The sequence below is a fragment of the Corynebacterium sp. CCM 9203 genome, from assembly GCF_041357675.1.
Classification (GTDB): Bacteria; Actinomycetota; Actinomycetes; order Mycobacteriales; family Mycobacteriaceae; genus Corynebacterium.
Genome location: NZ_JAUERY010000004.1, coordinates 57,672 through 115,342 on the forward strand (window position 1 = coordinate 57,672; position 57,671 = coordinate 115,342).

Genomic DNA, 57,671 nt, shown 5'->3' on the forward strand with positions numbered 1-57,671 from the left:
CGTGCTGAAGCGTGTCGAGGATGCCATCGTCGACGGAGATGAGATTCTTGCCGTGATCAAGGGGACGGCGATCAACTCAGATGGCCGCTCCAACGGCCTGACCGCTCCGAATCCCGAGGCGCAGATCGACGTCCTTGAGCGAGCCTATGCTGATGCCGGCATCAATCCTTCTGTCGTCGACTACATCGAGGCGCACGGAACCGGCACCATTCTCGGTGATCCCATCGAAGCGACGGCGATTGGTGCGGTACTCGGTGCTGATCGTGATGCCGCCGATCCGACTCTGCTCGGTAGCGCCAAGACCAACTTCGGTCACGCGGAGTCCGCAGCCGGGGCCGCGGGTCTGATCAAGGTTGTGCTCGGTATGCGTCATGGTGTCATACCGCCGTCCCTGAATTTCCGCGGCCCGAACCCCTACATCGACTTCGATGCGGAGCACATCGAGATCGTGGAGGATCCACGGGAATGGCCCTGCTACTCGGGTCGACCCACCGCAGGTATTTCCGGTTTCGGTTTCGGTGGCACCAACGCGCATGCGGTACTGCAGACGTTTGAGCCGACAGATTATGACGTCGTGGCACCGGAGACCGAAGCGCAGCTCGACGACGGTGAAGCTGTCCTTCTGCCGGTGTCCGGACTCCTGCCCTCCCGCCGTGCGCGTGCCGCTGCCGTGCTCGCTGAGTTCCTGGAGGGCCGTCCGGATGCTGATCTAACGAAGGTCGCGCGTTCCCTGGCCCGGCAGAATCACGGCCGCTCCGCCGCGGTTGTCACCGCATCCAGCGTCGCGGAGGCCATCAAACGCCTGGGTATTGTCGCCGAACGCAAGAAGGGCGCCGGGATCGCCGTCGCTGATTCCCCAGCCCAGCCCGGCCCCGTGTTCGTCTATTCTGGTTTCGGGTCGCAGCACCGGAAGATGGCCAAGGAACTCTACGAGCTATCGCCGCTGTTCCGTGAGCGGCTCGATGAACTAAACAAGATCATCGGCTTCGAGTCGGGCTGGTCGCTGACCGACATCATCACCGATGACGAGCAGACCTACGACACTGAGACCGCGCAGGTCGCCATTACCGCGATCCAGATCGCGCTCACCGATCTCCTCGCGAACCTCGGGGCGACCCCCGCCGCCGTGGCGGGCATGTCCATGGGCGAAATCGCCGCGGCCTACGCCGCCGGTGGCCTGTCCGCCGAGGACGCCATGCGGGTGGCCTGCCACCGTTCACGTCTCATGGGTGAGGGGGAGAAGTCCCTGCCCGAGGATCAGCTCGGTGCGATGGCCGTCGTGGAGTTCTCCGTCGATGATCTCGATGCGTTCATCGCCGAGAACCCCGACTTCGCGGGCATCGAACCCGCCGTCTACGCTGGCCCCGGCATGACCACCGTTGGCGGTCCCCGGGATGCCGTCGTGCGCTTCGTTGAACTGCTGGAGAAGCAGGAGAAGTTCGCCCGGCTGCTCAACGTCCGCGGTGCCGGGCACACCAGCGCCGTCGAACCGCTCCTCGGCGAACTCGCCGCGGAGACCGCCGACATCGAACCGCGTCCCCTGACCATTCCGCTCTACAGCTCCGTTGACCGGGGTGTGGTCTACCCGGTGGGATCCGTCGTCCACGACACCGACTACTGGGTGCGCTGCACCCGGGGGCGGGTCTGGTTCCTAGATGCGATCTCCCGCGTGTTCGCCGACGGCCACGACATCCTCGTCGAGGTCTGTCCCAACCCCGTTGCGCTGATGGGCATGATGAACACCGCATTCTCGGTGGGCAAGCCCGACGCGCAGCTTCTGCACACCCTCAAGCGCAAGGTATCGCCGGGAGAGACCCTGCGCGATGTGCTGTCCCGGCTCTACGTCGCGGGCCAGCCGATCGACCTCGGCCTGCTCATCGGCGATGGGGAACGCATCGACGCTCCCGGTGTGCGGTGGAAGCACCAGCGTTACTGGACCGCCGCCCGCCCATCGTCGACGTCCGTGTCCGGCATCCCGGGCAACCGGGTGTCCCTGCCGGACGGCTCCGTGGCGTTCTCGATCCTTGCGGAGACCGTGCCCTCGACCCTCGCGCTCGTCGAGGCCGCGGCCGAGGCGCTGAACCCCGGGACCACCGTCGTCGCGTTCGAGGAACGCGGCACCTTGCCGCCCTCCGGTGAGATCACGACGATCGCCCGTCGCCACCTTGGTGGCGTCGATGTCAGTGTCCACCGCATGCTGGGTGGCACGGCGACCCTCCTCGCCGAGGGGTTCGCCGCGGCACATGCCGGTGAAGGGGTCGGTCCGGTGCCCGGTGGTGCGGGTGTCGGCAGTTACGACTCCGATTCTGAGGCGGCTGATCCGTCCGAGACGGGGCTGCCCGAGATCGTCGTCGATGCGGTTCGCTGGGATCCGGCGAGCGGGGAGAGCGTGGAGGATCGGTTGCGGACCATCGTCAGCGAGTCTATGGGCTATGACGTCGATGATTTGCCGGGCGAGCTTCCGCTTATCGATCTCGGGTTGGACTCCTTGATGGGTATGCGTATCAAGAACCGCATCGAGAATGACTTCCAGATTCCGCCGCTCCAGGTCCAGGCGCTGCGCGATGCCTCCGTTGCGGACGTCGTCGTGCTTGTTCAACGACTGGTTGAGGACCGTGACGTGGCTCAGGACCAACCTGCATCGACATCTGTGGACCCCGCGGATTCCGTCGCGGCGGATGCTCCGGGTGGCGGGCAGCGGTCTGGGAGCCAGGGCGTGGGGGTCGCTCCGCGCGATGCCTCCGAACGTCTCGTGTTCGCGACTTGGGCAGCGCTGACCGGCGCGGCCGCGGCCGGGGTAACCAGTGATTTGCCCGAGGTCGACGAGAAGACCGCGACTGCCATCGCGGAGCGCCTCACCGAACGCTCCGGCACGGAGATCACGGTTGAACAGGTCCGCGATGCCCAGACCCTTGAACCTCTGGCCGATGCTGTGCGTGAGGGTCTTGAAACCGAGGTCGAGGGCAACATCCGTGTATTACGGCCCCGTGCCGAGGGCTCGGACAAGCCTGCCGTGTTCATGTTCCACCCGGCCGGTGGGTCCTCGGTGGTCTACCAGCCACTGATGCGCAGACTGCCGGAAGACGTTCCGGTCTACGGTGTGGAAAGGCTCGAAGGTTCGCTCGAGGATCGTGCGGCCGCGTACATCGATGAGATCCGCAACTACTCGGAGGGACGCCCGGTGATTCTCGGTGGTTGGAGCTTCGGTGGTGCACTCGCCTACGAGGTTGCGCATCAGCTCGTCGGGTCGGACATTGAGATCCAGCAGATAGTGCTCCTGGACACGGTGCAACCCTCTGAACCGGCTCCGGACACGTTGGAGGAGACGAAGGCACGTTGGCAGCGTTATCAGGCCTTTGCGAAGAAGACCTATGGCCTGGATTTCCCGGTGCCCTTTGATCTCCTCGAGAGTGCCGGTGAGGAAGCCCTGCTCACCATGATGGGTGAGTTCCTCGCCAACACGGACGCAACCGAGCACGGACTGTCCGCCGGTGTCCTCGAGCACCAGCGTGCAAGCTTCGTGGACAACCGTATTCTCGACACCGTGGATCTCGGTCGCTGGGCCGACGTCCGGGTGCCGGTGCTGTTGTTCCGAGCGGAGCGGATGCATGACGGTGCGATTGAACTTGAACCGCGTCTCGCACAGATTGACCCTGACGGCGGATGGTCCGCTATCGTTAATGAGTTGGAGATCGTTCAATTGAGCGGAGACCATCTCGCCATAGTGGACGAGCCGGTCATCGGGACCGTCGGTGCGCACCTCACCCGGCGCATCGAAGAGCTCGCCCGCAACGGCAACTAGAACCAGAAGAGATAAAAGAGGCGAAGTGACCGGTCACACCACTGCTGAAAAGCTCGCGGATCTGCACGCCAAACTCGCGCGGGCACAGGACCCGGGCAGTGAGAAAGCCCGTGCCAAGCGTGATGCCGAAGGTTTGACGACGCCCCGCCACCGCATCTCCCGGCTCCTCGACGAGGGTTCCTTCGTCGAGATCGGTGCGCTCGGGCGCACGCCCGATACCCCGGATGCCCCATACGGAGACGGTGTCGTCGCAGGGTACGGCCGTATCGGTGGCCGGCCGGTTGCGATTTACGCGCACGACAAGACGGTGTTCGGTGGTTCCGTCGGGGTGACCTTCGGAAAGAAGGTCTGCGAGGTCATGGACATGGCCATCCGTATTGGTTGTCCGGTCATCGGTATCAACGATTCGGGTGGTGCCCGTATCCAGGACGCGGTGACCTCTCTCGCGATGTATTCGGAGATCGCCCGCAGGCAACTGCCGCTCTCCGGTCGTAGCCCGCAGATCTCCATCATGTTGGGCAAGTGCGCAGGGGGTGCGGTGTATGCCCCGGTCACCACCGATTTCGTCATCGCGGTGGAGGACCGTTCCGAGATGTATGTCACGGGTCCCGAGGTGATCAAGAGTGTGACCGGCGAGGTCATCACCTCTGCTGAGCTGGGTGGTGCGAATGAGCAGATGCTCAACGGCAACGTCTCCTACGTCGCCACCGATGAGGAGGACGCCTATGACTACGTCCGTGAGCTTCTCGATCATTTGCCGAGTTCCTGCTTTGAGGAGGCACCTGTTTTCGCCGCCGAGGGCGATATCCCGACCGACCGGGATCTCGCGCTTGATTCGTTCATGCCGGACGACACCAATGCCGGCTATGACATGCACGATCTTCTGGACCAGATCTTCGATGACGATGATTTCCTGGAGATTCAGGCGGATTATGCACCGAACATGATCACCGGGTTCACGCGTATCGACGGTCATAGTGTCGGCGTGATCGCCAATCAGCCGATGTTCTACGCCGGCTGCATCGACGCGGATGCTGCTGACAAATCCTCCCGTTTCATCCGGATCTGCGACGCCTACAACATCCCGCTGGTGTTTGTCGTCGACACCCCCGGGTATCTTCCGGGTGTTGAGCAGGAGAAGCTCGGTCTGATCCACCGTGGCGCGAAGCTCGGGTTCTCCGTCGTAGAGGCCACCGTCCCGAAGATTTCGCTCATCGTCCGCAAAGCATACGGCGGCGCCTACGCCGTGATGGGTTCGAAGTCCCTCTCCGGTGACATCAACCTCGCCTGGCCGACCGCCCAGGTCGCCGTCATGGGTGCCGCAGCGGCCGTTGTGATGATTCAGGGCCGACAGATCGCCGCTGCCCCACCGGAGCAGCGCGAGTACATGAAGAAGATCTTCATGGACTTCTACGACGAGAACATGACAAGCCCCTACGTCGCCGCCGAGCGCGGTTACATCGACGCGATGATTGAGCCCAACCAGACCCGCGTCGCGCTCCGCCAGGCACTGCGCCAGCTCTCGACCAAGCGGGTGCCCGTGGAGCAGAAGAAACACACGATCATGCCGATGTGAGCGGAAGTCGGAGAAGGCTGGACTCGGCGTGGCTTTGATGAACGCCGTGAAATGTCACTTCACGGACTCCCGGGCCAGCAGCACCATGTCCCCCTCACCCCTATGACCAGGGGATTGGGGACTGATAGGTCACCGAGCGTCCATCGGGGGCTCCGTAATGCGAGTCGGGGAAACGATCGAGAACCACTGGTACGCCCACACTGCGGAGGATGCCTTTCACGGCAGAAGTTGGCTGGTGCTCCAGGGTGTCGTGACAGAGCATCATCGGCACCGGGAAGAAGCGCTACCATCCCTCTCTACCGTTGTTTTTCCAGATGGCCGAGCGGTTTTTCTGCCGTATCGAGGACATTTTCATTCCCCAGACCGATAAGAAGACTGACCGGGAAGTCGCCCGTGTAGGATCTCCGTTGCCGACAGGGCCCGCCGGGGTGGTCCTCTCCCCCCATGATCAGAGCGTGTGACGTCAAGGAGGAAGAAACCCCGGCGGTGTTTCCACACTGTTCACCCCGGTGACGGCGGAAGTCCGTTCACCGCGTTGTAGTGTGAAGTGGCACCAGCCCATCGGAGTGCCCCGTCTCCGGTTCTCCGACGACCCATGAGGAGAACGTCCGTGCCCACCACCCTGTCCACCGTCGTCGACCTGTTGACCGGTATACCGGGGGCCATCACCCTCGCTTACTGGTTATAGTCGCACCTCTCCTGTGAAGTTAGGGCACTACTTCAGTTGAGGTTTCCCGGCGCTGCCCCGCTGTTGACGGCGCCGCCAGTCTGTCGCACGAGAGTTTCTGATCCACCCCAGTCGACGCGAGGTGGTTCCGAGAGCCCGCCAGCCGAGGAGTAGGAGTGCGGACATGAGGCCCGCGACGATCATGAATGACCAGTGTGGGATTGCTGAGTGCCGTACCCCCCAGATCGCCAGGCCGGTCGCGAAGGTGACGAGCCAGACGGTGATTCCGCCTGGGTTGATTGGCAGTGGTTCGCGGTGTTTCACCGCGAGGATCCCGTAGGCGAGCAGGACACCGACGAGGAACGGCCAGGCGGTGCCGAGCCATCCGCTCACCGAGAAGTCAAGGCCGTCGCCGCGATGCGCCAGCCGAGCCAATAACGCGAACAGGAGAAGCGCAGTCAGGTCGGCTCTCAGTGCATGACGGCGACCGATGATGAAGGCGAGGAGGGAGTTCGGGGGTCTATTCACTATGGTGCTCCTCACTGCGGGCCTCTCGGTGGAAGGGCCCGACGCAGGGTACCCGGCGTCGGGCATCTCGCCCTTGACTCTACCCCGCCCGGTCAGGCTGGTTCGATAGCTTCGCCGGCTGCCCAGATCCGTGTCGGCAGCAGAGACTCTGAATTGAGAATGAGTACGTCGCCAGGGTATCCGGCGGCGATCCGGCCATATCGAGTGTCAACCCCGATGCATCGTGCGGCGTGTCCAGTGGCGGCGGCGACGGCGACATCGAGGGGCACCCCGACCTCGTGTACAGCGTTGGCCACCGCGCGGTCCATGGTCAGGGTGGATCCTGCGAGTGAATCGCCTTCAGCGAGGCGGGCGACGCCGTCGCGGACCTTCACCTTGAGCTGCCCGAGCATGTAATCTCCGTCCGGGTTGCAGGTCGCGGACATCGCATCGGTGACGAGCACGACGCGTTCGGGGGCTTCAAGGAACAGGGAACGGACCACCTGCGGATGGACGTGGATTCCGTCGTTGATGACCTCGACCCATACGCGCTCGTCGCGGAGCGCGGCGATGACCGGGCCTGGTGCGCGGTGGTGGATGCCGTTCATCCCGTTGAATGCGTGGGTGAGTTGGGTGGCGCCGTTGTCGAACGCCTCGCGTGCGGTCTCGTAGCTTGCGTTGGTGTGTCCGACGGCTGCGACGACACCGTTGTTCACGAGGAGTTTCACGGCTTCGGTGCCGTTCTCCCGTTCGGGGGCGATGGTCATCTGCACGATGGTTCCCTCGCCGGCGTCGAGGATACGCCGAACATTGTCGTCGGTCGGATCCTTGAGTTCGTGCAGGGGATGGGCTCCCTTGTGCCCTGGATCCAGAAACGGCCCCTCGGGGTGCAGACCGAGGACGCGGGGGTTGGTACGAACGATCTCCGCGCCTTCGCGGATACGCTGCTCCATCAGGTCGAGTGAGTCGGTGACATAGGAAAGGACGGCGCGGGTCGTGCCGTGGGCAGCGTGTTTCGCCAGAGCTGTGGTGGTTGCTTCGGGACCGTCATCGTAGGCGACCCCGCCGCCGCCGTGATGGTGGACATCGATGTATCCGGGAACGACAGGGGCGCCCTGGGCGTCGATGATCTCGGCGCCGCCGCTCGGCCAGTCGTGGGATTCGGCGGTGGTGCCGACATGCGTGATCACACCGTCCGCGATACGTAGTGCACCATCGGCCACGGTTCCGCCGATGGTGCCGTCATAGATGGTTGCTGAATGAATGATCAGGGGGGACATTGCTTCTGAATCCTTTTCGGGGTCTTGCACATCATGCCGGGAGTGAACACTCCCGGTGGGTTGGAACTGGGCCGTGCAGGTCTTGATGAGCATCACCTGCTGTCAGATCACGGAACGCTGCACGGAAGGTGTGTCCTGGCGTGCGATGACCATGTTGTAACCGAGCTGGGTGAGTCGACGTGACCAAGACGGGTCGACGTCGGGATCTGTGACGATGGTATTCACGGTGTCTATCCCACCGAGGGATGAGAAGGAGCGACGCCCGAACTTCGAGTGGTCCGCGACGATCACCGGTGTGATGGCCCGAGTGGCCATCGTCCGATTTGTCTGCGCCTCGAACTCGTCGACGGTTCCAGGACCGTTCTCGTCGATACCGTTGGCACCGATGAATGCGACGTCCATGCTCAGTTGTCCGAGTACCGTTGCGCCGAGGGGGCCGGTCAATTCGTAGGAATTGCCGTTGAGGACACCTCCGATGAGCACGATTTTCATGTTCGCGCTTCCCGCGAGGAGATAGGCGATGTCGATGGCGTTCGTGACGACGGTGACCACCGGGTAGTTCGTCGGCATGTCACCGGGGGACTGTTCAGCAGCCCACTCGACCAACTGCTGCGCGATGGTGCCGACAGTCGATCCGCCGGACATACCGACCACGCAACCGGGCTCCAGGTAATTGAGGCAGTACCTGGCGATGGTGTTCTTCTCCGTGAGCTGCTGCATCCGCTTCTGCCGAACGGGAGTATCGAAGGCGACGATGTTGCTCCGCGCACCGCCGCGGGTACGTCGCAGCAAACCCCGTTCTGCGAGGGCATCGAGATCCCGGCGTGCCGTCGCGGGCGAGATCTCCAGTTCGTCGACGAGTTGCTCGACAGTCACCGTGCCGGTGTCCGCGATGGTGTCGAGAATCGTGGTGAGGCGCTCGCTGCGGATCATCGCCGTTCCTCCTGTACTGGGATCATGCATCGTCGTGGGGCAGAAAAAGTGGGTCCGTCCGGTCATCGCTCTCTGACTCGTGAGCGATGACCGGACGATTCATGGTTCGTAGCTGATTCTATACTTCGGTGAAAACGCCGATCAGTCGCTCTGCCTCCGTGCTCAAAGCCTCACGTCCCGCCTTGATGTACTTGCGGGAGTCCGTCACCGAGGGGTTATCGTCCAGGAATGCGCGCACGGCACGGGTGAAATGGCCATTGAGGTGCGTCGACACGTTGATCTTCGTCATGCCGGCGCGGATACCGCGCTGGATCTCCTCGTCCGGGACGCCGGAGGAACCGTGGAGCACCAGCGGCACGCCGGCGGCGTCTTTGAGTTCGCCGATCAGGTCGATGTCGAGGGACGCGGTGCGTTCCTGCATGGCGTGTTCGGAACCGACGGCGACGGCCAGGCCGTCGACACCGGTGTCAGCGACGAACTGCTTGGCCTCGTCCGGGCTGGTTCGGACGCCCGGGGTGTGGGCGGTCTTGCCGCCGATCTCGCCGAGCTCTGCCTCGACCGTCGCACCGCGCTCGTGGGCGTAGCGGACGACCTCAGCGGTGTTCGCTATGTTCTCTTCGACGCTCAGGGTCGAGCCGTCGTACATCACGGAGTCGAAGCCGAGGTCGATGGCCTGCTTGGCCAGCGCGACGGACTCGCAGTGGTCGAGGTGGACGGCGATCGGTGCGGAGGACGCCTCGGCTAGCGCGATCATGGCGCGTCCGATGGGCTCCAGGTTGTCGCCGTGATAGCGGACGCAGTTGTGGCTCATCTGCAGGATGACCGGCTTGCCGGCGCGCTCCGCTGCGGACACCAGCGCCTCTGCGGTCTCGAGGTGGATGACGTTGAAGGCAGCGGCGCCGATCTGCTTCTCAGCGGCAGCCTTGACGACGTCGAAGGTGTTGATTCTGGTCATGGTGTGTGACTTCCTTCGTGTGAATGTCTCAGTTGGTGCGTTCATCGATGATCACGTCGTTGGCGAGCTCCTGCCACCGGTCACTGATCACGCCGGCGGTGTCCTCCAGAACTGCCGCTGCGGACCATGCAGTGGCACGGCGGAGGAGTTCGCTGCGCTCGAGTTCGTCGATGAGTCCGGTGGCCAGGGCGGAGACGAGGGCATCTCCGGCCCCGGTGGGGTTTCCGGTCAACGGCTGGGGAAGGCGCGTCCGGGTGCTGCCGTCATGATCCACCGCGAGAAGCCCGTCCTCACCCATGGACACGATGACCAGACCCACACCCAGATCAAGGAGCTGAGCTGCACCGACCTCGAGGTCATCTGTTCCGGTGGTTTCCGCGAGTTCTGCGGCGTTCGGTTTGACGACGTCGACGCCCGCCCGGCAGGCGGTCCTGAGATGTGACCCCGCACAGTCGACGATGATGCGCCCACCTGCCTCGCGGGTGCGCGTGATGAGATCGTTGAGGACGTTCTCGTCCGCGCCGGGAGGCCAGGATCCGGATACTGTGACGACGCTGCCCGGATGATCCACCAGTACCTGCCCAAGTTGATCAACGAGCCTGGTCCAGATCTCGTCCGGGTGTCGGTCACCTCTCTCGTTGATGATGCTCGTCGCCCCGTCGCTGATGGTGTGGATGGCGAAGGTCTCCCGGAGTCGCACGGGGGTCGGGGTGAACGCCGATTCCGGGGCGGCTTTACCGTCGGGGGCCGTGTAGGTTGGTGCATCGTCATTGACGGGGCCCAGCATGACCGCCGGGTAACCCTCCGCAGCAGCGACTGCCGCGACGTTGACGCCCTTGCCACCGAGTTTGCGCTGTGCGGTGTCGATGCGGTGCGTCTTCTCGGGGACAAGGCGGTCCAGCGTGATCGTCACATCGAGGGCGGGGTTCGGGGTGATGGCGATGACGGCGGCGCCGCCTGCGGGGGATTGCGTACTCACGTGCTGATCCTTCGTTTCAGTACCCGTTTGTGATTACTTCAGGATGACGGAACGGGTCAGGTTGCGCGGGTGATCCGCATCCAGGCCGCGGGTCCGGGCGGTCGCGAGTGCGATGCGGTGGACGCGTACGAGATCCGCCAGGGGGTCCAGATCATCGTCGATGAACCGGGCACCGGTGTCTGCGACCTGCTCTGCGAGGCCCTCGGGGGCAGGGCCGAAGTTCCAGGTGATGCGGCCTTCGGAGGCGATGGCGATCGGGCCGTGGCGGTATTCCATGGAGCTGTAGGATTCGGTCCATGCCTGGCAGGATTCTCGCATCTTCAAGGCGGCTTCGGTGGCTAGCCCGAGCCGCCAGTCGGTGCCGAGGAAGGAGTACTGCTCGGCGTTGACGAGGGATTCGTCGAGGTCTGCAGCGAGGATGTCGCGGGCCTGGGCGATGGACTTCTCGATGACGGAGCGGTCATCGATGGAGGCCCGGAGGAAGGTCAGTGCGGTGGTGGCGAACCTGGTCTGGACGACAGACTGTTCGTCGGCGAACTCGAGGTTGATCACGTGATCGGCGAGTTCCGCGACGGGGGAGTTCTGGTCACCGAGCACGGCGATGGTGCGCATCCGGTCTCCGACCTTCTTCAGCAGGTCGATGATTTCGCTGGTGGTACCGGAACGGGTGATTGTGATGAGGACGTCGTAATCGCGGTCGAGACGGGCTTCGGTTGCGGTGTAGGCGTCGGTGACACCGTGTCCGGCACTCTCCCGGAGAGCGGCGTAGGACTGCGCCATGAACCAGGAGGTGCCGCAGCCGACGACGGCGACGCGTTCACCGGGCTTCGGGAGGACGGAGCGCTCCTGCTCCATGTCAAGTGCCTTCTGCCAAGTGTCCGGCTGGCTGGTGAGTTCCTGTTCCATGTGGGTGCCGAGTGCACTGCTCATGCTGATCGTCTCCTAACGAAAAGACTGTGAATGGCTGATTCGTGGCTGCGTGGAGGTAACGGCGATCCGTCCGACCGTCGTCCCGTTCACGTCCTCCGTTTGGGGACGACCAAGGTGGGTGAAGGTCAGCGGATTGTCACCTTCGATGATTGCAGATGATTGAAAAGCTGTCTACCCAATCGTCAAACGATCAGAGATATTTCACACTCGGGGGTGACGGTTCGGACATGTCTGATGGGCGTTAGTGACGTTTTCCGCTTCGCAATGTCGGCTATGACATGCATCACTTAATGTATAAAAGTGCAGGTAATGATGCATTATTTGACCACGATCGGGGTGTCTAACTGGAATTGCCACCCATTTTGGCGGTGACAAGGGTGGGGGGAGCCTCCTTGGTTGAAGTGATTGAAAATGGAAATTAAGGCTTGCGGCACGCAAAACTGCTCAATACGATCAGTGTTGTGACAGGCGCACAGCGCGTAAACAGGGAGCTGGGCCACAGAAACCTGCTTCCGGCCACAGTCCTGTCACCCACTCGCGGGTGGCAGAACGTAGAAAACGATCACGAACGAATCACCGGAGGATGAGGAGACAATGACCTTCAAACCCGATGCGGTCGCCGCAAAACAGAGTGCTGCAGACTGGCGGGAAGCCATCCGACTGGTCGGAGGACTCTACGAGCGGGAAGGAATTGCCACCAGCGAGTACGCGGAAGCGATGATCGACGGTGTGACCGAGTTCGGTCCCTACATGGTGCTGATGCCAGGTCTGGCGATGCCGCACGCAAAGTCCACATCCGGAGTGAATCGTGCCGGAACCGCCGTTGTCACTCTGTCCACCCCGGTGGATTTCGGCAGTCCCGCCAACGATCCCGTCGATGTACTCGTTTCCTTCGCCGCAGGTGACAGGAAAGGTCACATGGAAATGATTAAGTCATTGGCCAAGGTGCTCTCCGACGGCGAACTGATTGATCGTGTCCGGGCCGCGGAGACCGACGAGGAACTCGCCGCAATCTTCGCGGAGCGCAACGACGACTGAAAGCTTCATCTGCTTCACATTCACACCAGACAAACCACACACCGACAGTAAGGACACCACAATGATCTCCATCGCAACCGTCTGCGGCATGGGCCTCGGAACTTCCATGATGCTCGCCAGCCAGATCCGCACCCTCCTCAAGGGTGAGAACATCGATGCACGGGTTCAGGCCATCGACCTCGGCTCCTTCAAGTCCCAGCCCTCCGACATCGTGGTCACCACCAGCGGTATGGCCAGCAATGTCCAGGGAACGAAGTCCATCGTCGTACTCATCGACAATCTCATCGACAAGAACGAGGTCCGCACCAAGGTGCTCGACGCCGTCAATGAGTTCAACTCCAAGTAGTTAATCCACCACCTTCTTACAGATTGGTGCTGAATCGCCATGAATCCCGTTCTCCAGTTCATTGTTGAGCTGATCCAGATCCCGGCCGTCATTGTCGGCGCGATCGCCTTCATTGGTCTGATGGTCCAGAAGAAGCCCACCGGCGATGTCGTCACCGGAACGGTGAAGACAGCCCTGTCGCTGCTGATCATCGGTGGTGGCGCAGGCGTCCTCGTCCAAGGACTCTCTCCCATCCAGCAGATGTTCGAGATGGCATTCCCCGCCTCGGGTATCACCACCTTCGTTACTTTCGATGAGGCCGTCGTCTCCGCCGTCCAGTCATCAGGTGTCGGTTCCATCGGTTCCGAAATCGGGCTGACCATGTTGTTCGGCTACATGTTCCACCTGTTCCTGGCACGTGTGACCCCCTGGCACTACGTCTACCTCACGGGCCACATGATCTGGGTCCACGCCGGTGCATTTACCATTTTGATGCACTCCCTCGGCTTCAACCCCTTCCTCACGGTCTTCACCGCGTCGCTGCTGGTCGGTTTCTACTACACGGTCGCCCCCGCCATCGCGCAGCCCTTCGTCCGCAGGATCACAGGCGGCGACGAGGTCGGTTTCGCACATGGCCAGACCCTGCTGAACGTCCTCTGCGGCTACCTCGGCATGGTTATCGGCAATAAGGAGAAGTCCACCGAGGACACCCAGCTTCCCGAGAAGCTCTCCTTCTTCCGTGATGTCGCGGTCTCCACGACCATCGTCATGACGATCGTCTCCCTGCTGTCCGCGAGCGCTGCGGTCATCACCGGTGGTACCGGGGCCTTCCAAGCCGCGACTGATGACGGTGGCATCTCGAATGGCCAGAACTGGATCGTGTTCGCCCTGCTGATGGCGCTGCAGTTCACCGCCGGTATGCTCATCCTGCTCTACGGTGTCCGCATGCTGATCGGTGAGATCGTCCCCGCCTTCGAGGGCATCTCGCAGAAGGTCATCCCGAACGCCATCCCGGCCCTCGACGTCCCGGTCCTGTTCGCCTTCGCCCCCAACGCCCTGCTCGTTGGTCTGATCTCCGGCCTCATCGGCCAGATTGCCGGTATGGCGCTGTGTGTCGCGCTCGGCTGGCCGGTCCCGATCCCGTCAATGATCGTCGCCTTCTTCGCTTCCGGTACCGCCGCCATCTTCGCGAACTCCACAGGTGGCCGCACCGCCGCCTGGCTCGGTGGCTTCCTCTGGGGCTTCCTCGGCTGGATACTCATCTCCTACGCCTTCAACATGCAGGTGTTCGGCGACCTCACGCCGTACAACGCAGACGGCCTCGGCTTCACCGTTCCGGACGCCATCGTCCCCGCCATCGTCGTGGACGGAATCGGAAAGCTCTTCGGAGTCTGATAGCCCCCTCCGGTGCCCGGGATATTCGCCCGGGCACCGGCTCAGGGCGGTGTCCGATCCGTCCGCCCACCGATTGTCACTCACCACGTTCAACCAGACAGAAGGAAGAGAAACACCATGTCAGACCTTCTCAACACCTACTTCGACGAAATCACCGCACTGCTCGCGAAGATCCGCGAGGAAGAGCTCCCCAAGATCGAGGATGCTGCGGACACCATCGCCGACAAGGTTATCGCAGGCGGCCGTATCTTCGCCTTCGGTGCCTCCCACTCGTCGCTGCCGGTCCAGGACATCGTCTACCGCGCGGGTGGTCTGATGCTCATCAACCCCCTCTACGGCCCCGGCATCGAAGCCCTGACCACGCGCCCCACCACCCTCGGTTCCCAAATGGAGCAGATGCCCGGCTACGGTGAAGTGCTCTTCAACAACTCCCCGCTAAAGGAGGGCGACGTCCTCATCGACGTCTCCGTCTCTGGCCGTAACGCCGTGCCGGTTGAGCTGGCCCGCAAGGCACGTGAGAACGGTGTCTTCGTCGTCGCCCTGACCTCGCAGAAGTACACCTCGGCTGTTGACTCCCGTGTCCCGGACGGAACTAAACTGCTCGACCACGCCGATGTTGTCCTCGACAACAAGGTCGATCCGGGCGACGCCGTCCTCTCCCTCGATGGCATTCCGCAGAAGTTCACCCCGGCCTCCGGCGTGACCTCCACCGCCATGCTGCACAGCCTCTCCGCCGCGATCATCGAGAAGCTGCTCGCCAAGGGCTTCTCAGCACCGGTGTTCCTCGCCGCCAACCTCGATGGTGGCGCTGAGTGGAACGCCAAGCACATGGCCGAGAACGCCGACCGGATCTTCTACCTGAACTAATCCGGCCTGCTCGCTCGCGTTCCCCGCTGCGCGCGAAACCTCCCGCCCACCCCTTTCCCGGACGAAAGCGGGTGGGCGGATCTCCAGCACACACAGACCTTCCTGAATTTCCCCGACCGGTACACCGATACACGCAAAAGCGGTCCGGTCTTCCACAAGGTGTCATACGGCACCTCACCAGCAAGGAGAACACCATGAAGAAACTCCCGCTGAAAAAGACTATTGCTGTCTTGGCTGTCAGCGCCGTGAGTCTCCCACTCTATGGGTTCGTCGGATCGAGTAGCTCCGTCGGATCGAGCGACTTTGACTTCGGAAACTTGTTCAGTTCGCTGAACGGGTTTAGCAGCGCCACCGTTGACCCGGCACCAGGCGGTGACGGGGATGCCCACCGTGACGGCTGGAAACTCCAGTACCAGGAGACCTTCGATACCGCCCCGAACCTCGATGCGGTTCCGTGGGTCCAGGACACTTACGGTGACAACCGGTGGAACGTCGACGAGTTTGACGATGACGGCATCTACTTCCAGCACATCGGTGGCCCTTGGTTCGACCGGGCACTCAACAGCTTCAAGCTGCTGCGAAAGAGTGTCCCGATCGGTGAAAAGGGATGGCTGACCGTCGAAATGGGCACCCGGGACATCAATCCCGACGGCTCCAAGGCAACACCGCCCACGCTGGAAGTTGAAAACGGTGCTGCGAAGCTCAATGTGCCGTGGGATGGCGGTTTGATTCTGACCGCAACTGACCCGCTGCCCAGCCAGTACCGCGTCGAATACGAACTCAAGACCCTCGACTTCGGAGGCAAGCGGCCCGGCGGGGAGAATGGCGGTTGGGACTACGACGGCAAGACCAACGGCTACACTCCCGGGGAATGCAAGACCAACTTCCCGTGGACCCGCAGGGGTGACTACAGCCAGGGCGAGTCCGAGAAGGTCGACGGCTGCGCGAAGCCCTGGGGCAACGTCACCGCAGAGAACGGCTACTACCTGCTGTCCATCATGGACTACGCACACCCCGCGCCGCACAACAACATCTTCATCCACAGCCACCGCAAGGTCGGCATGGACATCTACTCCGTGAACGGTGGCTGGGCCAAGGCCTACAAGACCTGCAACCCCGCCACCAAGGAGATCTTCTCCTACCTCGACTCCAACGGCAACGGTGTCAACGAGATCTTCTTCGACGGTGGTGCCTGGCGCGACAAGGGCTTCGCCTACAACCAGTTCGTCATGCACACCGAGTGCGGCATCCGCGACGGTTCGGAGAAGAACGCAACCATCGTCTCCGCAGTCGAACTGCAGCCCGAGCTTATGCCGAACGAAACCTACACGTTCGCGATCGAGCGCACCGCCACCGGCTACGTGCAGGAGATGACAGGTAACTTCAAGAATGTCGGGCATCAGACCTACCGCTACGAGCGCCCGTTCGTCAGCGAGGTCAACGGTCGACCCACGGCGATCTGGCACTACAACCAGACTCCCGACGAGTACGACGGCAGCTTCAACGAGACATTGACCTTCGACGAGGGCAAATACGGCTCGTTCTCGAAGGATATGTGGCCCAAGGGTTCCGCGTACCCGGACAACTTCGTCATCGGGATCCCGCACCTGAACTACTACGAAGGTTCCGCTACGGTCGACAACATCCGGCTTTACACGCCGGAGTAAAAACGGCCCCGCACGGTTCGGACACCGCAGTCGATGGCTCAGGACGTCGGCTGCGGTGATATCCCCGGTGGTGGCCAAGCCAACCGCCGAAAAACAGTGCTCCGAAGTATCCCGCGCCCCGCATTGTCCAGCGGGGCGCGGTTTTTTGGTTTCCGGACAGTGGAGCCGTACCCAGCGGGTGTCTCTGTGTTGCACATGTGGTTTGGCGGTCGGGGAGGGTGCCCCACCTGAAGATGAGGGGAGCAGCTCGAACAGAGAAAAACCGCCCGGGGATACCCGGCCGGTTGAGGTGGGAACGCATGAAATCGTGGATTGCGGGGGTGTGCGGTGTCGTCAGTGGAGCCGGTTGCGCTCGTCGACCGTGATGACCGTGCTGGCGGCGAGGGTTTTCTTGCTCACCCCCCGGCGGGTGAAATAGACGAGGTAGACGAGCCATCCGATGGCGGTGACCGTGAGGAAGGAGATCATACGGTAGACGAACACGGCTCCGAATGCGTTTACACCGGTCATTCCGACGGCGACGAGGGTCGCGGTCATCGCTGCTTCGACGGGGCCGAGACCTCCCGGGGTGGCTTGGACGGTTCCGGCGATCTTGGCTGTCACGTAGGCGAGCGTCACGCCGGCGATGGTGGTGTGATCGGCATCCGCGTAGATCGCGGGGAAGATGCCAGTGACTGCCCAGACGCTAGCCCATAGTGCGACGATGTCGAATCCCCAGTTAAGGAGCGACCAGAGGGAGATGACCGCGAATCGTGGCAGGGTCAGCCGGACATCGTGGAGCTGATGTACGTGATTGAGAATGCTTTCGAGCCCCTCCGTCTGGTCCCTCCGCCGGAGTGCGTTGAACCGGGGCCACCATCTGCGGACCCATCTGGCGAGGTGGCGTGGGTTTCCGGAGGCCCAGTAAACGGCCCACGCGAGGAGTGACATCACGGCGAATGTGACGATGAGTGATAGGAGCGACAGGTCGGCGCCGAGGACGACGATGGCGGACGCCCCGAGTGCGACGAGCCACATTGTCGACAGTGCGCCGGAGAGGACGATCTGCCAGGAACAGACCATGACCCCGGCCCCCCAGGAACGCATCGTCTGATACTGGAGAACCGTGGAGAATGCCTGGCCCCCGGGAAATGATGATGACCAGGAATTGGAAGCGAACGTGAGCGCATTCGCATCCCGGCGCCGGATTTTCACCCCGCCCGCGCGGAGAAGGAGACGGAGGACGTTCGCCATGGAGTAGAGCGATGCGAGCGATGCGAGGAAAACCACGCTGACTCCGGCGGGCTCGGCGCGCCGGACAGCACCGAGGCCCCGGATGAAGAAGTCGGTGCGATCACGGAGGAAGAAAATGGCCAGCGCAACGAGAATAAGTGGTGCGCCCCACCTCACCCAGGGGTTGCGACGAAAGCGTCTGAATCTCCGGATCATCTTTCGATTCTCCGGTTTACCTGTCCGGTGTCGTCGGCTTGAAGGCGGGCGAGGAGTTCAGGAAAGGGGATGAGATCGTCATCGTCATGTACGGTTCGTCCGTGCCGGGCTGCCTCGCAGTCATCGATGACGATGGCGTGGTCGACGGGGAGATCCCCGGGTACAGGTATTGCGGTCGGGATGTCGGAACCGTGGCCGAGGTGCTGGGCAGCTTTTTTAATGAAACCGGGTGCCCACCAGTTGTCTTCCCTCAGGAGGTGCATGACGGCAGGTACCAGGAGCATGCGGATGATGGTCGCGTCGAGAATCAGCGCGGCGATCATACCGAATGCGATGTACTTCATCATGACGATCTCGGAGAACCCGAAGGCACCGCAGACGACGATCATGATGACGGCGGCGGCGGTGATGATGGATCCGGTGTGCGCCGTGCCGTAGCGGATCGCCTGGTCCGTGCTAGCCCCCCGCTCCCGGGCCTCGACCATCCGGGAGACGAGGAACACCTCGTAGTCCGTGGATAGTCCGTAGATGATCGCCATGATGAGCACGAGGACTGGGCTCATGAGCGGCCCGGCGGAGTACCCGAGGAACGACGATCCGAGGCCGTCGACGAACATGGCGGTGAGGATACCGAGGGTTGCCCCCATACCGAGGATGGTCATGATCACGGCCTTGGCAGGCAGGATGAGGGACCCGAAGGTCAGCGCCATGAGGATGAACGTGGCGATGACCACGTAGAGCGCCATCCACGGCAGTTTCTTGAAGAGCGCCTCGATGGACTCCACTTCGAGGGCGGGTGTGCCACCGATGTAGACGTCGACGCCCTCGGGGACGTTGATCTCCCGGAGCTTCTCGACGACCGACTCATTGAATGTTCGGTCGGTGATTCCGGCTGCGAGGATGGTGGTGCCGTTCTCGGTGGGGGAACTGGGGCTGAATCGTCCGGTCAGCCCGGGTACGGCGTTGGCCTGCTGGTAGACCTGAACGAGCTGATCGTTGGTGGCGCCAGTGACCACGAGTTTGATGGGTTCCGTGCGGAAGGCCGGGAAGGTCGAGTCGAATTCGGCCTGGGCCTGTCGAACATCATTGTCCGGGGGCAGGTACGTCTCATTGATCCCGCCGAACTTGACTCCGGCCAACGGCAGGGTGAGCAGGAGGAGTCCGGCGACGATCGCAAGTGTGACGATCTTCGAGTGCCGCATTGCCCAGGCGGGGACACGGCCCCAGAAGCCCTGGGTCACGTCCTCCCCGGCATGGGAGGTCTTCCTGATCGCGAACCTGTCTACACGACGCCCGAGGAGGCCGAAGATGCTGGGGAGCACGGTGATGGACAGGAGTGCCGCCAGGCCCACGGCGCTGATCGCACCGTATGCCACGGACTTGAGGAACGCCTGAGGGAAGATGAACAGGCCGGACAAAGCGACGGCCACCATACCTGCGGAGAAAACTACGGTCTTTCCTGCCGTCGCCGTTGTTGTCGCCACGGCGTCGGGGACGTCGGATCCGCGGTCCAGTTCCTCCCGGAATCGGGACACCATGAACAGCCCGTAGTCGATCGCGAGTCCGAGGCCCAGCAATGTGACCACTGACTGGGCGAACACGTTGACCTGGGTGAATCCGGCGAGAATGGAGAGGATTCCGAGTGAACCCAGGATCGAAAGAACACCGACGATCAGCGGCATGGTGGCCGCGATGATCGATCCGAAGACCACGAGGAGCAGGAGCGCGACGGCAGGCAGTGCGTAGAGCTCGGCTCGGGAGACATCTCCGGCCATTCCTTCGTCGAGGGCATCCGCGACGGCCGTGGACCCGGCGACGGAGACCCGGAAACCGTCTGGGAGACCGTCGGGGATGAGGTCATCTTCGACGGCACGGAAATCCTTCAGCGTCTGTTCACCGTCGCCCCTGAGTCCGATTGCGGCGAATGCGGTGCGGTGATCATCGGTGACGAGCTGCCGGTTACGGGTGCTGTCGAAGTAGCTCGTGACATGGCTGATCTCGTCGGGGTGCTCGGCCCGGAACCGGTTGAGATGCTCGGAGATCATACGGAACGCCGTAGGGTCATCGACCGTTGCATCATCTGGAGCCTTCACCAGAAGGATGACATCGCCGTTGTTATCGCGCCCGAAGGTTTCGAGTTCTATTGCTGCGGCGCGGCTGGAGGACGAACCAGGATCATCCCAACCCTCTTGACTCATCCGGTCGTCGAGGCGCAGACCGAACAGGACGTAGAGAGCGCAGATCGCGGTGAGTACCACCACCGGAACCACACGGCGGTACCGGTAGGCGAGTCGTCCCCAAGTCGTGAACACAGCGTTGTCGGCTCCTTTTCTTCGTTTTCGAGGGTTGAAACGGTCGGCTCAGGACCGGTGGGAGAGGAGCGCTGACAGCGGGCGGAATGGCTGCAGCCAGGCGCCTCCCTCGGGAAGCGAATCGAGGGAGATACGCGGCAGGGGCTCCCGGAATACTCCGGGTATCTCTTCGAGATCGATGAACTCGATCATCTCCGAACTGACTGCCCAGGAGGCGTGCTCATGGAACCCGATGACGGTGACCGGCATCTCGTCAGCCAATTCTTCGAGGGTCTCACGGAAGTTCTGACCGTCGGCACTGGCGACGACGAGCCCGTGGAGCACGCCCTCTTCGTGGCGTCGTCGAATGTGGGCGAGCATGTCCGGATCGACGTCCGAGTCATCATCGGTCTTGGGCTTGGCGAAGACCGCGAAACCGACATTCCGTAGTGCCTCGACCCACGGGCGGACGACGTCGGCGCCACCCGGAGCGACGTTGGTGAATACCGTTGCCTCGGGCTCGAGGTGGAACCCGAGTTCCTCAGAGCGCATTGATGCGCGTCCGAGGAGCCACCGGCCAATGGCGTCGAAGCGCGGACGGTAGACGGCGGTGGGGCGTCCTCCGAGGATGGCACCGAGCCCCATGTCGAGGTTCGGGGCATCCCAGACAAGCAGAAGTGTTTCGGGACCGTACTCCGCGGCGGGGTCGGAGTGGTCGCTGTAGTTGTGTGTGTGATCGTGGTGGGCGTTATTCATGTGCGGATCTTTCGCTGGTGTACGGCACCGGTTCGGCCGTGGGCACGGTGGAGGTCACAGGGGACGCTGCCAGAGGAATTCGGTGATGTTGTGGTCACGATCGAGGCCCTTGCCCTCGAATTTAGTGATCACCTGTCGGTCGACCAGTTGCGGGCAGTCTGGCCACGGCCAGCCCCGGAACTTCAGGTCAGGTTCGACGTCGATGAGCTCGTTGATCCACTCGGCGTAGTCGGCGTGATCGGTGGCGACATGCAGGACGCCGCCCGGCTTCAACCGTCCGGCGATGAGGTGTAGTGGACCGGATTGGATGATACGGCGTTTGTGGTGCCGTGCCTTTGGCCACGGGTCCGGGAAGAAGATGCGCACACCGGAAAGAGAACCCGGGGCGATCATGCGGTTCAGTACCTCGATGCCGTCACCCCGGATCATCCGGATATTGTCGATGTCTCCGCGCACCGTCGCACCGAGAAGCTTGGCGAGGCCCGGCTTGTAGAGTTCGACCGCAATGACGTTCACGTCGGGTTCCTTGACTGCCATCGCCGCAGTGGAGGTGCCTGTACCGGAACCGATCTCCAGGATGGTTGGCGCGGTACGCCCAAACCAGGCGTCCGTGTCGATCATCTCGTCGACCAGAACCTTGCCGAAGTGGGGCCAGTGTTCATTCCACAGCTTCTGCTGGTTGTCGGTCAGGGTGCCTCGTCTGAATGTGACGTTACCCAGACGCGGATAATCCAGGCCGTCATCGAAGACAGACTGGAGGCGGCGACCGGAGGGAAGTTCCCCGAGATCGTTCGGCATAGGAGAGTTATCGGTACTAGACATCTCATCCAGTTTGCCTGCTGTGCCCGAGAAACTTCAATATATGGAGCCACGCCCTTGTGTTGCAGATCACTTTTCTTCTTGTGTTGCTGTCGTGGTGGAGTTTGCGTGGCTGCAATTCAGCCCTGAACGGGGGTGCTTTCCGAACATGCAATCGGGTTATTTATACGGCTTTGAGTGGTATTTTCGGGGGTGATGCACTGGTAATGACAAATGTGGTCAGAGTCTCAATCTGACTGCCTGCGGGGGGTGATGGGGTACAGCTACGCTAAAAGTTGAGAACTCTGCCGAACGACAGAAGATGTCAGGAGTAAAGATGACCGAGTCAACAATCCCACGCCTTGAGGGTGTACTGCCCACGAAGAACAAGGAACTGATCCGATGGATCTCCGAAGCTGTGGAACTGTTCCAGCCGGAGAAGGTCGTCTTCGCCGACGGCTCCCAGGAAGAATGGGATCGGCTCGGGGCTGAACTCGTCGAGGCCGGTACCCTCATCAAGCTGAATGAGGAGAAGCGCCCGAACAGCTACCTGGCGCGTTCGAACCCGGCCGATGTCGCCCGCGTTGAATCCCGTACATTCATCTGCTCCGAGGATGAGTCGGGGGCTGGTCCCACCAACAACTGGATGGATCCGGCCGAGATGAAGGCCGAGATGACCGAGTGCTTCCGGGGGGCCATGAAGGGCCGGACGATGTACGTCGTCCCCTTCTGCATGGGGCCGATCAGTGACCCTGACCCGAAGCTGGGTGTCCAGTTGACGGATTCCGCATACGTGGTCATGTCCATGCGCATCATGACCCGCATGGGTACCGAGGCCCTGAATAAGATCGGCGAAGACGGCGAGTTTGTACACGCCCTTCATTCCGTCGGTGCCCCGCTCGAGCCGGGTCAAGATGACGTCGCCTGGCCCTGCAACGACAACAAGTACATCACGCAGTTCCCGGACACCCGCGAGATCTGGTCCTACGGTTCCGGCTACGGCGGAAACGCCATCCTGGCGAAGAAGTGCTATGCCCTGCGGATCGCATCTGTCATGGCCCGTGACGAGGGATGGATGGCCGAGCACATGCTCATCCTGAAGCTCACCTCCCCGGAGAACAAGTCCTACTATATCTGCGCCGCTTTCCCGTCGGCCTGTGGCAAGACGAACCTGGCAATGCTGGAACCCACCATTGACGGCTGGACGGCTGAGGTGGTTGGTGATGACATTGCGTGGTTGAAGTTCGGTGAGGATGGCCGACTCTATGCGGTTAACCCGGAGAATGGCTTTTTCGGTGTTGCACCCGGTACCAACTACGATTCGAATCCCAACGCCATGAAGACGATGGAGCCGGGCAACTCCCTGTTCACCAACGTCGCACTCACCGATGACGGTGATGTCTGGTGGGAAGGACTGGAGAACAAGCCCGCCCACGCGATCGACTGGAAAGGCAACGACTGGACCCCCGACTCCGAGGAGCCGTCCAGTCACCCGAACTCCCGCTACTGCGTCCCGATCTCCCAGTGCCCCGTCGCGGCGGAGGAATTCGATGACTGGCGTGGTGTCCCGGTATCCGCGATTCTGTTCGGTGGTCGGCGCCCTGACACCGTCCCGCTGGTTACTCAGGCATTCGACTGGAACCACGCCACTATGATCGGTACCCTGCTGTCCTCCGGACAGACCGCCGCCTCATCCGAAGCGAAGGTCGGTGCTCTGCGCCACGATCCCATGGCCATGCTACCTTTTATCGGGTACAACGCAGGCGAGTACCTCCAGCACTGGATCGACATGGGCAACAAGGGCGGCGACAAGATGCCGCCGGTGTTCCTAGTGAACTGGTTCCGCAAGGGAGATGACGGCCGTTTCCTGTGGCCCGGATTTGGCGAGAACAGTCGTGTACTGAAATGGATCGTTGACCGCATCGAGGGCCGTGTCGATGCTGATGAGACCGTTGCAGGCCACACCGCTCGCGCCGAGGATCTTGATCTTACCGGCCTGGACACCCCGCGGGCCGATGTTGAGGAAGCCCTGACCGCTCCCCCGGAGCAGTGGGCCCGCGACATGGAAGACAACGCTGCCTGGCTGGAGAAGCTCGGTCCTACCGTACCCAAGGAGGTTTTCGACCAGTTCGAGGCACTCAAGGGGCGCATTGAGAAGGCCAATAACGCCTAGCGCTGTGCACTGAAATGAGCCCGGCCAGTAAACTCCGACAAGGGCTCATTTCAGTTCTTCCGGAGGACAATCACTAGATTGCTCACCGCAAACTCCCTGAGCAAGGGGACACGGACCAGCCACCATGCCCACCATGGGTGATAGCGGGGGAATACAGCGCAGACTTCCGCGCCCGTTCGTTGCGCCCACCGAAGTCCATCGCGGCAGGACACACTGAACAGTGATTCGCCAAACACGTTCTTCGGTCGGTAACCATGCTTCCGTAAGTACCGGTCCCGGGCGTAGGCACCACCGATGTAGTGCGGAAGAAATCCCGTCTCGTGCCCACCGAACGGACCCAGCCATACCGTGTAGCTCAACACCACCAGCCCTCCGGGGCGGGTGACCCGGTGCATCTCATCGCCCATCGCCCACGGCTCAGCGATATGTTCCGCGACATTGGAGGAATAGGTCACGTCGAAGGTGTCATCACGGAATGGAAGTGCTGTGCCGGAACCACGGACCGATGCCTCGACCGCTATCCCCGCGGCTGCCATCTCCCCGGCGTCCGGCTCCACGGTGAAATAAGAGCAGTTCCGTGAAGTGAATGCTCTCGAGAAGTACCCAGGCCCGCCCCCGACGTCGAGAATCCAGCATCCAGCCAGACCGTTCCCGGAACAGTCGGTATGGAGCGATTCTAGGAGTAGAGCGGTGTCCTCCGCGAGATGCCCGTAGAACACGGCAGGGTCGGTCTGCTCGAAGCGGAAATCGCTCAGCAGGTCGAGTGATCGGCGGAGCGTCGCGAGGCCGCGGGTACGGGGTAGTCGGAAGGAAGGCGGAAAGTACACGGTGTCAGTGTATCGGCGTGGGGTGATTAGACTGGCAGGGTCATGAAAATCCTGTTCCTCTGCTGGCGCGACACCACCCATCCCCAGGGGGGTGGTAGTGAGCGCTACCTGGAGCGCGTCGGCGAGTATCTCGTCCAGCACGGGCACCAGGTGGTCTACCGCACCGCCGCCCACGATGCTGCCCCCCGCCGTCAGGTCCGTGATGGAATCCGGTTCAGCCGCGCGGGTGGTAAATTCACCGTTTACCCGCGCGCCTGGTGCGCCCTCGTGGCCGGACGCTTCGGTGTCGGGTCGTTACGGGGAGTCGACGTCATCGTGGACACCCAGAACGGGATTCCCTTCTTCGCCCGGATCTTCAGCAATCGTCCGACGGTCCTGCTCACCCACCACTGTCACCGGGAACAATGGCCGGTGGCGGGGCCGGTGCTGAGCCGGGTCGGCTGGTTTCTGGAACGTTGTGTCGCCCCCCGGGTGTACCGGTGCAGTCCCTATGTCACGGTCTCGGAGCCGTCGGCGGAGGAACTCATGGAACTAGGGGTCGCTGCTGAGGCAATCCGGATCATCCGTAACGGAATCGACCCCGCCCCGGTAGACTTCGCTCGCTACCCTGACACCGGGACGACGCATCTGGTGACACTGTCTCGTCTCGTACCACACAAGCAGATCGAGCATGCCATGGATGTGATCGCGGCTCTCGCGCCGACGCACGACGTGGTGCTCGACGTGATCGGGTCGGGGTGGTGGGAACAGAAGCTCAGGGACTACGCGCTGGCTCTCGGTGTTGCGGACCGGGTCGTTCTGTACGGTCAGGTCAGCGAGGAACACAAGCACGCTCTTCTCGCCCGTGCCACTCTGCACCTGATGCCGTCCCGGAAAGAGGGATGGGGGCTCGCGGTCATCGAGGCCGCCCAACACGGGGTCCCCACCATCGGTTACCACAGTTCAGCGGGGCTCAATGACTCCGTCATCGATGAGGTCACGGGAGTACTCGTCGACGACAAGGCGGCACTGATCCGCGCGACGGCGGCACTCATCGAGAATCCCGCCCGTCGCACCCGACTCGGTGGGGAAGCCAATAAGCGTGCCGCCAAGTTCTCCTGGGCGTTCACTGGTGCTCTATTCGCCGATCTCTTGGAAGATGTCGCGGCAGAACGACGGTGAGTGGTACCGACAGCCACAGCATGGTCAACCCGATCCCCAGCCACCACCGCCAACCACGTCGCGGGTGATCTGTGCCAAGTTCATGGAGCACCCCGTCATCGACGACAACCCCAATCCCGGATGAACGGACAGTCTTGACATCGCCCTCCCGCCAGGCCGTCACCGCCTCGATCCATCGGGGATTGGGGGCGTCGGTGAGTTCACCGTCCACCCGCAGAGCACCTGGTTCCACCAGAGAGATAGCCTTCGCCCGGGGATCGAGCACCGTTCGGCCCCGGTATGTCGTGATGGTCCCAGTATCAGTGACCAGCACGTCTCGACCGTCGGCGACATTTGCAAGTTCCACCCACGCCGGGTCCGCTGGTAACGGCTGCAACGCCCCCACCGCACGGGGCGCATCCGGGACCTGGAGCACCGCAAGGATGATGACCACGCACCCGAGAATCCCCCGGCGGTCCGCAACCAGCGCGGCCAGTGCACAGTACGCCGGTACCGCCAGTGCAACGTACTTCTGGGCATCGCGCAGCAGACCGGCCCCCGGAAGATTCGCCAGCAGCCACGCCGCAAAAGCGGGCATCAGCCACCACCCCACCGCGATACCGAACCCGATCCCAGCGAGGACCAGTATCGGGCGGGGGCATCTGCGCACTCCGGTCAGCAACAGTGCCGCGAGCAGCACACCGAACACTGCGAATCCGCTTGCGCGCGACACCGGAACCGCCGCCCCGTTCCAGATACCGCCTAGTCCCGCCAACGCACCGACGGTTCCGACGAGATGCTCCGCCCGCGGTGCGAACACCGCGGCACCGTCTGCGCCAGTGCCCGCTCCGTCCACCAGAGCAGGCACCAGCCACGGCAGTGACACTACGGCACCGACAACACCGGTGAACCACATCTGACCGCGCCGCCCCAACGAACACGTCACAGCCACCGTAATGCCTAGGACCGCACCCGTCGGAGTGAGTGAGGCCGCCCACGCCCCCAGCAGCAACACCGCCCGATTCCCCACCAGCCCCGCCCAGGCGATCATCGGTAACAACCATGTCGCGACGACCAGTGACCAGTGCCCCTGCACCAGCCGTTCCACCACGAAGGGATTGACTACCGTCACGGTCACCGCCGCGATCTGCGGAGCGATCCGGGATCCGCCGGTGACCTGACGGGCCAGTGCCGCTGCTCCCGCCGCCCCCGCCAGCGCCCCAGCGAGAAGACAGAGACGGGTGACGAAAGCGGCGTCGACAAGCACCCCCACCAGTGCCAGCGCCCCGTCCTGGGGTGCGTTGCGGGCGGGAAGATCCCCGAAACCCAGTGCCGACAGGCTCACCGCAGGGTGCGGGAGGACCACCATGTCCCGCTGAATCAGCGCCCCGGCCCCGGCCAGCGGCCACAGCAGCATGCCGACACAGAACACCGACCATGCGGTCAGAACAGTGTGGCGAGTCATCCCACAGAGTCTACGACCGGGCCTCCGGACGGCGGCGCAATAGCCAGCCACCCAGCAGAATCAACAGAGCGCCGACGACACCGATACCCCAGCCAACCGTGCCCAACAGATTCAGTTTCGATCGGCCTTCAAGGGCTTTTTCCCACTGACGTTCCTGCGTGTCGGTGTTCCACTCGGCTGTCATCGCGAGCGCCGTCCGGTTCGGGTTACCGTCCGACTCGGGGGCGGCGAAATGAGCCTGTGCGACAGCTTGCGCCTCGGCATCATTGCGGGCGAAGAAATAGTTGAGGTATTCGCGGCCGTGCACGATCACACCCGTCGTCGGCTCGACCCACAGCGTACGGTCATTGGCGTAGTAGCGGGTCATCGTCACCCGCTCTTCCGGATCCAGCCCTTGCTGCTCAAGTTCCTCGGGTGTGTACCAGTCACGCGCGGGTGTGCTCATCCGCAGGGCGTTCAACGACGCCTTCTCATGTTCACTGATCTCACCGTCCAGATTGAACACCCTACTGATCGCGGTGAACATGTTGACAGGTTCGATCTGCTGGTTGTAGCGCATCACCTCGACATCCTCATGCCCCGGAAGAATGTCCTCATCAACGAAATCGACGGGATACGTCGCCTGTGCGGTGGTGTCGAAGTACGGGTATGAGCGCGCCTCCGAATCGAAGGGGAACTGGTACTGGATGCCCTCGCGAATGAAGCCGTTGCGCATGTCATCCAGACCCAGTCGCGGCGATGTCGCATGGAAGCTCGACACGGGTTCTAGAACTGGCAGAGCAGTTCGCCGGTTCAGGGTAACTGTGTCCACCGTCGCGGAGATCACGTTCTCAGGTTCCGGGCGATCCGTACGCATCAGGATGTTGCCCGCCCGCAACGTGACGACGTCCTTGTCGGCCGGCTCGACCACGCCGATGCTACGGCTTCCGAAGACGGGGGTCGAATGGCTGATGAAGCAGGACACCCGGGGATGATCCCCCTCACACGCGGAATCTCCCGCATGCTCGGGCAGTACTTCACGTGTCCCGAACGCTCGGGAATCCAACAGCGTCGCTTCCACCTCTCGGGTGACGGTCTTACCGCCCGCATCCAGCGGGATCACCTTCAGGCGTGGAATCAGGAAAGACGGCAGGAGAAGGGCGACGGCGATGAGCGCCACGCCGAGAGTGAGAGCAATGAAACCGGAGACCCGCGAGGCCATCGCGACCCCCTTCCAACTAGGATCTGTGCAAGAACATGTGCCCGGATGACGCGGGCGGAAAGGCGGCCGCGCCATGGGCACAGAAGGATCGTACCCGGAAACTACACGGTTCAACGCCTCGCTCGAGGGGCTGCGTGCCGTTGCCTCCATCGGAGTTCTGCTCACCCACGTCGCCTTCCAGACCGGCCTGCCCCCCACCAGCTTCCTCGGCGGGATACTCGGGCGGTTCGACTTCTTTGTCCCGGTTTTCTTCACGTTGTCGGCGTTCCTGCTGTGGCGGCGTTATGGCCCGTGCGCCGGGCGAGACACCACCTGGGGGTGGTACCTGGTCAGCCGCGCCGTTCGGATTTTCCCCGCCTACCTGGTGGTGGTCGCAGGGGTGCTGCTGCTCCTGCCTAATGCCTATCGCGCCACCGGTGTCCAAAAGGTGGCGAACCTGACGATGACCCAGATCTACGTCCCGGGTGGTCTCGCCCCAGGGCTCACGCACCTGTGGTCCCTGTGCGTCGAGGTCGCTTTCTATGCCGCGTTACCACTGCTGGCGCTCGCGGTGGGACTCTTGCCCGCGCGTTCTCGGATACCCGCGATTCTCGCCGTCGCGGTGGTGAGCCTGGGGTGGGCGTGGTTACCGTTCGTTGCCGCGTCACCCGCGCCGGGTGTGCCCAACCTTCAGATCCTCCCCCCAGCATTCACCTGCTGGTTTGCCGTCGGAATGTTTGCCGCCGAGGTGGAGGGCCGGGTTCCCCGGAGGGTGCTTCGTGCGCTGGGCCGACGGCCGGTGTGGTGGGGCGTTGCTGCTGTGGCCCTGTGGGTTGCGGCCCAACCCTGGTACGGGCCGGTTGGCCTCGTGCACCCGGAACCGGACGAGTTTGTGCTCCGCGTTCTGGCAGGCACGGTGTTCACCGCTGCCGTCGTCCTGCCCTACGCCCTGGCGCCCAGGGAGGGGTTACTGACGACGCCGGTGTTCCAGGCGCTCGGACGCTGGTCCTACTCCATCTTCCTCGTCCACCTGCCGGTGCTGGAGCTTATGTTCCCGCTGACAGGTATCTCTCCGTTCACCGGGCACACCGCACTGATTGCGGTGCTGACCATCGCGGTGACGATCCCGGTGTCGGCTGCCATGTACGTACTCGTGGAGGAACCGGCCCGGACGATGACCCGGCGAATCATGACCCGGCGGAAAGGTACGACGACCGGGAGGGAATCCACGGGAGGTCCGTCCGTTGAACCAGACGTATGCACACCGGAGCAATCATCAACTACTGCTCGGGCCGGGGATCTGAGCTAGTATTGGCGGCGTAAGCCCCCGGGGACGCGCCGATAAAGCGCCTGCCCGGGGGCGTTTGTCTGTGCGGATGTCGGCGCTATCTCGGTCGGGAGTTCCCCGCCGATATCCCTGCCGCCACCGAGACCAGGGCGGCGAGCCCGACGAAGGATGCGTCCCCGGCGTAGCCACCTTGCGGCCAGGGCGCGTGGGCGAGCCACATCCCGGCCAGGGCCACCCCACCACCGGCGAGAACGGACGCCGGGATCAGGGTGTACCGCACCACCGCCCGCGTCGCCACTCCGAGGAGAAGCCCGAACCAGCCGCCGACGAGCCAGAGAGTGACCGCACCGCCGAGCGTGAGAAGGGCCCTCGAGTGGCCGGTGTCCAGGGTGGGCACGAAGTTCTCCCGGCTGCGGATCACCGCGAGTGCGCACAGCACCACGGCGCAGAGCCAGGCCACGGCGCCGCCGATGAGTCCCGCCCGGTAGGGTGTGTCTCCGGCGAAGTGCAGTTCCACGGCGCCGGACACCCCCGCCGGGACGTGGAAGGATCGGGTCGCCGCATCGATCACGTCTGCGTCCACCGCGGTACCGCCGACGGTGGCGGTCAGCCCGTCGAGGGCGGCGCGCCCGGTGATGAGCAGCCGGTCGGTGTCCGCCGGTGCGAGATCACGCCCCACACTGACCGGTGTGATGCCGCCGGTGAATCCTTCCTCGGTGAGCAGCGTCCAGTCCTGTCGGGTGCGGATATGATGTTCCCCGGCTGCGAGGTGTACCGTTCCGCATGATACAAATGCGCCGTCAATCCGGATGCTGCGTTCCCGCGCCTGATCGGCGAGCGTGATCCCGTGGTTGGGGTCCTCGTCGACGGGTCGCGGATCCCGGCAGTCGGGGGAGTCGAGGAGCAGGGTCATGTCCCGGGGGGCGGTGAAAACACGGTCGAGGACGTCCTCCCCGGTGGTGATCCGCTGGAGGAGGAACTGCCGCGCATCCGGGGAAGTGTCCGGTACCGTCACGGTCCGGCGGATGGGTGCACCGTCGAGTGCGATCCGGGCGATTCCCGCCCGGTCCCGCGATGCGCTGAGCGTCACGCGGACGGTGTCGGTCGGGCCACCGGGAACCCGCACCCGGGTGGATTCGTCGGCCACCAGACGGGTGTCGACGCTCGCGTCTCCGGCGCTGACGGTCACATCCACGTCGGCACCGGTGGCGGTGATCCGTAGCACCGGATCGGATACCGGGTGATCGGCGGTGATCTCGATCCACTCGCCTGCCTGGCGGCCCGGGGTGGGATACCAGGCGGTGGTGGGGTCGCGGTCGACGGCGGCGGTAACCGACGCACCCGGGTCTGCTCCACCGAAGCTCGTGGCGTTCGCCGCCGAGGAGGACGCTCGGACGCTTCCACCCTGTTCGGTGACGCGGGTCAACGGTCCGATCGAAGGATAATCGGGCACCGGATTGCGCACGTCTTTACCCTCCGAAGGGTCGGCCAGTGGCGCGGAGACCGCGTCCCGCACCGTGCCGTAGTTGCGGGCGACGAGCTGCGGGGTGTCGGTGACGACCTCCGCGTCGCCGTCGACGAGGGCGCGTGCGGCGGGGCCGGTGAGGGCGTCGAGAAGCGCGAGTGACTCCCCGCCCCCGGCGACCCGGAGAGGTGCATCCGTGGTCGTGGTCATGTTCAGACCGGGATCAACCTCGAAGACGGTGACTGGGCCGAAGTCGTGTGCGGCAGCGCCACTGTCCCTCAGCCGCTCCACCAGATCACCGGCGGGCGCATCGGGAAGATCATTGCGCACCACGATCATTCCGACCCCCAGTCTGCGGATGGCGTGAATCGCGTCCGCGGGATCGATGGCCGGGGAACTCAGTACCGCATCAATACCGTCGAGACCACGGATCGCCTCCGGAGGAACGAGTGGGACCGCGTCCCGGACGACCCACGGGACATCGAGCAGCGGTTGCAGTGGTTCATCGCGAGTCCACCCCCAGTCTTGCCGGGCGAAGGACGTCGACGGCAGGATCAACGTCCGGGTGTCGCGTGCGTGGGCGTTCAGCCAGTCCGCGGTCTCCCGCCAGTACGCGGGCACCTCCGTCCAGCCGCCTCGGGGGGCGAGCCGACCACTGAGCGCCGGGGCATACGCACCGAGCGCGACGAGCGCGACGAGGGCGGCGGCCGCGTGTCGACGCCCCGGATACACTAGTTCTGCGCGTGTCGACGGCACCGGCAGTACCCGACCGAGGGCCGCGAATCCGACGAGCAGCGGGAGCCGCACCACGGGGTCGAACTTGTGGATGTTACGCAACGCCGCGCCAGGCCCGTCGAGGAAGGACCGGATCTCCGGGCCCAGCGGGCCGTGCGCTGCACCGAGAATCACCAGTCCGACGAGCAGCATCCCCACCCACAGGCCGCGCCGGGGAAGAGGCCGACAGAGTCCTACGAGGCCCAGCGCCGCGATACCGGAGGTGAACAGAATGAACACCGGGGAGGTCACCAGGAGGTTCCCGGCCACCCGTTCAGTGTCGACGAACGGCGCCCAGCTCGTCGTCCCCCGCAGAATCTCCGTGGGATTCAACCACCGGGTGGTCACGTAAGCGTTCTCAATGAAATCCGTGAACGGTGGCGCGTAGTGTCCAAGCACGAGCAACGGGATGATCCACCAGGCGGACACCGCCGCGCAGCCGACGCCCCAGACCGCGCCCATCCGGACCGCGCCGGGCTGTCTATGCAGAACACACCACGCCAAGGCGATCCCGGCGGGCACACACGCCGCGAGCGTCGCCGTGGCGTTGATGGCCCCTAGCCAGGCGACCGCGAGCACAGACGCCGCGACCCGTCGGCCGGTGAGCCTATCGATGACGAGGGGAGCGAGGATCCACGGGGCGAGAGCCACCGGCCAGGACTCGGAGGAGATCGCGCCCAAGGTGGTCAGCATCCGGGGAGAGAGGGCGTAGAGAACTGCGGCGAGCACCCGGAACACCGGGCTACCCACGTCGAGCCCGCGGACTAGCTGGAGGAAGCCGGAGTAAGCCACCCCGAAGACCACCATCCACCAGAGCCGTTGCGCCACCCAGTCGGGGAGCGGATTCGTGAGCACGAAGAACAGGCCCTGCGGGAAAAGATAGCCGTACGCCTGGTTCTGCACCTGCCCGAGGGGAAAAATATCCGACCACGCTGTGGTGGCCTGGGTTAGGAACCCGGCCGGATCGGCGGCGAGGTCATGTTTGGTGTCGGCGACGGTGCGCCCGGGAGACTGCAGGAAGGCCAGTAACCCCAGTAGTAGCCAACCGGTGAGATGGGGGCGGGCGTCGATACGCACGCGCTACTCGCGGGAGCCGTACTCCGCGCCACCGAGGAGAGCCTCATCACTGCTGATGACCTGGTCCTGCGGAATCTGGTCCTGCCCCGAGAGCTTCGCCACGCCGATGACCGCAGCGCCGCCGAGGATCACACCGACCACGACGCTGGCCAACGCTGGGCCGAGGGTGCGTCGCGTATCGGAATCTGAATCAAATGCCATGGGTAGTTACTGCCGTGATCTCTCGTGGGGGCGGGATATGTCGGAGACAAAAGCAGAGACTACCAGTTACTCATTATCCTCCTCCAACGGGGGAACAATGAACACCGGGAGTCCCGCGTGGTGCAGAACGTTGTCGGCGGTGGATGACTGGAGCAGTGACCGGAAACCGGTGTTACCCCGGGTGCCGGTGACGATGACGTCAGGGTGGAGCTGTTCAGCGGCGTCGACGATCGCCGACCAGATCGCGCCCGTTGACTCGACGAGGTGCGCGTGGGCGATGAGGCCCAGCGATTCCGCGATCGTTGCGCCTTCGCGGCAGATGGCGAGTGCCTCATCGTGCGCGGGGTCCGTTGCCCCATCGTCCGCACTCCAATCCACGACGGAGACCCCGGGAGCTCCCGCAGCTCGAGCCGCCTGGCGTTGCATTGGCTCCCAGGCGGTGATGATCTGCACATGCCTAGGGGAGAGCAATTCTGCGGCGTAGGTCAGCGCCCGGCGCGCCTCAGTGGAGCCGTCATAGGCGATGAGCATGGTGGTCGGATCGGACTCCGGCATGGTGTGAGCTCCTCGAATTGGCTGTCGATAGGTGGGATCGGGTGTTCCACCTCGGTCCGTGGCCCACAATCCTAGTCGGGTGGGTAGCGTTGTCGACCGGAGCGAGGTTCGCGTCAGGCGGGGTGCTCCGGCACACTGTGGAACGTAACCCTGTGAAAAAGGAGAGAACATGCGGACAACGTGCGATGCCGTCGTATCCGTACGTGCATGGGCTACTGCCGTCGTGGGAGTCGTCGTGTTCGGACTGTCCGCCTGCTTTGCTCCCGCACAGGATGCGCCGGATTCCGTACATCCCGTCATCAGTGTGGGCACCGGGGTCCAGGGGCCACCGTTACCACCGGTGGTGGAGGCCGTGCCGTCCCTACCACCGGCACCTGAACATCTCACCGACCCTGTCGCAGTGGCGAAGAAGAACGTCCCGGAGGACCGGCGCGCACGCATAGCCTCCCTGATGACGGTGGGTGTCAGGGACTACGATGACGCCCTGTTCGCCCTCCAACAGGGTGCGGGCGGAATCTTCATCGGGTCCTGGACGGATCCCTCGCTCCTCACCGGTTCGGACCGTAACATCGCGGCGCTCCGGGACGTCATCAAGAGGCCTTTCGCGGTCACGATCGACGCTGAGGGTGGACGCGTCGTCAGGCAACCGGGCATTTTCGGGCATCTTCCCTCGCCACGGACAATGGCGGAGACCATGACCCCGGAGCAGGTTCGTGCTCTCGCCGCTGAATTGGGTACCAAGCTGGCGGGTGCCGGGATCACCGTTGATTTTGCCCCCGTCCTGGACACCACCGGGGAACCCGCTTCCGCGGCCATCGGAGACCGCAGTTTTTCATCGAACCCTGACCGGGCGGCACAATACGCCTCCGCGTTTGCCAACGGGCTCCGGGATGCGGGGATCACACCGGTGTTCAAGCACTTCCCCGGGCATGGTCACGCCACCGGAGACAGTCACTATGATCAGGTGCTCACCCCGGATCTTGAAGCGCTCAAGGAACTTGATCTGAAACCCTACGGTCCCGTCCTCGCCGCCGCACCGGGTGCAGTGATGATCGGACACATGATCGTCCCCGGACTGGGGGAGGAAGGTCTACCCGCGACGCTTAACCCGGCCGTGTATGAACTTCTGCGACGCGGGGACTACCCGGGTGGAGAACCATTCGACGGGGTCATCTACACCGACGATCTTTCCGGCATGATGGCCGTGAACACTCTTCTCACCGCTCCGCAGGCGGTTCTCGAGTCCCTGCGTGCGGGAGCGGACGTTGCCCTGTGGATTTCCACTGATGACCTCGTCGCTGCTGTGGACACGGTGGACCGTGCGGTTACCGCAGGGGAGTTCCAGGAGGAACAACTAGACGCTTCCGCACTGAGGGTTCAACTGCAGAATCTGGGCCCCGGGCGTCTCTGAAAAACCCGTGGCACCATCGCATGCCGGTAACGTTCCCATAACGCCGGGGTTGCTGGGATGCAAGGAAGTCGCAGCCGAACCAACCGGTGGATAGTGTGTTCGTTGTGCATACCGTTGAACCCGTCTCCCCAGTCCCCGCCGAGAACGCTACAGCTTCTGGACGTCGGACATGGGCCGTCATTCTCGGTGCCATCATGGGTGTCCTCATTCTCGCGGGTGCCGTCTACACCGTTGATTACCTCCTCACCAGGGACAAGGTTCCCAGAGGCGTCACTGTCGCGGGCATCGCGATAGGGGGAATGAAACCACATGATGCAGAACACCTACTGTCCACGGAACTTGATGATTCTCTCGCGGCTCCGGTCGCGGTGACTGCGGGAGCCGCAGAAGCGGTCGTGGACCCGTCGACGGCCGGATTGCGCCCCGACTGGGAAGCCACGGTGACTGCCGCAGGACGGCAACCGCTCAACCCCATCGCCCGCTTCCGGGGCCTGATCGGAGAACGTGAGGTGGGCATCGTCAGTGATGTCGATGATGCGGCTCTCGCCCCTGAGCTTGAGCGCCTCACCACGGAACTCATGATCCAGCCTACTGAGGGAGAGGTTCATCTTGAGTCCGGCGAGGCACGGGTGACAGAGCCAGCCTCCGGACAGAGTGTTGATCCGGAGACACTACGGAAACGGCTCACCGCCGACTGGCTTAACCCTGACGGGGTACAGGTGAAAGTTGAGGAGACCGAACCGGTCATCGGTGCGGTTGCGGTCAAGAACGTTGTCGGTGGTGACGCCGCACGGGCGCTCTCCGGTCCCGTGGTCGCGCACGGTGCAGATGGCGTCGACGGAATCATTCCCGTTGAGCGCATGGGAGAGGTGGTCACTTTTCGACCTGAAGGCACCGCACTACACACTGATGTGAACACCCAGCGCGCCCGCGAGATTCTCGCCGAGAATCTCGCGGGGACTGAGATTCCGGTGAAAAACGCCCGCATCACGTTCACCGGAGATGGGCGTAGCGTCACGCCGCATACCGATGGTCGGGCACTGGACTGGGATAAGTTGGTCGACGGCCTCCCGGACCGGATCACGGGCTCGGCTCCGAAGGAATTCGATGTCAGTTACACCGCTGAATCAGCGAGCTTCACGACGGAGGACGCCGAAAGAGCGACCTTCGATGAAACGGTCAGTGAATTCACCACCACCGGTTTCTCCTATGCCTCGGGCGTGAACATCCGTCGGGTCGCAGAGATGGTGAACGGCGCCGTCGTCGCGCCGGGTCAGGTGTTCTCCCTGAATGGGTACACCGGGCCTCGGGGCACCGCTCAGGGATTCGTGGAGTCAGGCATCATCCTGAATGGTCACGCGGACACGGCCGTCGGCGGTGGAATCAGCCAGTTTGCGACAACCCTCTACAACGCGGCGTACTTCGCGGGCTTCGATGATGTGGCGCACACACCCCACAGCTACTACATCTCGCGGTATCCGGCGGGGCGGGAGGCTACCGTGTACGAGGGGCTGATCGACCTGCAGTTCCGGAACAATTCCCCCTACCCCGTCATGATCAACGCGAGCACCGGGGACAATTCGGTCACCGTGCGGATGACCGGGGTCAAGACGGTAACCGTGGAGTCCCAGTCCGGAGGTAGGTGGGCCCAGACGTCCCCTAAGCAGATCACCCTCACGGACAAGGGCTGCGTTCCTTCATCAGGCGCCCCGGGCTTCACCACGTCGGATACCCGGATCATCCGTAATCTGGATGGTGTGGAGATAGACAGGCAAAGTCAGACCACCGTCTACGATCCCTCCCCCATCATTCGTTGCGGCTGACCCTGATTCCGATCGGGGCGTTGGTCATTGGTGACCAGGAATGCCTGACTGAAGATCTCATCGGCGGAGAGGTCGAGGGCGGCGCAGATATTGCTGAATTCATCGAGGGACATCGATCGCCTGCCCCGGAGGTAGAGGCTGATCTGACTGGTGGAGATGCTGACCCGTTTACCGAGTTCAGCCTGGGTCACCTGGCGTCTGGCGAGAGCTTCGCGCAATTTTGCGGCGATTTCCGTGCCCAGTGCGGCAGGGCGGCTTCGCGGTTGGCTTGACATAAGTTCGAGTATCACACATGAGGCAACGAATATCGGTTGCAATTCTGATTAGTTGTTAAGTTTTCGTTGTGGTGCTGGAAACGAACCCAAGTGGAGACATTGGCCAGGTTTGCGCTCCCCTAGTATGGGGGTAGTGGTGGCGTCTGATGTCAGTTTCCATGTCCAGGAGAGCTGCATATTTACTGTGGAAGCACGGATCTCGGCTCCTCACGGACCGAGGGCGCGCCATTTGTCCGGAGCTGGGGTGGGCGGATGCGGGATCATTTTTCACCGTTGCCTGTCGTCCTTGACCCGGTATGTGGGCGGGCACTGGCCGACGCGAACCTACCCGGATGCTCGTCGTGTATCCGGGGTGTTTCAGTGGATGTTTAGAGACCCGTTTGGATGCAGACTTTGGGATGGCTGCGCCAGGGCTGCATCGACACCGGTGAGCATGAACCGGAAACCACCATCATGGAGGCGTAGCCCTGCATGGGCCCACCGGCCCATAGGCTTGATGGAGCAAGAGAACGAAGTGTTGCGTCGAGGCGTAGCTGTCCCAGGCGGACGCAGAAACGGCTCGAACGGTTGACCTGCATCGAGTTTGAGACAATCATGGCAACAGCAGCCGACCAGGCTGCGTAACCACTGTCACCCGTTCCTACGGCAGACCCGCGTGAACTGCCGCGCCCACCTCTGCCCGCCTACACACGAAAGAACGGAACATTAATGACCATCGCCGTATCGACAACGGGGCTCAACGTCACGTTCGGTAGCAAAACGATTCTGAACGACCTTGAGCTCGAGGTGGCATCGGGATCCTTCCACGGAATCCTCGGCTCGAACGGCGCGGGAAAAACGACGCTTTTCAACACTCTTCTCGGCTTTATTCAGCAGACTAAAGGTTCCGTGCGACTCCTCGATACGAACCCGTGGCCGAGAAACGCGAACCTGCTTCGCCGCGTCGGAATCCAGCACCAGCGTCCCGCCTTCTTCGTTCGCATGTCGCTCATCGAGCACCTGCACGCTGTCGCCGATATTTTCGGGTCTGACCGAACCTACGTCAGCACGGTCATTGATGCCCTCAACCTGGGGCAGGTGGCCGACACAAAGTGCGAGAACCTGTCGGGTGGCGAACGCCAGCGCCTCGCGGTCGCCTCGGCTCTCGTTCACCGTCCCGAGGTTCTGTTCCTCGATGAGCCGACGGCCGGACTCGACCCGGTTGCCCGCAAATCCCTCGTCGACCTGTTGAGGGACACGGACTTCACCGACGGACTGACGGTGCTCTACACGACCCACTACCTCGAGGAGGCGGAGCGACTGTGCGACGTCGTGTCGATCATCGATAGTGGAACGATCATCGCGACCGGGTCCCCCCGTTCCCTCATTTCCGGCGCCGAGCTCGGGGCGACCGTCCTGCTGCCGGCGGCCGTGCCCCAGGCGGCGATGATTAAGAGCATTTTCGACCGCGTTGAACTGTCCGACGACGGCATCCTCGTGCACACCGAAGACGCGGCGCGCGCCCTCGTCACGCTGAGCGGGGCCGGCGTCGACTGTGCGGGAGCCCGGATCAGCCAGGGCCGCCTCGAGGATGTCTTTTTCAAGCTCACGGGAAGGAATATCGAACAATGACGTCGATACGTTCGCTCAACCGGGTCCTTCTGAAATCGGACCTGCGTGACAGCACAACACTCGCCACGACCTTCCTCATCCCCGCGGTCCTTCTCATCGTTCTCGTCAGGGCTTTCGGCGACGCCGCGCCGGACCCGTCCATGGACTACGTCAGCCAGATCGCGGCGAACGTCATCGCCTTCGGGGTCGCCTACGTCGGCATATTCGCCGGGGCGCTCCACCTGGCCACCTGGCGCGAGAACGGCATGTTCCAGGTGCTCAAAGCCTTCCCGATCTCCACGGGCATGATCCTCACCTCCCAGGCGTTCGTCGGAGCCCTGCTCATGATCGCCCAGGTGATTGTCGTGTTCCTCCTGGCCCTCACGCCGTGGGTGGGGATGAATCCGGAGGCCCTCGCCCCGGTCGGCCTCGTCCCGCTTTTCCTCGGGTATCTTCTCTTCTACTTCGTTGGGGTGCTGCTGGCGATCGTTTTCCCCTCAATCGCCGCCGTCTCCATGCTCTCGAACCTCATCATCATCCCCCTCGGGTTCGTCGGTGGGGCGGTCATGCCGCTCGAGGTCCTGCCTGACTGGGTGGTCACGCTCGCCCCGTACACGCCGATCCACCATCTCCGCGTGGCGCTCTTCAAGCCTGTGCTGGACGTCGGAACCTGGTGGGATGCCGGGTTGGGATGCCTCTATCTGGTGGGCGTCACGCTCGTCTTTTACCTCATCACCCGCAAGACCTTCACCTGGAAGTAGTGCATGGTTCCCGCCATTCTCGAGACCCCTGGGCGGGTGAGGTTGAGTCGGGCGATGAGTCAATTGCGATGGAAAACGTTCGCTGGCTTGTCGATCCCGGGAAAAGCGTTGGTGGTGCCGGTGGGCATATTTATGGTTCTGGCCGAGCTGAGGGTCTGCTGTTCCTGTCTTTGCGTTACGTACATACACGCTTTGATCAGGGCTAATAGCAAGTCGCTGGCGGCAATACCTTTTGGCGCTCCACAATCAACGTCGCCCAGCGTGGTTCACGCCACCTCACGATGCCTCCGGGACACGCCAACCTTTGGAACCGAGCCATCCATTTGGACCGTCAACCGGCTCGCAATATCCCGCGTTTCCCCAAGTCACGCGCCAGCTTCATCCCATCATCGTCGCGCATGACCCGCAAGGCGTTGTATCTAACTTGATACGGTCTGTGAGCTCGCCTGCGGAAGCGGCAACTTCCTCGTCGTGGTACTGCGGCGGAAACTTACCACGGTCCAGGCCACCTACAAGGCGAGCCCCTTCGAGAAGGAGCACTACACGCTGCTGACGTTGATGAGTATCTACGGCATTGGGCTGCTGGCAGACAACACCGCCGAGTGCCACGCGAATCTGGTGGGCATCCTCACGGATTTCCTCAAGGTGGAACTGGATGCGCCGGTGGCGCGAGCTGCCCGGGGTGTAGCGGAGGCAAATATCGTCCAAGGGGATGCGTTGAGCTACTTTAAGCCCGATCGGGCTCGTGTCAGGGGGTGCTGAACCGTGGGACTGGCCAAAGGTGCACTCTCCAAACATTTTACATCGGCGTGAGCCCGTTTGATGATACCATGGCGGAATCCCATCACTTGGGTGAACCCCAATCAAGCAGCTTCGGTTGCCTGCCGATTAAGGGGATTCAGATGATTCCCATGCATTTGCAGATCCGCGATTTCAGCAACGCTGAGGACGTGCTCTCTGCCGAGTTCCTCCCCACCGATGTCGCCGGCGCTCGTTCGCTCTTCGACATCATGCAGAACGTGGCCGAGAACCTCCGGCGCGAGCGCTTCTTCTGCGCGAGCGCCGGCGACATCGTCGCCCACCTCTAAGTAATTCGGGTGGGGGTCGCCTCGTCCAGATGGCCCCCACCTCCCTGCTGCACCAGCGTCTTAACCCTGCCCGTCTTCGGCACGCCCCAGATTTAGGATCAAAAATGTACATCGAATTTCTCGATCGCCTCGATCGCAAGTTCCATCTGGACATCGAGCCTCGAGAGATCATTCGTGAAGTCATCGCCAGGAATCACATCCCCTTCGATGCCGTGATCGTCCGCAAGGACGGCGAGGTCGTCGATGACTGGCGTGAGGTCTACGACCCCGCCCATGACTACAAGGTTCACATGGTCCGGGCGTACCACCTCCCCGACATTCTCGCGCTGAACGGTTTGTGGCAGAGCCGCGCGACTCCCGACGCGGGCGTTGAAATTCCGGCTGAGCCCTTTTACACGAAGCGTCATTTCGCCCACTCCAAGGGTGGTGACTACAACGCGACCCAGATCGTTTTCGGGCGGGAGGAGTTCGTCGAGTGGATCGAGCAGATGTTCGTCGATGGGACGATCTCCCAGAACCTGATCGAGGACGGGGACAAAGTCCTGCTCGCCGTTTCGGGCGGAAAGGACAGCCTGGCCCTAGGTTACTTCCTCTCCCGCACCAAGCACCGCTTGCCCGACTACTCGCTGAGTGCCGTTCACGTGATGGCCTTCTCCAAACCGGCGGAGACCTCGTACGCCATCAAGATGGCCGAGACTTTCGAACACCCGCTGACCCTGGTCGAAGATGACGAGCTGGTGTCTGCCTACCGCCTCCGGGTGACGCCTCGTGAGGCGCTGTCGCAGGTGTGCGACAAGGTGGATCCCTCCTACCTGATCGCTGCCTCGCACTCGATGATGCGCAGCTCCGTAGAGCGCGTGGCGCGTCGTGACGGCATCAAGAAAGTCGGCTTCGGCCTCATGCGCGAAGACATCCTGACCTCGATCGTGAAGAGCATGTTCGTCGGGTTCCCCTTCGGCGGCAGCTACAAGGGGATGCAGAACGATATCGAGTTCATCTACCCGCTGTGGCCGATCGGCAAGAAGGAGCTGACGCTCTACCTGGAGGCCCTCTACCCCGACAGCAACAAGCAGGGATCTCCCGTGACCTTCCAGCGCGGTTCCCTCGTGCGAGACGCCCATTACATGATCGCCGAGACGATGGAGACCATCCTGCCCGGTAGTTCCTTCCAGATGATGGAGGGTCAACAGCGGCTCTTCGAGTCGTACGTTCGAATGCCGGAGTTCCGCGTCTGCAAGCGCTGCGAGATGAGTTTCCAGGTGGGTCCGGGTGCCCTGCCGGAGGCGAGCGGCCTGTGCGAGCTGTGCCAGACGTTCACCAACCTCGGGGTCGCTGACGATGTCGACTGATCAGAAGCTTCACCCTATTCGTCGCTCCACCTGCGCAACTCCGAGCGTTCAGTTCGACTTCGTCGAAGACGGCTATCTGGACTACTTCGGCGAGGGCTTCTGGCGGTTGTCCGACTGGTCCTGCTCTTCGACCGGGGTCATCCAGGTCGAGCTGGACTTCCTTCAGTCCCTGATCGCTGATAACGGGATCCGGTCCGTCTACGATGTGGTGTGCGGTCGTGATCGGCACCTGGTTCCGCTCCTGAACTCGGGACTCACCGCCGTCGGGATGGAGATCAAACCTGACAGCGTCGAGATCTGCCGCGGAAATCTGATTGAGCATGGGCATTCTCCTGAACTGGTGGTCTGTGCCGACGCGGGGAACTTCGTCGCACCGGAACCGATGGGCATGGCCATCAGCATGTTCTCCTCGTTCGGCTACGGCACGGACGAACAGAATCAGGAGGTGCTGAACAATGTGCGTGCCAGCCTCCGGGAGGGCGGCATCTTCGTGATGGACCTTCCCAACCGCGAGCAGTTGGTGCGTGACTTCGTGGTCAGGAGCTGGACCGAGGTCGGCGGATATCACTACATGATGCACTTCAACTTCGACTTCGAGACCGGCTACAAGGACTGCTGGTTGAGACTGTTCGACCCTGCGGGTCAGATGAAGACGTATTTCCACCGCGTCAGGCTGTACACGACGACCGAACTCAAGCGCATGCTTGCAGATGCGGACATGGAACTCGTCTCGGTGCTGGGCGACTTCGAGTCTGCCGTCTCCAACTTTGACCGAGAGAGCCGACGGCTCCAGTACGTCGCGAGGGCAAAAATGATCGATCAGGATTTCCTGTACGCCCATGTGAAGGCCCCTGTCCACGGGGGTGCGGCCCATGGTAATCGTGGTGTCTCGGTGCTCAACCCGGGCTGTGGGGACCGCCAGCGGATGATGGTTCGCATGGATGGGTCGCAAGCGCTGTTGCTCTTCCAGGCCGCCGGGTGCTCGCTGTCTAGGGCAGCCACGTTGGTGCTGTTGGAGGCCACTGAAGGGATGTCGCGTGAGGAGTGTCTCGCCCTGACCCCTGACTTCTTGGGTGAGCAGATGGGCAAGGATCTTCTGATGAGCCGTCCACAATGCGTCACGTTGGGGCTGCGGGCTTTCAAGCAGATATGCAACGAGACGGACTTCGACCGGCTGGCGGGTGAATCCGCGTGACGCGTCTTCGAGAATTGTGGCAACGGCCCGTAGGAGTTCCACCCCTGGGGCGAGACGCGAAGATCCTCATCGCGGCAAACAGTGTTAACGCCATCGGTAGTGGAATGGCCGGGCCCTACCTGATCCTGTTTCTGGGCCATAGGCTCGGGGGCACGGCGCCGGCGACCTACTTCATGACGATCCTTGTCGTGGACCTCGTGATCCAGAGCCTGGTCACGCCGCGCATTGAGAAGCGGGCGGGCCTCCGAGACACCGCGGTCCTCGGCGCGCTGTTCCAGGCGCTCGGATGGGCTGCGCTGATTTTCGCGGGCCCCGCGACCGTCGTCGCGGCCGCAATCCTGATCGGCGTCGGGAACGGACTCTTCTTCTCCATCCGCTTCAACCTGCAGATGCGCGTCACGGAGCCGGGGAGCCGACCGTACGCGTTCTCCTTGCGATACCTTTGGGGAAACCTCGCGGTGTTCGTTGGTACCGGGCTGGGGGCTCTCCTCATCATGTGGGGCGGAGAGCCGGCCATCGCCGGGCTGATGGTTGCAAATTCGGTGACTTTCGGCCTGCTCGCGTTGGCCCTGGCGATGATGAACAACTACCGGGTCGAGGTCGATGACTCTGTCGACGAGAAGTCGCCTTCCGGCCGCGCATCCTGGAGGCGGGGGCTGGTGCGGGTGAAGGTGCTCGAGTTCTCCCTCTATTACCTGGCGTCGCTGGTGTTCTTCGGCGCGCTGACGGAAAGCGTCCTCCCCACCCAGTGGGTTCTTCACGACGGACTTCCCATCGCCTTTGGCGGGGTCTCCTTCGGGGTGCTCGCCGGCTTGATCTTGGTGATCCAGATGCCGGTGACCGGGGCGACCAACGACATGTCTGCTGCCAAGACGCTGCTCTTGTCGGCGGGTCTGGCAGCAGCCAGCGCGATCGTGTCCTTGGTGCTCCGTCCGCTCGGTTGGTGGTGGCTGCAGGTCCCGTTGTGCGGGGCGCTGGTGGCTGTTGCGGGTGCGGTGTCCGTGGTCGTTCCCGCCAAGTCGTTGGAACTGTTTGACGGCGCAGAGCAGGCGGTGCAGGGTCGGCTGTTTGCGTTTATGCGATCTGTGGGTATCTACGTCGGTGGGGCGGTGGGAGCTCTGGCTCTGAGGGCAGATAACTCCGGTGTCTACGTGATCATGCTTGTGGGGGCCGCCGCGCTGGCGGCGTGGGGTCTCCGTGCAGGGGCGCGTGAGCGCGTCCGCACAAAGTAGGCACAGCCGGCGTCGGTGCCCGAGACGGCGGGTGCTTCCCCGGTCAGCACCGACGCGAGCTCGCAGGACATCATCGTTCGATGATCGATAGCGCCAGAGCGGTCGGCCCCTTCCGGGATTGGGCGCTCTGGCGTCTCTAGGAACTACTGACGACCTTGAGGTTTGGTGGGCCATGGAGAGCTCTTCGTTCGTGGGAACGACCGGGACTTTGACCTTGGAGGCGTCGGTGGAGATCATGCGGGGATCGCCGGAACGCTTCCGGTTCTCGGCCTCGTCCAGCTCGACACCGAAGATGCAGAGGTAGTCGCGCACGCCCTTTCGGACCATGTCGTCGTTCTCGCCGATGCCGGCGGTGAAGGTGATGGTTCGAGCCCTCCCAGCAGCACAGCGTAGGCGCCGATGTACTTGGCGATGCGACGGCAGTACACCTTGTGGGCCAGCGTGGCCTTCTCATCACTCGGGTTGACGGCGGCCTCGACGTCGCGCATGTCGGTCAGGCCGCAAAGGCCCGCCATGCCGGACTTCTTGTTCAGCATAGTGTCGATGTCGGCGACGGACATGCCCTCCTGCTTGTTCAGGAAGATGCGCACACAGACGAACAGCGCTCTAGCCACGCGTCTATAGAAGAAGAACCCCTATGACATTCCTTATCGCAAACGATCAGAGAAAACTTCAGATCAGACAAAGCGCAGAATGATCAAACCTTTTCGCGGTCGCCTAATCTTTTAGCGAAAGCCAAATATTCTAGCGACAACCACCGCAGTTGCACCACCCAGGCTGCCAGAGCCTCCTAACCATCCTCGGACCGTTATCACAACCCCAACGACGCGACTTCCAACAAACCCGTACAACCGCCCAACACCGTTAATAACAAGCAAAAACACCCATCTTGATCCGCCACCCGACCATGCCGGGCTTTGTATCAAAATGGGTGTCTAAGTGGAGCCGATGACGGGAATCGAACCCGCGCCACCTGCTTGGGAAGCAGGAGTTCTACCATTGAACTACATCGGCATCGGTGTCACGCTCTCGCGCAACTACCGGACCATGATAACACGGTCTGAACGGGCCGTGAACATGGTGGTCCGTGGTCAGATCTTGATCGGCGGATGCAGGCGTTTCATGGTCCAGCTTCGGTCCCGGCGCGCAACCACCGCGGTCAGGCATATCGAGAGAATGAACACCAGGAGGACCGCCATGATTGCCTCCGGTAAACGGTGATCGACGTGACCGTACATCAACTGTCGGAAACCGTTGACCGTGTAGGTCATCGGGTTGATCGGGTGAACCCACTGGAACAGTGCAGGCTGGGTTTCGACGGGGTAGAGCCCTCCCGATGAGAGCAATTGGAGCATGAGCAGTGCCATTGCCGTAACTTTGCCCGCTCCGGGGCCGAGCGCCGCGTTGAAGAGCTGATTCATCGCCGTACACATCAGTGAGACGAGGATGCAGAAGACGAGCAGGCCGATCGGATAGACCGGTTCCAGGCCCACACCGTAGCGGGTGACCAGGAAGATCGCGGTGGCCTGCCCGATTGCGATGAGTGCTGCGGGAAGCAGCCCGTCGAGTGCGGCACGTAGCGGCGCGACGCCACTGGCGACGGCCCGATTCTGCAACGGGCGCAGGATCATGAAGATGATCAGCCCGCCGACGAACATGGCGAGGGAGAAAAAGAACGGGGCGAGCCCGGCGCCGAAGGTGTGCGAACCGGTGTCATTGGTGGTGGTTAGTCGCACGGGGCCGCCGAGGACACTCGCTGTGCCTTTCCGCTGCTCTGTGTCCCACTTCGGCACGGCCCGGGACCCCTCGGTCAGCTTCGTCGCCAGTTCGTGCGACCCGTCGCTGAGCCGGTTGCTGCCGTCGACCAACCTTGTGGTGCCGTCGACGAGTTTTCCGGCACCGTCATCGAGTTTCTGCAGGCCGTTCTGTAGCTCTCCGGTGCCGGTGACCAGGCGGGAGGTGCCGTCCTGGTGGAGTTTGTTCAGGCCGGTGTTCAGCAGTTGCATACCGTCGTTGAGCTGGGTGACGCCGGTTTGCAGTTCCCCGAGCTTGCCGGGGAGGATGGACGTGCCCTCGGTCAACTGGTTGAAGCCGGAGCGGAACGGGGCCTGCGGGTCGGAGAGCTGGTAGGCGAGCTGGCTCGTGCCGTTCGCAAGTTCGTTGAGCTGAGCGGTCGCAGGGGCGTTCTGGCCGAGTGCGTTGTGGTCGACGTCGAAGGCCATTTGATCGAGCTGGCGAACCACGTTCTGTACGTCGGGGTTGGGGATCGGCCGGAGTTGGTCGGCGAGTTGCCGGATGTTCGTCGATGTTGTGGTCTGGATGTCGGTGACCTGGGACAGTGACGCGTTGAGCTGTTGCACCCCGGCGTCGATGCGGACCGCGCCGTCGGCGAGCTGGTCGACGCCGCCGCCGAGCTGATCCACGCCCCTGGTGAGTGCGGTGAGCTTGGCGGTCGCGCCCTCGACCTGGTCGTTGAGTTGCCGGGTTCCTGCGGCGAGTTTGTCCGCTCCCTTACTGAGTTGTACGACGTTCGCATCGAGCTTGATTGCTCCCGCGTTGAGTTTGCCTGTCGCGGCGAGTGCAGAGTCCAGACCGCCGTTGAGCTTCACTGCGCCCTCGCTGAGTTGGATCGCACCGTCGTTGAGTTTCTCTGCGCCGTCATGCAGTTGTGTGGCACCGTCTGCAGCTTTCTCCAGGCCGGCACCGGCGGACTGGATGCCGATGAGTACCTTATCCACGGCTTCCTCGCCGATGCGCTCGGAGATGACGGGAAGCATGGTGCGCAGGACGTTCTCGCCGATGAGTGTTGAGAGGTAGCCATTGGAGTCGTTGTACGTTGTCTGGATGACGGCCTTGCGGGCGTCGCCGGTGGTGGGGGAGGCCACCGCCTCGGAGAAGTCCGGTGTTAGCTGAACCGAGAAGTAGTACCTGCCGTCCCGCACACCCTCCTCGGCCTCCTGCTCGGAGACGAAGTCGAAGTGGACCCGGTCCTCATTCTTCAGATGTTCGACGATCTGGTTTCCGGCGTTGATCTCCTCGCCGTCGACCTTGGTGCCTAGGTCGCTGTTGACGAAGGCGACGGGCATCTTGTCGACGTGTCCGAAGGGGTTCCAGAATGCCCACAGGTACAGCGCCGAATAAATGAGCGGCATGAGCATGAGGACGACCATGGCGATACGTCCGAGTTTGGAGCGGAGGAACCGGCGCAGTTCCGTGCCGAGTGTGAGTCCGGCGATCATAGTTCCGCCTCCTTGGCGATGCGGTGGATGCGGCTCAGGTCGGAACCGGCGTGACTGGGTTGGAGATGTGACGCATCCGTGAACAGTTCGATCAGCGTGTAGTCCGGCAGGAAATCGTCGGGGAGCCGGTTGACGGCGTTGACGACGACGGGGATGTCCTCCGCGAGCCGACTCAGTACAGTCACGAGGATCAGCCGATCATCGAACTCGTGGACCTGCTCGAGGTCGTCCATGACGAGCATGCCGATCTCCTCGCCGTTAGCGGGACGCAGCGCGAGGGCGATCCGGATGAGTAGCCGGTCGAGGCCGGAGATCTGGGAGACGTAGGCGTCGAGGGGCGGGAGATCGCGCTCGCCGAATACGGGGCGGCAGACCGATTCGTAGTAGTCCTGGTCGGCTCTCGGGGCCCACATGAGCCATGGTGTGGACCAGGCGCGGTGTTCGGTCAGGATGACGTGGATGCGTACGTCGCGGTCGAGGAGGTCGATGTCGTCCACTCCAGCGATGGCGACGCGTTTGCGGATCACCGACGGTTTCGTCTCCCCGAGTACCTCGAGGGTTCCGGTGCGGGGTTTCATCCGTCCGGAGATCGTCAGTGCAAGGGCGGTTCGTCCGCCGCCGCCTCGACCGGAGAGTACGGTCAACCCGGTACCTGGGATCTCCACGTCGAGGGGGCCGTAGACGGGTCCTTCCCCTCCACGCACCGAGATGCCCCGGGCCATGACTGCCGGGTGCGGCTCGCCGTCTGCCGGGGTGTTGCGTTGTTCGACGGTGCGTGACGAGGTCGCGGCTTTCCCCGCGGACTGTTCTTGGTCCCGGTCGGGTGTGGGGTCGGAGTGTTCGGAGGACATGGGTGCTCCCGGTGGGGCAGGAATGGGTGATTGTGGTGGACCTGACGCTACAGTAGTGCAACCGGAGGTTGAACTTCCACTTAATGTCATTGTGCGAGTTGAACGTGCTACGAATCCCGAATCCGGAGGTAACCGATAGACTCGGTGCTGTGCTGCTCTCTGACCGTGACATCCGTGCCCGCATCAACTCTGGCGATCTCGTCATCGAGCCGTTCGACCCGCACCTCGTGCAGCCGTCGAGCATCGACGTCCGGATGGACCGCTTCTTCCGTGTGTTCAACAACTCGCGCTACACCCACATCGACCCGAAGCTGCGTCAGGATGAACTGACCAGCCTCGTCGAGGTCCGCGAGGATGAACCCTTCGTTCTGCACCCGGGCGAGTTCATTCTCGGTGCCACGCTGGAGAAGTTCATCCTCCCCGCAGATCTCGCGGGCCGTCTCGAAGGTAAATCCTCGCTCGGACGTCTCGGACTGCTCACCCATTCGACCGCGGGTTTTATCGATCCGGGGTTCTCCGGCCATATCACCCTGGAACTGTCAAACGTGGCTAATCTGCCGATCATTCTCTGGCCGGGAATGAAGGTGGGCCAGTTGGCGTTGTTCTGTATGTCGTCCCCCGCGGAGGTTCCCTACGGCGCCTCTGAACTGGGGTCGAAATACCAGGGTCAACGCGGACCAACTCCATCAAAGGCGTATCTCAACTTCCAATGATTCAGTTCGATCACGTTGTCAAGACCTTTCCCGGCGCAGCCACCCCGGCAGTCAGGGATTTCACCCTCGACATTCCGGCGCGCTCCACCACCGTACTGGTCGGCAGCTCCGGTTCGGGGAAAACCACTCTCCTGCGGATGATCAACCGCATGGTTGAACCCACTGAGGGGCGGGTGCTCATCGACGGTGAGGATCTTGCCGGGGTCGATCCCGTCAAACTCCGGCGCAGTATTGGCTATGTCATGCAGAACTCCGGGCTGCTTCCGCACCGTACCGTCGCTGACAATATCGCTACTGTCCCACGGCTCAACGGCGTCTCCCGGAAGCAGTCCCGCGAACGGGCCCACGAACTGCTGGACCTGTTGGGGCTCGATGGATCGCTAGCGAAGCGTTACCCCGGTGAACTCTCCGGTGGTCAGGCACAACGTGTCGGCGTTGCCAGGGCACTGGCGGACGACCCGAACATCCTCCTGATGGACGAACCTTTCGGTGCCATCGACCCCGTGGTGCGCCGGGATCTCCAGGAACAGATCCTGGAACTCCAGGCGAAGATCTCCAAGACCATCGTCCTAGTCACCCATGACATTGATGAGGCGTTCCTGCTCGGTGACACCATCGTGCTCCTGGAGATGGGCGCCCGGATTGCGCAGGCTGGAACCGCCGAGGATTTCGTCACCGACCCCGCCAGCGATTTTGTCGCCAGTTTCGTCGGTACCCAGGACCGGGAGCTCACCCTGCAGGAGCGCAACGGTACGACCGTCGCCGTCGACCGGCATGGCCGGGTCAAAGGGGTGGTCCGGTGAACTGGGGGTGGATCATGACGAACCTCGACCGCATCGGCGAACTGGCTCTCGCCCATGCGAACCTCAGTTGGCCCGCGATTATCGCGTCACTCATCATCGCGCTTCCTCTGGGCTGGGCCGCGAGCCGCAACCGAATCTCCCGAGAACTGCTCGTTACCGCATCTGGACTGCTCTACGCCATCCCGTCGCTGGCCCTGTTCGTGGTTCTTCCCCTGATCATCGGCACGTCCGTGCTCTCTCCGTTGAACGTCATCATCGCGATGACGCTCTACGGGCTCGCGCTGCAGATCCGTACCACCGCTGATGCGTTCGACTCGGTGCCGGAACCGCAGAAGCAGGCGGCCGTCGCCATGGGATATCCGGCCTGGCGGCAGATCCTCACCGTCGAACTCCCGCTCGCTGGACCGATCATCCTCGCCGGTCTCCGCGTTGTCAGCGCATCCACGATCTCACTGGTCAGTGTCGGTGCGCTCACTGGTGTGCAGTCTCTTGGCACCCTGTTCACCAACGGCTTCGCCCGTTCGTTCCCCACCGAGATCATGGCTGGCGTCGCCGGAACCGTGATCCTGGCGCTGCTCTTCGATGCCGTCCTCGTCATCGCGGGCCGCCTGCTCATGCCCTGGGCAGGGAGGTGAGACAAGGATGGACCATTTCAGCGGAGCTGTTTCATTTATAGCCGACCCATCTAACTGGCCCGGTCCCGGAGGAATCACCGTCCGCCTCGGTGAGCACATCCTGTACTCTGCGCTTGCCGTCGGCATCGCACTGCTCATCGCGCTCCCACTCGGTCTCTTCCTCGGGCATACGGGGAAAGGCGCATCTGGGGTGATCGCGGCAACCGGTGCCCTCCGTGCCATGCCGTCCCTTGGGCTGCTGACGTGGCTGACCCTCGAAATCAGCTTCGGAATCCAGTTACCCATCGTGCCCTCCACCATCGTGCTGCTCATCCTCGCGGTACCGCCAGTCCTCGCTGCGACCGTCTCCGGGGTGGCGACGGTGTCGGGCCCCGTCGTTGATGCTGCTCGGGCGATGGGGCACAACGAAGGTCAGATCATGACCCGCATCGAACTTCCGCTGGCGGCCCCCACGATCGTCGGCGGGGTACGATCGTGTGTGCTCCAGGTACTGGCTACCGCCACGATTTCCGCCTACATCGGACTCGGCGGGCTCGGCCGCTACCTCCTGGATGGACTCGCCCTCCGCGACTACGAGCAGATGCTCGTGGGGGCGATCCTCGTTTCCGGGCTCGCACTCGCAGCGGATATGACGCTGGCCCGTGTACAACATCGACTTCGACCGAAAGGCGTCACTTCATGACCTTCCCCAAGAACCAGTTCATTCGCCGCGCAGGAATCGCCATCGCCGGGCTGGCCCTGGTCCTCCCACTCGCCGCATGTGCCGGGTCATCCGACCCGTTGAGTGAGAACAGCACCGACGGTGACTCGAAGCCGAAGCACGCCACCGACAGCATCGTCATCGGTACCGCGAACTTCCCCGAGAGTGAGATCATCGGTCAGATCTGGGCCGAAACGCTGCGTAACGCCGGTTTCGAGGTTGAGGTTAAGTCCGGTATCGGCTCCCGGGACGTTTACCTCAAGGCACTGCAGGAGGGCTCCGTCGATATTGTCCCTGAGTACACCGGTAACCTCGCTCAGTACTTCATGGCCGCCGAGGGCCAGGAGCTTCCGCTCGGGGCGACCGAAGAACAGGTTCTCAACGGCCTGAACAAGGCGCTGCCCGCAGGTCTCGCCACCGGAAAAGCCGCCCCCGGTGAGTCTAAAGATTCCTACCGGGTCACCCGGGAGCTCGCTGAACAAGCAAAGCTGGTCACGATCGCTGATCTGAAGAACCTCGATGACATCCGGATCGCCTCCAACCCGGAACTCAAGGATCGCCCCTACGGCCCCAGCGGTCTTGAGGAATTCTACGGTCTCCCGGCGGATAAACTCACCATCATCCCCATCTCCGATTCAGGTGGGCCACTCACCATCGCGGCACTGACCACGAACAAGGCGAATGTGGCCAACGTTTACACGACCTCCCCGACTTTCAACACCGATGGTGAAGAGATTAATCTGGTCACCCTCGAGGACCCGGAGAACCTCATCCTGCCGCAGCACGTTCTCCCCTTGATGCAGGGCAAGGCGGTATCTGGTGAAGCCCGGGAAGCGCTCACCAAGATCAACGCCGATCTCACCACCGAGGCGCTTCTCGAAATGAACATCCGAAACATCGGCCCGGAGAAAGCCAGTCCAGAGACCATCGCACGGGACTTCGTCGCAGAGAATTCCTGATCCTCGTAGTTAGCTCCGTGCTGTCGGCTGACGCTACAATAAGTGGTGATTCGCGGGGTTTTCTCCCCACCAGTGGCACGGACACCGTGACCCATCGAATAACGCCACCGCTGTCACCGAACCCGGCATTGTTCCGTCCACCGGGTCAGGGAGAGATTATGCAGGAGAGGAGGAGGAACATGCCGACCACAGACGCAAGCTGGTGGACCCCCACCATGAGCGTGATCGTCGTTGTCGCGATCACCGTCATCATCGTGTCGATGGCGCTGTACACGATCTACTGCTACCGCAAGAGCATGCCGAAAGACTGACCGTCTTCGTACTTCTCATCAACCGTATCCCGGCCCCCGAATTCTCTCAGGGGCCGGGATACGTCGTTCAAACAGTGTTCACTTTTCCCTCACACTCGCAGAGTACAACTGGTGACATGAAACTGACCGTCATCGGAACCGGGTACCTCGGCGCCACTCACGCCGTCTGTATGGCTGAACTTGGGCACGAGGTGCTGGGGGTGGACATCAGCGACGAACGCATCGAGGCACTCCGTGCCGGACGGGTTCCCTTCTACGAACCTGGCCTCGCCGAAAAACTCTCGGCGAACCTGGCCACCGGCAGACTGGATTTCACCACGGATATCGCCGCGGCGGCCCGTTTCGCAGACGTCCATTTTCTCACTGTCGGCACGCCCCAGCACTCTGAAGGAAGGTCCGCTGACCTGAGTCAGGTCCACGGCGCGGTGACATCGCTGGTTCGGCAGATGCGGGGGCGCCACCTGATCATCGGGAAGTCGACGGTTCCCGTCGGTACCGCCGCGGATCTGCAACTGATGGTCTCCGCACTCGCTGCGCCAAGCACGGAGATACGCATCGCCTGGAATCCGGAGTTTCTCCGGGAGGGACATGCGATCGCGGATACGCTCCACCCGGATCGAATCGTCGCGGGGGTGCCGGGTGATGACGCGGGATACGCGGAGAACACTCTGCGTGACGTGTACGCTGCGACCCTGGCGCAGGGCACGCCGTTCATCGTCACGGACCTTGAGACTGCGGAACTGGTCAAGGGGGCCGCCAACGCCTTCCTGGCGACGAAGATCTCCTTCATCAACGCCATCGCGGAAATCTGTGACCTGAGCGGTGGAAACGTTACTGATCTGGCCCGCGCACTCGGCCACGATGACCGCATCGGGCGGAAGTTCCTCGGCGCCGGGCTCGGGTTCGGTGGTGGCTGCCTGCCCAAGGACATCAGAGCGTTCTCGGCCCGTGCGGAACAACTCGGTGCGACCGGAATCCCCGCACTGCTGGGCAGCGTCGATGACATCAACCTCGGGCAACGCCGGGCGGTCCTTGATACGGTGGTCCGTTCCTTCGATGGCGCGGTTGCGGGTAGGCGGGTGACGGTCCTCGGTGCCGCCTTCAAACCTGACAGTGATGACATACGTGATTCCCCGGGCCTGTTCATCGCAGGATCGCTCGCACGAATCGGTGCCGATGTCACCGTGTATGACCCCCAAGCGATGGGACCGTCGAAACGGGTGCTCCCGGAGCTCACCTATGCGCCAACCGTCTACGATGCGCTGCATCTCACCGAAGCCGTCGTCCTGGCGACGGAATGGCGCGAGTTCATCGACCTTGATCCCGTGGAGGCGGCATGTCACGCAGATCGTCCTCTGATGATCGACGGCCGCAACTGCCTTCCCGCGCGAGCCTGGATTGATGCCGGCTGGGATTACCGCGGTATCGGACGCCGGTATTGATACCGGTACCACCGAGATACGCGACGCCCGGAGGTTCCGTGTTTCCGGGTGATGGTGAACTCAGTGTGCGTGGGAATGCCCCCGCCCGGAGCAGGTGAAGGCGGCGATTGCCGTGGTGATTGGAACCGACATGGTCAGTGCGAGGGCACCCACGGCGGAGCGCAGGAGTTCGGTGGCCATGATGTCTCCGGTGAGTAGTTCACCGAACGGTCGGTCTGCGACGGTGAGCAGGAGGAGCAGGGGGAGTGCCGCGCCGGTGTAGGAGAGGACGAGGGTGTACATGATGGAGGCAATGTGGTCACGGCCGACACGGATGGCACCCTTGAACAGCCTCCAAGGGGAGGCGTTGGGGTCGATGGCGGCGAGTTCGTTGACGGTCGATGCCTGCGAGATGGTGACGTCGTTGAGTACGCCGAGTGACCCGATGATGAAGCCACACAGCATGAGCCCCGTGACGGAGACGTCGGGCAAGTAGAGCTGGATCATCAGGTTGTCTTCGGACCCCAGGCCACGGAGTTGGGTACCGCTGATTGCGAACTGAGCGAGGACTGCGGCGATGCCGAGGGCGATGAGCGTGCCGCCGAGTGCGGAGGACGTCTTCCAGTTCACCCCGTGCACGAGATAGAGGGCCGCGAACAGGACGGCGGAGCCACAGACAACGGCGAGGGCCAGAGGTGGTCCGCCGCGAAGGAGCGCTGGGAGCAGGAATACGCCGACGCCCGCCAGCGTGACCGCGAGACCGACGAGGGACCGCGCACCCAGCCAGGAACCGAGAAGCACCACCCCGAGGGCAGTGATCAATCCCCAGACGAGAAGGGTGGAACCGCGCTGGTAGTCGGCGAAAGTGTATCCGGTGGTGTCTTCTGAGGTGGTTGATTCATAGAGGAGAATCTTCTCACCCTCTGAAAGTTCAGGGTCGCCGGGTTGACCGGAGAGCATGAGCATCGTTCGTTTCCCCTCGTTGACACCGGACGTGATGTCGATGATGGCCTGTTCACAGACCCGGTCAGAGTGCTCGAGGGGGACGATGGGCGAGGAATCGAAGATCCTGCCGACGGATGGTGAGGTGCAGGAGCCCTCGGTGATGAGGGCGACCGTGCCGGTCACCTTCTCCTTGGACAGTGAGGAGATGTTTTCGAATGAGGGGGTGACGTTGGGTTTTTCGGTGGTTGGCCAGAGCGCCACGACACCGACGATGGTGCCGATGAAGGTGATGATCAGGAAGACACTCAGTATCCACTGAGGACGGGTGAAAGGTCTTTTCTCCCCGCGTCGTTTCGGCAGTGGATTTCCATCGGGGCCGATGCCATGTGCCGCGAGATGGCCGACGATGTGCTCGGTGGGGTCCTCGTGGGTATCGGATCGGGAGTGTCGGCCCATCGCGTGCTCCTTGGATTTTCGGGAGGAGTGTCGTGGTCAGTGACAACAGTAAAATGCCCGCCACGGTCCGGTGTAGTCGGGGTGGCGGGCTGGGTGGGCTCTACCAGCGTGCCCAGTCCTCGATCTTGTCGATGTGGCTGAGACCAAGGTTGCGGATGAACTGGTCATCCTGGTGCCAGTCGCCGTCGATCCACCGGACAGTCATCGTGACAACGGAAACGACATCGCCGTCACGGGCTGTCGCGAAAGCGATGGAAGCGGTCTCCCCGTCGAAGGATTCGACCTTGTAGGCGATCGGGATGGCTGCGGAGTGGTCGGGGGTATTCGGGATCAGGGACGGATCAGCGATCACGGCATCGAGCCGCGCTGGATCGGTGCTGGGTGGAATGAAAGTACGCGCGGTACGGGCGGCGTCGACTCCACCGCGGTTTACACCCTGGTAAATGTGCCAGATTGCGAGCGCCGCTCCCTGAGGGGTTTGGCTGAATCCGTGTGCGATTCCGTCCGTGACCTGCCACGGGCCATCGGACGCGCTGAAGGGGAAATCCCAGGCGGTGTCGCTGGCGGGGTTTTCCTTGAGACGCTGCCATTCGACGGCGGGGGCGGCGGTCAGCCAGTTCTCGTCGTCCGGGGTGAGTGCTTCACCGTCGTCAGTGAAGATGTCTCCAGCCGGATTGGATGGATAGTAGACGGTGGTGCCGTCGACATCGGCGGTACGTCGTTCCCCCGAGTTGATTTCCGCAGCGTAGGCCTTGTCACCGAGTGCGGAGGGCTCGGGAGTGGCGGTGGGCTCGGGAGTTTCGCTTCTTGTTGACGTTCCGCTGGTGCGGCTGCTGTTCCTGTCGCTGGAGCGTGTACTCGAGCTCTTAGAAGTAGAGGAAGTCGGTGTCTTTGATGCGCTTTCCGAGGTGCTTTCCGGGGATCGTTGATTCGACGAAGTCGGTTCAGTCGCTGAGGATGATGTGCCGCTCTTTGAGGTCGTCGATGAGGCGGATTCAGATTCAGATTCAGAGGAGGTGGTTGAACTCGCGGAGGTTGAGGAGGTTTTCTCCGGGGAAGAGGTGGTAGAGCTGGCAGAGCTTTCCCCGGATGTCTCCGACGTTGATTCCGGTGCCGTGGTTGAGGTCGTGCTCGTTTCCCCCCGTGGTTTCCCCGAGGTGGCGGCACCCGCTTCCTCGTCACCGATGTACATGTAGACACTGGTGGCGATAAGTCCTGCGACAGTAAGGGTGGTCAGGGTCGCGAACATGCCCCGTGGGGTCAGGGTGGAGCTGTCGTATCCGGCGCTTTTCCGCACGCTGGTCCTCATCTCGTCGTCGTTTGTGCGATTATCCGGCGGGTGTGATCGCCGACGCCGGTCATGTGTCCGGCTGCATGATGTCAATGATAGAGAAAACGGCCCGTACACCACGCCGGCGTCCGGGGGACGCCGATGAGACGGGCGCGGGCATTATCACTGACGGTAGTGCGCGAGGAAGTTGCCGAGCCGTTCGATGGCCTCGGAGAGTTCCGCCGTGGAGGGCAGCGTGACCACACGGAAATGGTCTGGTGCATCCCAGTTGAATCCGGTTCCCT

At 62.7% G+C, this 57,671-nt stretch carries 47 protein-coding genes, 1 tRNA gene and 3 pseudogenes (2 of these 51 cut by a window edge); 27 read left to right on the forward strand and 24 right to left on the reverse strand.

Annotation, left to right across the window (positions count from 1 at the left end; all coding sequences use genetic code 11):
• From QWU44_RS09330 to QWU44_RS09340, 3 genes and pseudogenes are all read left to right on the forward strand, one after another.
• Nucleotides 1-2,609, forward strand: a pseudogene (locus QWU44_RS09330) (beta-ketoacyl synthase N-terminal-like domain-containing protein); its annotated part reaches 1,052 nt to the left of the window's first position; the annotation flags it as partial.
• Between the two features lie 95 nt (nucleotides 2,610-2,704).
• Nucleotides 2,705-3,802 (forward strand): annotated as a pseudogene (locus tag QWU44_RS09335) (alpha/beta fold hydrolase); the annotation flags it as partial.
• Between the two features lie 25 nt (nucleotides 3,803-3,827).
• A complete protein-coding gene (locus QWU44_RS09340) occupies nucleotides 3,828-5,378 on the forward strand; it encodes an acyl-CoA carboxylase subunit beta (protein ID WP_370915420.1) in 1,551 nt (516 codons plus the stop codon).
• Between the two features lie 715 nt (nucleotides 5,379-6,093).
• On the opposite strand, the gene QWU44_RS09345 is transcribed toward QWU44_RS09340, so the two are convergent.
• From QWU44_RS09345 to QWU44_RS09370, 6 genes are all read right to left on the reverse strand, one after another.
• Entirely contained in the window at nucleotides 6,094-6,573 is a 480-nt protein-coding gene (locus QWU44_RS09345; RefSeq protein WP_370915421.1) for a DUF3054 domain-containing protein, read from the reverse strand.
• Nucleotides 6,574-6,665: 92 nt separating this feature from the next.
• Nucleotides 6,666-7,832: an N-acetylglucosamine-6-phosphate deacetylase gene (gene nagA / locus QWU44_RS09350; RefSeq protein WP_370915422.1), complete on the reverse strand. Its 1,167-nt coding sequence runs from the start codon at nucleotides 7,830-7,832 to the stop codon at nucleotides 6,666-6,668.
• A gap of 102 nt (nucleotides 7,833-7,934) precedes the next feature.
• Nucleotides 7,935-8,765, reverse strand: coding sequence for a DeoR/GlpR family DNA-binding transcription regulator (locus QWU44_RS09355; protein ID WP_370915423.1), 831 nt, complete (start codon nucleotides 8,763-8,765; stop codon nucleotides 7,935-7,937).
• Between the two features lie 118 nt (nucleotides 8,766-8,883).
• Nucleotides 8,884-9,720: a ketose-bisphosphate aldolase gene (locus QWU44_RS09360; RefSeq protein WP_370915424.1), complete on the reverse strand. Its 837-nt coding sequence runs from the start codon at nucleotides 9,718-9,720 to the stop codon at nucleotides 8,884-8,886.
• Between the two features lie 28 nt (nucleotides 9,721-9,748).
• Nucleotides 9,749-10,699, reverse strand: a complete 951-nt coding sequence (locus QWU44_RS09365; RefSeq protein WP_370915425.1) for a 1-phosphofructokinase family hexose kinase — start codon at nucleotides 10,697-10,699, stop codon at nucleotides 9,749-9,751.
• A gap of 33 nt (nucleotides 10,700-10,732) precedes the next feature.
• The gene (locus QWU44_RS09370) at nucleotides 10,733-11,629 is read right to left on the reverse strand and encodes an SIS domain-containing protein (RefSeq protein WP_370915426.1); all 897 of its coding nucleotides are present in this window, start codon (nucleotides 11,627-11,629) and stop codon (nucleotides 10,733-10,735) included.
• A 594-nt stretch (nucleotides 11,630-12,223) separates the two neighbouring features.
• On the opposite strand from QWU44_RS09370, the gene QWU44_RS09375 reads away from it, so the two are divergent.
• From QWU44_RS09375 to QWU44_RS09395, 5 genes are all read left to right on the forward strand, one after another.
• A complete protein-coding gene (locus QWU44_RS09375; protein WP_370915427.1) occupies nucleotides 12,224-12,667 on the forward strand; it encodes a PTS sugar transporter subunit IIA in 444 nt (147 codons plus the stop codon).
• A 61-nt stretch (nucleotides 12,668-12,728) separates the two neighbouring features.
• A complete protein-coding gene (locus QWU44_RS09380; protein ID WP_370915428.1) occupies nucleotides 12,729-13,013 on the forward strand; it encodes a PTS sugar transporter subunit IIB in 285 nt (94 codons plus the stop codon).
• A gap of 39 nt (nucleotides 13,014-13,052) precedes the next feature.
• Nucleotides 13,053-14,387: a PTS ascorbate transporter subunit IIC gene (locus QWU44_RS09385; RefSeq protein WP_370915429.1), complete on the forward strand. Its 1,335-nt coding sequence runs from the start codon at nucleotides 13,053-13,055 to the stop codon at nucleotides 14,385-14,387.
• A 117-nt stretch (nucleotides 14,388-14,504) separates the two neighbouring features.
• Nucleotides 14,505-15,254, forward strand: a complete 750-nt coding sequence (locus QWU44_RS09390; RefSeq protein WP_370915430.1) for a sugar isomerase domain-containing protein — start codon at nucleotides 14,505-14,507, stop codon at nucleotides 15,252-15,254.
• Between the two features lie 194 nt (nucleotides 15,255-15,448).
• Nucleotides 15,449-16,921, forward strand: a complete 1,473-nt coding sequence (locus QWU44_RS09395) for a hypothetical protein (protein WP_370915431.1) — start codon at nucleotides 15,449-15,451, stop codon at nucleotides 16,919-16,921.
• Between the two features lie 333 nt (nucleotides 16,922-17,254).
• On the opposite strand, the gene QWU44_RS09400 is transcribed toward QWU44_RS09395, so the two are convergent.
• From QWU44_RS09400 to trmB, 4 genes are read right to left on the reverse strand one after another with little or no spacing between them, the layout of a single operon-like run.
• Nucleotides 17,255-18,349: a YbhN family protein gene (locus tag QWU44_RS09400; RefSeq protein ID WP_370915432.1), complete on the reverse strand. Its 1,095-nt coding sequence runs from the start codon at nucleotides 18,347-18,349 to the stop codon at nucleotides 17,255-17,257.
• Nucleotides 18,346-20,661 carry an MMPL family transporter gene (locus QWU44_RS09405; protein WP_370915433.1) on the reverse strand — a complete coding sequence of 772 codons (2,316 nt, stop codon included), beginning with the start codon at nucleotides 20,659-20,661 and terminating at the stop codon, nucleotides 18,346-18,348. The genes QWU44_RS09400 and QWU44_RS09405 overlap by 4 nt, the downstream gene beginning before the upstream one ends.
• Nucleotides 20,662-20,709: 48 nt before the next feature.
• Nucleotides 20,710-21,396 carry an NYN domain-containing protein gene (locus QWU44_RS09410; protein WP_370915434.1) on the reverse strand — a complete coding sequence of 229 codons (687 nt, stop codon included), beginning with the start codon at nucleotides 21,394-21,396 and terminating at the stop codon, nucleotides 20,710-20,712.
• Between the two features lie 54 nt (nucleotides 21,397-21,450).
• Entirely contained in the window at nucleotides 21,451-22,218 is a 768-nt protein-coding gene (gene trmB, locus QWU44_RS09415) for a tRNA (guanosine(46)-N7)-methyltransferase TrmB (protein ID WP_370915435.1), read from the reverse strand.
• A gap of 313 nt (nucleotides 22,219-22,531) precedes the next feature.
• Here trmB and QWU44_RS09420 point away from each other — a divergent pair, with 313 nt between their 5' ends.
• A complete protein-coding gene (locus QWU44_RS09420) occupies nucleotides 22,532-24,367 on the forward strand; it encodes a phosphoenolpyruvate carboxykinase (GTP) (protein ID WP_370915436.1) in 1,836 nt (611 codons plus the stop codon).
• Nucleotides 24,368-24,417: 50 nt separating this feature from the next.
• Here the strand turns inward: QWU44_RS09420 and QWU44_RS09425 are convergent, their stop codons facing one another.
• A complete protein-coding gene (locus QWU44_RS09425) occupies nucleotides 24,418-25,194 on the reverse strand; it encodes a class I SAM-dependent methyltransferase (protein ID WP_370915437.1) in 777 nt (258 codons plus the stop codon).
• A 42-nt stretch (nucleotides 25,195-25,236) separates the two neighbouring features.
• Here QWU44_RS09425 and QWU44_RS09430 point away from each other — a divergent pair, with 42 nt between their 5' ends.
• On the forward strand, nucleotides 25,237-26,355 hold the full coding sequence (locus QWU44_RS09430; RefSeq protein WP_370915438.1) for a glycosyltransferase family 4 protein: 1,119 nt from the start codon (nucleotides 25,237-25,239) through the stop codon (nucleotides 26,353-26,355).
• Here QWU44_RS09430 and QWU44_RS09435 read toward each other — a convergent pair.
• Nucleotides 26,300-27,799, reverse strand: a complete 1,500-nt coding sequence (locus QWU44_RS09435) for a hypothetical protein (RefSeq protein WP_370915439.1) — start codon at nucleotides 27,797-27,799, stop codon at nucleotides 26,300-26,302. The genes QWU44_RS09430 and QWU44_RS09435 overlap by 56 nt on opposite strands.
• 10 nt (nucleotides 27,800-27,809) lie before the next feature.
• Complete coding sequence (locus QWU44_RS09440) at nucleotides 27,810-29,000, reverse strand: DUF3068 domain-containing protein (protein ID WP_370915440.1); 1,191 nt, start codon at nucleotides 28,998-29,000, stop codon at nucleotides 27,810-27,812.
• Nucleotides 29,001-29,073: 73 nt separating this feature from the next.
• Here QWU44_RS09440 and QWU44_RS09445 point away from each other — a divergent pair, with 73 nt between their 5' ends.
• Complete coding sequence (locus tag QWU44_RS09445) at nucleotides 29,074-30,288, forward strand: acyltransferase family protein (RefSeq protein ID WP_370915441.1); 1,215 nt, start codon at nucleotides 29,074-29,076, stop codon at nucleotides 30,286-30,288.
• A 76-nt stretch (nucleotides 30,289-30,364) separates the two neighbouring features.
• Here QWU44_RS09445 and QWU44_RS09450 read toward each other — a convergent pair whose 3' ends face one another.
• The 3 genes from QWU44_RS09450 to QWU44_RS09460 form a co-directional block, all read right to left on the reverse strand.
• Entirely contained in the window at nucleotides 30,365-33,583 is a 3,219-nt protein-coding gene (locus tag QWU44_RS09450; RefSeq protein ID WP_370915442.1) for an alpha-(1->3)-arabinofuranosyltransferase family protein, read from the reverse strand.
• Nucleotides 33,584-33,586: 3 nt separating this feature from the next.
• Nucleotides 33,587-33,784, reverse strand: coding sequence for a DUF2613 domain-containing protein (locus tag QWU44_RS09455; RefSeq protein ID WP_370915443.1), 198 nt, complete (start codon nucleotides 33,782-33,784; stop codon nucleotides 33,587-33,589).
• 66 nt (nucleotides 33,785-33,850) lie between these two features.
• Nucleotides 33,851-34,339: a universal stress protein gene (locus QWU44_RS09460; RefSeq protein ID WP_370915444.1), complete on the reverse strand. Its 489-nt coding sequence runs from the start codon at nucleotides 34,337-34,339 to the stop codon at nucleotides 33,851-33,853.
• A gap of 169 nt (nucleotides 34,340-34,508) precedes the next feature.
• Here QWU44_RS09460 and QWU44_RS09465 point away from each other — a divergent pair, with 169 nt between their 5' ends.
• On the forward strand, nucleotides 34,509-35,750 hold the full coding sequence (locus tag QWU44_RS09465) for a glycoside hydrolase family 3 N-terminal domain-containing protein (RefSeq protein ID WP_370915445.1): 1,242 nt from the start codon (nucleotides 34,509-34,511) through the stop codon (nucleotides 35,748-35,750).
• Nucleotides 35,751-35,944: 194 nt separating this feature from the next.
• Nucleotides 35,945-37,573 (forward strand): VanW family protein, encoded by a 1,629-nt coding sequence (locus QWU44_RS09470; RefSeq protein WP_370915583.1) that lies wholly within the window; start codon nucleotides 35,945-35,947, stop codon nucleotides 37,571-37,573.
• On the opposite strand, the gene QWU44_RS09475 is transcribed toward QWU44_RS09470, so the two are convergent.
• Nucleotides 37,540-37,848 (reverse strand): helix-turn-helix transcriptional regulator, encoded by a 309-nt coding sequence (locus QWU44_RS09475; protein ID WP_370915446.1) that lies wholly within the window; start codon nucleotides 37,846-37,848, stop codon nucleotides 37,540-37,542. The genes QWU44_RS09470 and QWU44_RS09475 overlap by 34 nt on opposite strands.
• Before the next feature lie 708 nt (nucleotides 37,849-38,556).
• On the opposite strand from QWU44_RS09475, the gene QWU44_RS09480 reads away from it, so the two are divergent.
• The 7 genes from QWU44_RS09480 (at nucleotide 38,557) to QWU44_RS09510 (ending at nucleotide 45,063) form a co-directional block, all read left to right on the forward strand.
• The gene (locus QWU44_RS09480; protein WP_370915447.1) at nucleotides 38,557-39,459 is read left to right on the forward strand and encodes an ABC transporter ATP-binding protein; all 903 of its coding nucleotides are present in this window, start codon (nucleotides 38,557-38,559) and stop codon (nucleotides 39,457-39,459) included.
• A complete protein-coding gene (locus QWU44_RS09485) occupies nucleotides 39,456-40,199 on the forward strand; it encodes an ABC transporter permease (protein WP_370915448.1) in 744 nt (247 codons plus the stop codon). The genes QWU44_RS09480 and QWU44_RS09485 overlap by 4 nt, the downstream gene beginning before the upstream one ends.
• A 471-nt stretch (nucleotides 40,200-40,670) precedes the next feature.
• Entirely contained in the window at nucleotides 40,671-40,961 is a 291-nt protein-coding gene (locus QWU44_RS09490; RefSeq protein WP_370915449.1) for a hypothetical protein, read from the forward strand.
• A gap of 47 nt (nucleotides 40,962-41,008) precedes the next feature.
• On the forward strand, nucleotides 41,009-41,287 hold the full coding sequence (locus QWU44_RS09495) for a hypothetical protein (protein WP_370915450.1): 279 nt from the start codon (nucleotides 41,009-41,011) through the stop codon (nucleotides 41,285-41,287).
• Nucleotides 41,288-41,391: 104 nt separating this feature from the next.
• A complete protein-coding gene (locus QWU44_RS09500) occupies nucleotides 41,392-42,636 on the forward strand; it encodes a hypothetical protein (RefSeq protein WP_370915451.1) in 1,245 nt (414 codons plus the stop codon).
• Nucleotides 42,626-43,831, forward strand: coding sequence for an iron-sulfur cluster assembly scaffold protein (locus QWU44_RS09505; RefSeq protein ID WP_370915452.1), 1,206 nt, complete (start codon nucleotides 42,626-42,628; stop codon nucleotides 43,829-43,831). The genes QWU44_RS09500 and QWU44_RS09505 overlap by 11 nt, the downstream gene beginning before the upstream one ends.
• A complete protein-coding gene (locus QWU44_RS09510; RefSeq protein ID WP_370915453.1) occupies nucleotides 43,828-45,063 on the forward strand; it encodes an MFS transporter in 1,236 nt (411 codons plus the stop codon). The genes QWU44_RS09505 and QWU44_RS09510 overlap by 4 nt, the downstream gene beginning before the upstream one ends.
• Before the next feature lie 228 nt (nucleotides 45,064-45,291).
• On the opposite strand, the pseudogene QWU44_RS09515 reads toward QWU44_RS09510, so the two are convergent.
• The 4 genes and pseudogenes from QWU44_RS09515 to QWU44_RS09530 form a co-directional block, all read right to left on the reverse strand.
• Nucleotides 45,292-45,623: pseudogene (locus QWU44_RS09515) on the reverse strand (acetate kinase); the annotation flags it as partial.
• 380 nt (nucleotides 45,624-46,003) lie between these two features.
• Nucleotides 46,004-46,077 (reverse strand) — tRNA-Gly (locus tag QWU44_RS09520).
• Between the two features lie 77 nt (nucleotides 46,078-46,154).
• Complete coding sequence (locus tag QWU44_RS09525; RefSeq protein ID WP_370915454.1) at nucleotides 46,155-48,302, reverse strand: YhgE/Pip family protein; 2,148 nt, start codon at nucleotides 48,300-48,302, stop codon at nucleotides 46,155-46,157.
• Entirely contained in the window at nucleotides 48,299-49,153 is an 855-nt protein-coding gene (locus QWU44_RS09530) for an ABC transporter ATP-binding protein (RefSeq protein ID WP_370915455.1), read from the reverse strand. Before QWU44_RS09530 ends, QWU44_RS09525 begins: the two co-directional genes overlap by 4 nt.
• Before the next feature lie 149 nt (nucleotides 49,154-49,302).
• On the opposite strand from QWU44_RS09530, the gene dcd reads away from it, so the two are divergent.
• The 7 genes from dcd to QWU44_RS09565 all read left to right on the forward strand — a co-directional run bounded on the left by dcd (nucleotide 49,303) and on the right by QWU44_RS09565 (nucleotide 54,716).
• On the forward strand, nucleotides 49,303-49,866 hold the full coding sequence (dcd, locus tag QWU44_RS09535; protein WP_370915456.1) for a dCTP deaminase: 564 nt from the start codon (nucleotides 49,303-49,305) through the stop codon (nucleotides 49,864-49,866).
• Nucleotides 49,863-50,669, forward strand: a complete 807-nt coding sequence (locus QWU44_RS09540) for an ABC transporter ATP-binding protein (RefSeq protein ID WP_370915457.1) — start codon at nucleotides 49,863-49,865, stop codon at nucleotides 50,667-50,669. Before dcd ends, QWU44_RS09540 begins: the two co-directional genes overlap by 4 nt.
• 14 nt (nucleotides 50,670-50,683) lie before the next feature.
• Nucleotides 50,684-51,304, forward strand: a complete 621-nt coding sequence (locus QWU44_RS09545; RefSeq protein WP_370915458.1) for an ABC transporter permease — start codon at nucleotides 50,684-50,686, stop codon at nucleotides 51,302-51,304.
• 7 nt (nucleotides 51,305-51,311) lie between these two features.
• Nucleotides 51,312-51,986, forward strand: a complete 675-nt coding sequence (locus QWU44_RS09550) for an ABC transporter permease (protein WP_370915459.1) — start codon at nucleotides 51,312-51,314, stop codon at nucleotides 51,984-51,986.
• Nucleotides 51,983-52,963, forward strand: a complete 981-nt coding sequence (locus QWU44_RS09555) for an ABC transporter substrate-binding protein (protein ID WP_370915460.1) — start codon at nucleotides 51,983-51,985, stop codon at nucleotides 52,961-52,963. Before QWU44_RS09550 ends, QWU44_RS09555 begins: the two co-directional genes overlap by 4 nt.
• Nucleotides 52,964-53,142: 179 nt before the next feature.
• Entirely contained in the window at nucleotides 53,143-53,274 is a 132-nt protein-coding gene (locus tag QWU44_RS09560) for a hypothetical protein (RefSeq protein WP_370915461.1), read from the forward strand.
• 122 nt (nucleotides 53,275-53,396) lie between these two features.
• Nucleotides 53,397-54,716, forward strand: a complete 1,320-nt coding sequence (locus tag QWU44_RS09565) for a UDP-glucose/GDP-mannose dehydrogenase family protein (protein WP_370915584.1) — start codon at nucleotides 53,397-53,399, stop codon at nucleotides 54,714-54,716.
• Nucleotides 54,717-54,776: 60 nt separating this feature from the next.
• On the opposite strand, the gene QWU44_RS09570 is transcribed toward QWU44_RS09565, so the two are convergent.
• From QWU44_RS09570 to QWU44_RS09580, 3 genes are all read right to left on the reverse strand, one after another.
• Nucleotides 54,777-56,096, reverse strand: coding sequence for a YibE/F family protein (locus QWU44_RS09570; RefSeq protein WP_370915462.1), 1,320 nt, complete (start codon nucleotides 56,094-56,096; stop codon nucleotides 54,777-54,779).
• Between the two features lie 100 nt (nucleotides 56,097-56,196).
• Nucleotides 56,197-57,393 carry a hypothetical protein gene (locus tag QWU44_RS09575; RefSeq protein WP_370915463.1) on the reverse strand — a complete coding sequence of 399 codons (1,197 nt, stop codon included), beginning with the start codon at nucleotides 57,391-57,393 and terminating at the stop codon, nucleotides 56,197-56,199.
• Between the two features lie 156 nt (nucleotides 57,394-57,549).
• Nucleotides 57,550-57,671, reverse strand: partial view of a pyridoxal phosphate-dependent aminotransferase gene (locus tag QWU44_RS09580; protein WP_370915464.1) — the final stretch only. The gene runs 1,144 nt beyond the window's last position; only the last 122 of its 1,266 coding nucleotides appear in the window; its start codon lies off the right edge, out of view; it ends in the stop codon at nucleotides 57,550-57,552.

Coding starts and splice junctions, on each gene's coding strand:
- nagA (WP_370915422.1), bottom strand. CDS start 7,832: ATGTCCCCCCTGATCATTCATTCAGCAACCATCTATGACGGCACCATC.
- QWU44_RS09355 (WP_370915423.1), bottom strand. CDS start 8,765: ATGATCCGCAGCGAGCGCCTCACCACGATTCTCGACACCATCGCGGAC.
- QWU44_RS09360 (WP_370915424.1), bottom strand. CDS start 9,720: ATGACCAGAATCAACACCTTCGACGTCGTCAAGGCTGCCGCTGAGAAG.
- QWU44_RS09370 (WP_370915426.1), bottom strand. CDS start 11,629: ATGAGCAGTGCACTCGGCACCCACATGGAACAGGAACTCACCAGCCAG.
- QWU44_RS09375 (WP_370915427.1), top strand. CDS start 12,224: ATGACCTTCAAACCCGATGCGGTCGCCGCAAAACAGAGTGCTGCAGAC.
- QWU44_RS09380 (WP_370915428.1), top strand. CDS start 12,729: ATGATCTCCATCGCAACCGTCTGCGGCATGGGCCTCGGAACTTCCATG.
- QWU44_RS09385 (WP_370915429.1), top strand. CDS start 13,053: ATGAATCCCGTTCTCCAGTTCATTGTTGAGCTGATCCAGATCCCGGCC.
- QWU44_RS09390 (WP_370915430.1), top strand. CDS start 14,505: ATGTCAGACCTTCTCAACACCTACTTCGACGAAATCACCGCACTGCTC.
- QWU44_RS09395 (WP_370915431.1), top strand. CDS start 15,449: ATGAAGAAACTCCCGCTGAAAAAGACTATTGCTGTCTTGGCTGTCAGC.
- QWU44_RS09400 (WP_370915432.1), bottom strand. CDS start 18,349: ATGATCCGGAGATTCAGACGCTTTCGTCGCAACCCCTGGGTGAGGTGG.
- QWU44_RS09410 (WP_370915434.1), bottom strand. CDS start 21,396: ATGAATAACGCCCACCACGATCACACACACAACTACAGCGACCACTCC.
- trmB (WP_370915435.1), bottom strand. CDS start 22,218: ATGTCTAGTACCGATAACTCTCCTATGCCGAACGATCTCGGGGAACTT.
- QWU44_RS09420 (WP_370915436.1), top strand. CDS start 22,532: ATGACCGAGTCAACAATCCCACGCCTTGAGGGTGTACTGCCCACGAAG.
- QWU44_RS09430 (WP_370915438.1), top strand. CDS start 25,237: ATGAAAATCCTGTTCCTCTGCTGGCGCGACACCACCCATCCCCAGGGG.
- QWU44_RS09435 (WP_370915439.1), bottom strand. CDS start 27,799: ATGACTCGCCACACTGTTCTGACCGCATGGTCGGTGTTCTGTGTCGGC.
- QWU44_RS09440 (WP_370915440.1), bottom strand. CDS start 29,000: ATGGCCTCGCGGGTCTCCGGTTTCATTGCTCTCACTCTCGGCGTGGCG.
- QWU44_RS09445 (WP_370915441.1), top strand. CDS start 29,074: ATGGGCACAGAAGGATCGTACCCGGAAACTACACGGTTCAACGCCTCG.
- QWU44_RS09455 (WP_370915443.1), bottom strand. CDS start 33,784: ATGGCATTTGATTCAGATTCCGATACGCGACGCACCCTCGGCCCAGCG.
- QWU44_RS09460 (WP_370915444.1), bottom strand. CDS start 34,339: ATGCCGGAGTCCGATCCGACCACCATGCTCATCGCCTATGACGGCTCC.
- QWU44_RS09465 (WP_370915445.1), top strand. CDS start 34,509: ATGCGGACAACGTGCGATGCCGTCGTATCCGTACGTGCATGGGCTACT.
- QWU44_RS09470 (WP_370915583.1), top strand. CDS start 35,945: ATGGGTGTCCTCATTCTCGCGGGTGCCGTCTACACCGTTGATTACCTC.
- QWU44_RS09475 (WP_370915446.1), bottom strand. CDS start 37,848: ATGTCAAGCCAACCGCGAAGCCGCCCTGCCGCACTGGGCACGGAAATC.
- QWU44_RS09480 (WP_370915447.1), top strand. CDS start 38,557: ATGACCATCGCCGTATCGACAACGGGGCTCAACGTCACGTTCGGTAGC.
- QWU44_RS09485 (WP_370915448.1), top strand. CDS start 39,456: ATGACGTCGATACGTTCGCTCAACCGGGTCCTTCTGAAATCGGACCTG.
- QWU44_RS09500 (WP_370915451.1), top strand. CDS start 41,392: ATGTACATCGAATTTCTCGATCGCCTCGATCGCAAGTTCCATCTGGAC.
- QWU44_RS09505 (WP_370915452.1), top strand. CDS start 42,626: ATGTCGACTGATCAGAAGCTTCACCCTATTCGTCGCTCCACCTGCGCA.
- QWU44_RS09525 (WP_370915454.1), bottom strand. CDS start 48,302: ATGATCGCCGGACTCACACTCGGCACGGAACTGCGCCGGTTCCTCCGC.
- QWU44_RS09530 (WP_370915455.1), bottom strand. CDS start 49,153: ATGTCCTCCGAACACTCCGACCCCACACCCGACCGGGACCAAGAACAG.
- QWU44_RS09540 (WP_370915457.1), top strand. CDS start 49,863: ATGATTCAGTTCGATCACGTTGTCAAGACCTTTCCCGGCGCAGCCACC.
- QWU44_RS09545 (WP_370915458.1), top strand. CDS start 50,684: ATGACGAACCTCGACCGCATCGGCGAACTGGCTCTCGCCCATGCGAAC.
- QWU44_RS09550 (WP_370915459.1), top strand. CDS start 51,312: ATGGACCATTTCAGCGGAGCTGTTTCATTTATAGCCGACCCATCTAAC.
- QWU44_RS09555 (WP_370915460.1), top strand. CDS start 51,983: ATGACCTTCCCCAAGAACCAGTTCATTCGCCGCGCAGGAATCGCCATC.
- QWU44_RS09560 (WP_370915461.1), top strand. CDS start 53,143: ATGCCGACCACAGACGCAAGCTGGTGGACCCCCACCATGAGCGTGATC.
- QWU44_RS09570 (WP_370915462.1), bottom strand. CDS start 56,096: ATGGGCCGACACTCCCGATCCGATACCCACGAGGACCCCACCGAGCAC.